Annotated in this window: 42 protein-coding genes and 1 other RNA gene; 10 read left to right on the top strand and 33 right to left on the bottom strand. The window is 67.9% G+C overall.

The window, feature by feature from the left end; genetic code table 11:
* Window positions 1-198: 198 nt before the first annotated feature.
* The 6 genes from IQ782_RS26530 to dctP all read right to left on the bottom strand — a co-directional run bounded on the left by IQ782_RS26530 (window position 199) and on the right by dctP (window position 5,794).
* Window positions 199-924 carry a ribonuclease activity regulator RraA gene (locus IQ782_RS26530; protein ID WP_194137693.1) on the bottom strand — a complete coding sequence of 242 codons (726 nt, stop codon included), beginning with the start codon at window positions 922-924 and terminating at the stop codon, window positions 199-201.
* A 23-nt stretch (window positions 925-947) separates the two neighbouring features.
* Window positions 948-2,681, bottom strand: coding sequence for an L-arabinonate dehydratase (gene araD / locus IQ782_RS26525; RefSeq protein WP_194137692.1), 1,734 nt, complete (start codon window positions 2,679-2,681; stop codon window positions 948-950).
* A 5-nt stretch (window positions 2,682-2,686) separates the two neighbouring features.
* Window positions 2,687-2,854: a hypothetical protein gene (locus tag IQ782_RS26520; RefSeq protein WP_194137691.1), complete on the bottom strand. Its 168-nt coding sequence runs from the start codon at window positions 2,852-2,854 to the stop codon at window positions 2,687-2,689.
* A gap of 10 nt (window positions 2,855-2,864) precedes the next feature.
* Window positions 2,865-4,181 (bottom strand): TRAP transporter large permease subunit, encoded by a 1,317-nt coding sequence (locus IQ782_RS26515; protein ID WP_194137690.1) that lies wholly within the window; start codon window positions 4,179-4,181, stop codon window positions 2,865-2,867.
* Window positions 4,171-4,692 (bottom strand): TRAP transporter small permease subunit, encoded by a 522-nt coding sequence (locus IQ782_RS26510; protein WP_194137689.1) that lies wholly within the window; start codon window positions 4,690-4,692, stop codon window positions 4,171-4,173. The genes IQ782_RS26515 and IQ782_RS26510 overlap by 11 nt, the downstream gene beginning before the upstream one ends.
* A 76-nt stretch (window positions 4,693-4,768) precedes the next feature.
* Complete coding sequence (gene dctP / locus IQ782_RS26505) at window positions 4,769-5,794, bottom strand: TRAP transporter substrate-binding protein DctP (RefSeq protein WP_338092653.1); 1,026 nt, start codon at window positions 5,792-5,794, stop codon at window positions 4,769-4,771.
* 133 nt (window positions 5,795-5,927) lie between these two features.
* Between dctP and IQ782_RS26500 the strand changes: the two genes are divergently transcribed.
* From IQ782_RS26500 to IQ782_RS26490, 3 genes are all read left to right on the top strand, one after another.
* Window positions 5,928-6,653 carry a GntR family transcriptional regulator gene (locus tag IQ782_RS26500; RefSeq protein WP_240989589.1) on the top strand — a complete coding sequence of 242 codons (726 nt, stop codon included), beginning with the start codon at window positions 5,928-5,930 and terminating at the stop codon, window positions 6,651-6,653.
* A gap of 179 nt (window positions 6,654-6,832) precedes the next feature.
* A complete protein-coding gene (locus IQ782_RS26495; protein WP_194137687.1) occupies window positions 6,833-10,003 on the top strand; it encodes a M10 family metallopeptidase C-terminal domain-containing protein in 3,171 nt (1,056 codons plus the stop codon).
* Window positions 10,004-10,067: 64 nt separating this feature from the next.
* Complete coding sequence (locus IQ782_RS26490; protein ID WP_194137686.1) at window positions 10,068-10,994, top strand: LysR family transcriptional regulator; 927 nt, start codon at window positions 10,068-10,070, stop codon at window positions 10,992-10,994.
* Window positions 10,995-11,003: 9 nt separating this feature from the next.
* Here IQ782_RS26490 and IQ782_RS26485 read toward each other — a convergent pair whose 3' ends face one another.
* From IQ782_RS26485 to IQ782_RS26465, 5 genes are all read right to left on the bottom strand, one after another.
* Entirely contained in the window at window positions 11,004-12,005 is a 1,002-nt protein-coding gene (locus IQ782_RS26485; RefSeq protein ID WP_194137685.1) for a glycosyltransferase family 4 protein, read from the bottom strand.
* Between the two features lie 24 nt (window positions 12,006-12,029).
* Window positions 12,030-13,007, bottom strand: a complete 978-nt coding sequence (locus IQ782_RS26480) for a glycosyltransferase family 2 protein (protein ID WP_194137684.1) — start codon at window positions 13,005-13,007, stop codon at window positions 12,030-12,032.
* A 19-nt stretch (window positions 13,008-13,026) separates the two neighbouring features.
* Window positions 13,027-13,911 (bottom strand): glycosyltransferase family 2 protein, encoded by an 885-nt coding sequence (locus IQ782_RS26475; protein ID WP_194137683.1) that lies wholly within the window; start codon window positions 13,909-13,911, stop codon window positions 13,027-13,029.
* A 295-nt stretch (window positions 13,912-14,206) separates the two neighbouring features.
* Complete coding sequence (locus tag IQ782_RS26470) at window positions 14,207-16,828, bottom strand: hybrid sensor histidine kinase/response regulator (RefSeq protein WP_194137682.1); 2,622 nt, start codon at window positions 16,826-16,828, stop codon at window positions 14,207-14,209.
* Between the two features lie 26 nt (window positions 16,829-16,854).
* Window positions 16,855-17,364: a putative pterin-binding protein gene (locus tag IQ782_RS26465; RefSeq protein WP_194137681.1), complete on the bottom strand. Its 510-nt coding sequence runs from the start codon at window positions 17,362-17,364 to the stop codon at window positions 16,855-16,857.
* Between the two features lie 356 nt (window positions 17,365-17,720).
* On the opposite strand from IQ782_RS26465, the gene IQ782_RS26460 reads away from it, so the two are divergent.
* Window positions 17,721-18,383, top strand: a complete 663-nt coding sequence (locus tag IQ782_RS26460) for a response regulator (protein ID WP_240989588.1) — start codon at window positions 17,721-17,723, stop codon at window positions 18,381-18,383.
* A gap of 132 nt (window positions 18,384-18,515) precedes the next feature.
* Here IQ782_RS26460 and ffs read toward each other — a convergent pair.
* Window positions 18,516-18,612: signal recognition particle sRNA small type (gene ffs, locus IQ782_RS26455), an RNA gene on the bottom strand.
* 212 nt (window positions 18,613-18,824) lie between these two features.
* Between ffs and IQ782_RS26450 the strand changes: the two genes are divergently transcribed.
* The gene (locus IQ782_RS26450; protein ID WP_194137680.1) at window positions 18,825-19,976 is read left to right on the top strand and encodes an ATP-binding protein; all 1,152 of its coding nucleotides are present in this window, start codon (window positions 18,825-18,827) and stop codon (window positions 19,974-19,976) included.
* Between the two features lie 7 nt (window positions 19,977-19,983).
* Here IQ782_RS26450 and IQ782_RS26445 read toward each other — a convergent pair whose 3' ends face one another.
* The 4 genes from IQ782_RS26445 to IQ782_RS26430 all read right to left on the bottom strand — a co-directional run bounded on the left by IQ782_RS26445 (window position 19,984) and on the right by IQ782_RS26430 (window position 23,538).
* Window positions 19,984-20,745 carry an ABC transporter permease gene (locus IQ782_RS26445; protein ID WP_194137679.1) on the bottom strand — a complete coding sequence of 254 codons (762 nt, stop codon included), beginning with the start codon at window positions 20,743-20,745 and terminating at the stop codon, window positions 19,984-19,986.
* Between the two features lie 91 nt (window positions 20,746-20,836).
* Window positions 20,837-21,631, bottom strand: a complete 795-nt coding sequence (locus tag IQ782_RS26440; protein ID WP_194137678.1) for an ABC transporter ATP-binding protein — start codon at window positions 21,629-21,631, stop codon at window positions 20,837-20,839.
* A gap of 63 nt (window positions 21,632-21,694) precedes the next feature.
* Window positions 21,695-22,699 (bottom strand): ABC transporter substrate-binding protein, encoded by a 1,005-nt coding sequence (locus IQ782_RS26435; RefSeq protein WP_194137677.1) that lies wholly within the window; start codon window positions 22,697-22,699, stop codon window positions 21,695-21,697.
* A 158-nt stretch (window positions 22,700-22,857) separates the two neighbouring features.
* The gene (locus IQ782_RS26430) at window positions 22,858-23,538 is read right to left on the bottom strand and encodes an HAD family hydrolase (protein WP_194137676.1); all 681 of its coding nucleotides are present in this window, start codon (window positions 23,536-23,538) and stop codon (window positions 22,858-22,860) included.
* Between the two features lie 138 nt (window positions 23,539-23,676).
* Between IQ782_RS26430 and IQ782_RS26425 the strand changes: the two genes are divergently transcribed.
* Window positions 23,677-23,988, top strand: a complete 312-nt coding sequence (locus IQ782_RS26425) for an antibiotic biosynthesis monooxygenase family protein (protein ID WP_194137675.1) — start codon at window positions 23,677-23,679, stop codon at window positions 23,986-23,988.
* On the opposite strand, the gene IQ782_RS26420 is transcribed toward IQ782_RS26425, so the two are convergent.
* Together IQ782_RS26420 and IQ782_RS26415 are read right to left on the bottom strand one after the other, a co-directional pair.
* On the bottom strand, window positions 23,978-24,559 hold the full coding sequence (locus IQ782_RS26420; protein ID WP_194137674.1) for a histidine phosphatase family protein: 582 nt from the start codon (window positions 24,557-24,559) through the stop codon (window positions 23,978-23,980). The two genes, IQ782_RS26425 and IQ782_RS26420, sit on opposite strands and share 11 nt — an antisense overlap.
* Window positions 24,560-24,607: 48 nt before the next feature.
* Window positions 24,608-26,581, bottom strand: coding sequence for a bifunctional 2',3'-cyclic-nucleotide 2'-phosphodiesterase/3'-nucleotidase (locus tag IQ782_RS26415; RefSeq protein ID WP_194137673.1), 1,974 nt, complete (start codon window positions 26,579-26,581; stop codon window positions 24,608-24,610).
* A gap of 337 nt (window positions 26,582-26,918) precedes the next feature.
* Here IQ782_RS26415 and nudC point away from each other — a divergent pair, with 337 nt between their 5' ends.
* Both nudC and IQ782_RS26405 read left to right on the top strand, forming a co-directional pair.
* On the top strand, window positions 26,919-27,893 hold the full coding sequence (nudC, locus tag IQ782_RS26410) for an NAD(+) diphosphatase (RefSeq protein WP_194137672.1): 975 nt from the start codon (window positions 26,919-26,921) through the stop codon (window positions 27,891-27,893).
* A 47-nt stretch (window positions 27,894-27,940) separates the two neighbouring features.
* Complete coding sequence (locus IQ782_RS26405) at window positions 27,941-28,399, top strand: SRPBCC family protein (protein WP_194137671.1); 459 nt, start codon at window positions 27,941-27,943, stop codon at window positions 28,397-28,399.
* Here the strand turns inward: IQ782_RS26405 and xylB are convergent, their stop codons facing one another.
* From xylB to IQ782_RS26385, 4 genes are all read right to left on the bottom strand, one after another.
* A complete protein-coding gene (gene xylB, locus IQ782_RS26400; RefSeq protein ID WP_194137670.1) occupies window positions 28,400-29,854 on the bottom strand; it encodes a xylulokinase in 1,455 nt (484 codons plus the stop codon).
* Window positions 29,855-29,925: 71 nt separating this feature from the next.
* Entirely contained in the window at window positions 29,926-30,558 is a 633-nt protein-coding gene (locus tag IQ782_RS26395) for an ATP-binding cassette domain-containing protein (protein ID WP_194137669.1), read from the bottom strand.
* Window positions 30,551-32,239, bottom strand: a complete 1,689-nt coding sequence (locus IQ782_RS26390; protein ID WP_338092652.1) for an ABC transporter permease — start codon at window positions 32,237-32,239, stop codon at window positions 30,551-30,553. Before IQ782_RS26390 ends, IQ782_RS26395 begins: the two co-directional genes overlap by 8 nt.
* Window positions 32,240-33,457 (bottom strand): ABC transporter substrate-binding protein, encoded by a 1,218-nt coding sequence (locus tag IQ782_RS26385; protein WP_194137694.1) that lies wholly within the window; start codon window positions 33,455-33,457, stop codon window positions 32,240-32,242.
* Between the two features lie 193 nt (window positions 33,458-33,650).
* Between IQ782_RS26385 and IQ782_RS26380 the strand changes: the two genes are divergently transcribed.
* The gene (locus IQ782_RS26380; RefSeq protein ID WP_194137668.1) at window positions 33,651-34,244 is read left to right on the top strand and encodes an SAM-dependent methyltransferase; all 594 of its coding nucleotides are present in this window, start codon (window positions 33,651-33,653) and stop codon (window positions 34,242-34,244) included.
* Between the two features lie 12 nt (window positions 34,245-34,256).
* On the opposite strand, the gene gph is transcribed toward IQ782_RS26380, so the two are convergent.
* From gph to coxB, 11 genes are all read right to left on the bottom strand, one after another.
* Complete coding sequence (gph, locus tag IQ782_RS26375; protein WP_194137667.1) at window positions 34,257-34,922, bottom strand: phosphoglycolate phosphatase; 666 nt, start codon at window positions 34,920-34,922, stop codon at window positions 34,257-34,259.
* Between the two features lie 127 nt (window positions 34,923-35,049).
* On the bottom strand, window positions 35,050-35,883 hold the full coding sequence (locus IQ782_RS26370) for an MBL fold metallo-hydrolase (RefSeq protein WP_194137666.1): 834 nt from the start codon (window positions 35,881-35,883) through the stop codon (window positions 35,050-35,052).
* Between the two features lie 104 nt (window positions 35,884-35,987).
* On the bottom strand, window positions 35,988-36,572 hold the full coding sequence (locus IQ782_RS26365; RefSeq protein WP_194137665.1) for a GNAT family N-acetyltransferase: 585 nt from the start codon (window positions 36,570-36,572) through the stop codon (window positions 35,988-35,990).
* A complete protein-coding gene (locus IQ782_RS26360; protein WP_194137664.1) occupies window positions 36,572-37,834 on the bottom strand; it encodes an insulinase family protein in 1,263 nt (420 codons plus the stop codon). The genes IQ782_RS26365 and IQ782_RS26360 overlap by 1 nt, the downstream gene beginning before the upstream one ends.
* On the bottom strand, window positions 37,831-39,219 hold the full coding sequence (gene thrC / locus IQ782_RS26355) for a threonine synthase (protein ID WP_194137663.1): 1,389 nt from the start codon (window positions 39,217-39,219) through the stop codon (window positions 37,831-37,833). The genes IQ782_RS26360 and thrC overlap by 4 nt, the downstream gene beginning before the upstream one ends.
* A gap of 5 nt (window positions 39,220-39,224) precedes the next feature.
* On the bottom strand, window positions 39,225-39,914 hold the full coding sequence (locus tag IQ782_RS26350; RefSeq protein WP_194137662.1) for an SURF1 family protein: 690 nt from the start codon (window positions 39,912-39,914) through the stop codon (window positions 39,225-39,227).
* Between the two features lie 326 nt (window positions 39,915-40,240).
* Window positions 40,241-41,041, bottom strand: coding sequence for a cytochrome c oxidase subunit 3 (locus IQ782_RS26345; protein WP_194137661.1), 801 nt, complete (start codon window positions 41,039-41,041; stop codon window positions 40,241-40,243).
* A gap of 25 nt (window positions 41,042-41,066) precedes the next feature.
* On the bottom strand, window positions 41,067-41,651 hold the full coding sequence (locus IQ782_RS26340) for a cytochrome c oxidase assembly protein (RefSeq protein WP_194137660.1): 585 nt from the start codon (window positions 41,649-41,651) through the stop codon (window positions 41,067-41,069).
* On the bottom strand, window positions 41,641-41,820 hold the full coding sequence (locus IQ782_RS26335; protein ID WP_194137659.1) for a hypothetical protein: 180 nt from the start codon (window positions 41,818-41,820) through the stop codon (window positions 41,641-41,643). The genes IQ782_RS26340 and IQ782_RS26335 overlap by 11 nt, the downstream gene beginning before the upstream one ends.
* A complete protein-coding gene (gene cyoE / locus IQ782_RS26330; protein WP_194137658.1) occupies window positions 41,820-42,782 on the bottom strand; it encodes a heme o synthase in 963 nt (320 codons plus the stop codon). The genes IQ782_RS26335 and cyoE overlap by 1 nt, the downstream gene beginning before the upstream one ends.
* 66 nt (window positions 42,783-42,848) lie before the next feature.
* The gene (gene coxB / locus IQ782_RS26325; RefSeq protein WP_194137657.1) at window positions 42,849-43,754 is read right to left on the bottom strand and encodes a cytochrome c oxidase subunit II; all 906 of its coding nucleotides are present in this window, start codon (window positions 43,752-43,754) and stop codon (window positions 42,849-42,851) included.
* A gap of 186 nt (window positions 43,755-43,940) precedes the next feature.
* On the opposite strand from coxB, the gene tldD reads away from it, so the two are divergent.
* Window positions 43,941-45,362, top strand: coding sequence for a metalloprotease TldD (gene tldD / locus IQ782_RS26320; RefSeq protein ID WP_194137656.1), 1,422 nt, complete (start codon window positions 43,941-43,943; stop codon window positions 45,360-45,362).
* Window positions 45,363-45,487: the final 125 nt, after the last annotated feature.

Below are 45,487 nucleotides of genomic sequence, written 5' to 3'. Positions count from 1 at the left end.
GCCGGGGTGCCGACCGAGAAGGCGTGGCTGGGACCATGCGCCGGCTCGGAGGTGAAGCTGGTCTCGCCAGCCACCCAGGCGCCCGCGATCAGGTGCTTGCCGTGCGGGGTGAAACTCATGTCTGTCTCCATCGCTGGGGAGGGTTGGAAAGCAAAATGGGGCGCGAAGATCTCGCGCCCCAAACGGGAAGGTCCCGGATCAGCGCCCGGTTTTCGCGCGCCATGCCTCGTATTTCTTCTGGTTCTCTTCCTTGGTGCAGGGGTAGAGGCCGATGATCGGGGCGCCGGCCAGAACCTCCTCGAGGACGAAATCCTCAAAGCTCTCCATTCCGGCGCAGACCTCGGCGATCTCGTCCGCCAGATGCGCCGGGATCACCATGACCCCGTCGCGGTCGCCGACCAGCACGTCGCCGGGGAAGACCGCGGCGTCGCCGCAGGCGATGGGCACGTTGATGTCATAGGCCTCGTGCAGCGTCAGGTTGGTGGGGGCCGAGGGGTTGGCGCAATAGGCGGGCATGTCGAGCTGGCCGATGCCATGGGCATCGCGGAAGCCGCCGTCCGAGACCACCCCGGCGCAGCCACGCACCGCGAGGCGGGTGACGAGGATCGAGCCGGCGGTGGCCGCACGTGCGTCCTTGCGGGCGTCCATCACCAGCACCTGGCCCGGCGGGCAGGTCTCGACCGCCACGCGCTGCGGGTGATCTGCGTTGCGGAACACCTCCAGCGGATTGCGGTCCTCGCGTGCCGGGATGTAGCGCAGGGTGAAGGCCTGGCCGACCATGTTCTTGTCCTTGGGCGCGACGGGGGAGACGCCCTGGATGAACTGATTGCGCAGCCCGCGCTTGTAGAGCTGCGTCGCGATCGAGGCGGTGGAGACGCGGGAAAGCTTCTCGCGGGTGTCGTCGGAAAGGGTGTAGTCACTCATGTCGGGTCCTCTGTCTCTGTCCCTCAGAAGATGTCCGGCTCGCCCGTGGGGCGGCCATAGTCGGATTGCAGGAAGTCGAAGTCGCAGCCCTGGTCGGCCTGGCTCACGTGGCGCGAAAACATCACGCCGTAGCCCCGCTCGAAGCGTGGCTCGGGGGCCTTCCAGGCGGCGCGGCGTTCGGCCAGCTCCGCGTCCGAGACCAGCATGTCGAGCCGCCTTGCGTCTAGATCCAGCCGCACGATGTCACCGGTTTTCAACAGTGCCAGCGGGCCGCCGACGTAGCTCTCGGGGGCAACATGAAGCACGCAGGCGCCGTAGGAGGTGCCGGACATGCGCGCGTCGGAAATGCGCAGCATGTCGCGGTGGCCCTGCTTGATCAGCGCCTTGGGGATCGGCAGCATGCCCCACTCGGGGAAGCCGGGGCCGCCCTGCGGGCCGGCGTTGCGCAGCACCATCACCGTGTCGGGGGTGATCTCGAGGTCCTCGTCGTCAACCGCCGCCTTCATCTCGGGGTAGCTGTCGAAGACCAGCGCCGGGCCCTCGTGTTGGTAGTACTTGGGATCGCAGGCGGCGGGCTTGATCACCGCGCCGTCGGGGCAGAGGTTGCCGCGCAGCACGGCGAGCGAGCCTTCCTTGTAGACCGGGTTCGACAGCGGACGGATCACGTCGTCATTGTAGACCTGCGCGCCCTCGAGGTTCTCGCCCAGGGTTTTGCCGGTCACCGTCAGGCAGGAGGTGTCGAGCTGCGCCTCGATCTGCTTCATCAGCGCGCGCAGGCCGCCGGCGTAGTAGAAGTCCTCCATCAGGTAGTCCTTGCCCGAGGGCCGGACGTTGGCGATGAGCGGCGTGGTGCGCCCCAGCGCGTCGAGATCGTCGAGCGTCAGGTTCACCCCGGCGCGGCGCGCCATGGCGATGAGGTGGACAACGGCGTTGGTCGAGCAGCCGGTGGCCATGGCCACGACGGCGGCGTTGCGGCAGGCGGCCTCGGTGATGATCTGGTCGGGGGTCAGGTCCTCCCAGACCATCTCGGTGATGCGGCGGCCGCAGTCGGCGGACATGCGTATATGGCCCGAATCCACCGCCGGGATCGAGGAGGCGCCGGGCAGGGTCAGCCCCATCGCATCGGCGATCGCCGTCATGGTCGAGGCGGTGCCCATGGTCATGCAGGTGCCGGCCGAGCGGGCGATGCCGCCCTGCACGCCAAGCCATTCCTCGTCGGTGATATTGCCGGCGCGGCGCTCGTCCCAGTATTTCCAGGCGTCCGAACCGGAGCCCAGGATCTTGCCCGCGTAATTGCCGCGCAGCATCGGCCCGGCGGGCAGGTAGATCATCGGCACCCCGGCCGAGATCGCGCCCATGACCAGCCCGGGCGTGGTCTTGTCGCAGCCGCCCATCAACACCACGCCGTCGAGCGGGTGCGAGCGGATCATCTCCTCGGTCTCCATCGCCAGCAGGTTGCGGTAGAGCATCGAGGTGGGCTTGGTGAAGCTCTCGTCCACCGAGAGCGAGGGCATCTCGACGGCGAAGCCGCCGGCCTGCGCCACGCCGCGCTTCACGTCCTGCACGCGCTCGCGGAAGTGCGAATGGCAGGTGTTGAGCTCGGACCAGGTGTTGAGCACGCCGATGATCGGACGGTCGCGGAAGTCTTCCTCTGCGTAACCGAGCTGCATCATCCGCGAGCGGTGGCCGAAGCTGCGCAGGTCGTCGGGGGCGAACCAGCGGGCCGAGCGCAGGGTGTCAGGGGTCTTCTTGGTCATTGCGTCTATCCCGTGAAGGCGAAAATCAGCCAGCAAACGAAGAGGGTGAAGAGCAGTCCGGCGACTTCGGGCCAGTTGCCGAAATCATGCGCGTCCTGCTGTTCCTCGGCCGCGAATTCGGCGGCCGAGATGTCTTCGTCCTGACGGGTGAGGTCGTCGTCGGTGGGTTTCATGTCTCTCTCCTCAATCCAGCATCGAGGGCAGCCAGAGCGCCAGATCGGGGATGAACAGCACCAGCATCAGCCCGACGAACTGCAGTGCGATGAAGGGCAGCACGGCGGCGAAGATGGTCTGCAGCTCGATCGACTTCGGAGCCACGGACTTCAGGAAGAAGCAGGCGGGACCGAAGGGCGGCGACAGGTAGTAGATCTGGATGTTCATCGCGAAGAGCACGCCAAACCAGACCGGATCGAAGCCGAGATCGACCACCACGGGCGCGAAGATCGGCACGGTGATGAAGATGATCGCGATCCATTCGAGGAAGGTGCCCAGCACCATGACGATCAGCATCATCACCACGATCACCCAGATCGGGCCGATGTCGAGCGAGGTGAGCAGCCCGCGCAGGAAGTCGCCGCCGCCGATGCGGTTGTAGATGCCGATCAGCGAGACCGCGCCCAGCACCAGCCAGATGATCGAGCCGACCGTCAGCACCGTCTGGCGCATGGCGTCGCGGGCCATCTTCCATTTCAGCTCGCCGCGGATGGCGGCGACGACCAGCGCGCCGACGGCGCCGATGGCCGCGGCCTCGGTCACGGTGGCGATGCCCGAGTAGATCACCCCCAGCACGGCGCCGATCAGGATGCCCGGCAGGATCACGCCCTTGAGGTAGCGCAGCCGCTGGAAGAAGGGCAGGCCGGTCTCGGGGATGTCGTAGATCGGGGCCATGGCGGGGTTCAGCCGGACCCGCACGAGGATATAGGTGATGTAGAGCGCGGCAAGGATCAGCCCGGGCACCGCCGAGGCGGCGAAGAGCTTGGTGATCGAGACCTGCGCGGCCAGCCCGTAGACGATGAGCACCACCGAGGGCGGGATCAGCGTGGCCAGCGCGCCGGCGGCGCAGATGATGCCGATCGACAGTTTCTTGTCGTAGCCGAGGCGCAGCATCTGCGGCAGGGCGATGAGGCCGAGCATGACGATCTCGCCGCCCATGATGCCGGACATGGCGGCCAGCACCACGGCCACGATGCAGGTCTGCACCGCCACCGAGCCGCGGAAGCGCCCGCCCATGATCGCCATGGAGTCGAAAAGCGAATTGGCGATGCCGGATCGTTCGAGCACGTTCGCCATGAAGACGAAGAAGGGCACCGCGATCAGCTCGTACTTGTGCAACACCTCGCTGACGTTGGCGGCGACGATGAAGAAGCCGGCGCGCTCGCCGAAGTAGAGGATCGCCGTGCCAAGCGAGACGGTCAGCGTCGTGATGCCAAGCGGCACCCCGAGCGCCATCAGCGCCAGAAGCGCGACGACGATGAGAAGGGTGATGATTTCAATGCCCACCGCTGACGTCTCCCTCGGTGTGCTGGGCCCAACGGATGACGTTGGCGAGCAGTTGCAGCAGGTAGAACGCGCAGCCGACGACGATCAGCACCTTGAGATAGGTCGGCTGCATCGAGTTCATCGCGGTTCCGGAGTATTCGGTGCGCGAGAGCACCTTCACGGCAGGTTTCCACAGCGCGGCGGTCAGCACCGCGACGGCACCGAAGGCGATCAGCATCTGGACGAGCCGGAACAGCCGCCAGGTGCGCGGGCTCACCAGCAGCTCGACCATGGTGATCGAGATGTGCCGGTGGCGCTGGGTGACGTAGCCCACCGACAGCACCCAGGCCGAGGCGCAGAGGGTCATCGCCAGCTCGGTCGACCAGAGCGTCGGGCGGTCGAAGCCGTAGCGCATCACCACCTCGAGCGCCGAGACGACGATGCAGGCAAAGAAGAGGACAGAGCAGCCATGCCCGATGAACACGCTGATGCGGTCCATCGCGTCGGCATAGCGGGCAAGAAGGCGTTTCATCGCATCTCCCCGGAATGTGCAGGAGGGGTGGGCCGCCCCCGGGAGCAAGGGAGGGCGGCCCGGCAAGCCCGAGGGCTCAGTTCTTGAACAGGCCGATCTCGGTCATGTAGGCGATGTTGGCGTCCAGCGCCTCTTTCGCCAGGTCCGATTTCTCGGCGTATTTCTCCCATTCCGCGCGGGCGACGTCGCGCAGCTTGTCGCGGTCTTCCTGCGCCCAGTCGATCACCTCGATCTTGTCGGTCTCGTTGTCGCGGGCGGCCAGTTCGGCGTCCTTCTTCGAGACTTCCTCGGCCATGGCGAACATCGCGTCGTACCACCAGCTGCGCAGCGCCTGCTGGTCTTCCTCCGACAGGCTCTCCCAGGTCTCGGTGTTCAGGGTGAACTGCATCGAGGGCATGGAGTGGATGCCGGGATAAAGCGGGTAGGGGGCCACGTCGTGCAGGCCGGTCGCGTCGTTGTTCACGTAGGCCGAGGCGTCGGCGGCATCGACGATACCCTTTTCAAGCGCGCCGAAGACTTCCGAGAAGGGGATCGACACGGGCGAGGCACCGGCGGCCGAGAAGACCGCGGCGGCAAGGCCCTCGGGCGAGCGGATCTTCTTGCCTGCGAGGTCCTCGAAGGTGCGGATCGGGGTGCGGGCGGGCAGCGCCTCGCGCGAATAGGGACCACAGGCGATCACGTGGACTTCGCCGCCGGTCACCGAATCCGCCGCCTTCTGCATCATCGCCTCGCCGCCGCCGTCCTTGCAGAAGCCGAGCATCTGCTGCGGGGTGTCGTAGCCAGAAATCAGGTCGCCCATGATTGCATAGGCCGGTTCGAGCCCGGCGAAGTAGTTCACCGAGGTGAAATCGCCGTCGATCACGCCGGCGGCCACGGCCTCGGGGGTTTCCTTGGCGGGCACGACCGAGCCGTTCGGGGTCAGCACGATCTCGATGCGGCCGTCCGTCATCTCGGAAATCTTCGGCAGCCAGTTGTCGGTGATGAACTGGGTCGAGAAGTCGCCCGCGTTAAAGGACGTCTGGATGTTGAGCGTCTGCGCCTGAGCGGTGGCGGCAAGCGCCGACACCGACAACGCCAGAACGGCGGTTTGGGTGAGTTTCACGTCTGTCCTCCCAGAAGAATCGTGCGGGCCTTTCTCCAGTCCGCTGCTCATGTACTAATATATTAGTGCATCTGTGACAAGGATGGTTTATTGTCCGGTTCGGGATTACGAGGAGTCGGAGGCAGGCGGCGGGATGAAGGGAAAGGACGATTTCGTGAACGTCATGGCAGGCGGACCATTCGAAGGCTCCGGGCGCGGGCAGGTGAAGCGCCAGTCGGTGAGCCAGCAAATTCAGGAGTCGCTGCGCGCCCGGATCCTGTCGCTCGAGCTTGAGCCGGGGCAGAACCTGTCGCGCGGCGAGATCGCCGACTATTACGGGGTCAGCCAGACGCCCGTGCGCGACGCGATGATGCGGCTCGAGGAAGAGGGGCTTCTGGTGATCTTCCCGCAGTCGAAGACCGAAGTCTCGAAGATTGACGTGGCACAGGCCCGCGAGACCCAGTTCCTGCGCATGTCGCTCGAGATCGAAGTCGCAAAGACGCTGATCCGGGCGGGAAATCCCGAACTGCTGGCCCCGGTGGACAGTCTCTTGGCGCAGATGCAGCGGGCCTTCGAAGAGGGCGACTTGCAGGGGTTCGCCGAGCTTGACCGGCGCTTTCACCGCGCACTCTTCGAGGCGGCGGGCGTGGCCCCGCTCTGGGAACTGGTCACCGGCCGTTCGGGCCATATCGACAGGCTGCGCAAGCTCAACCTGCCCGATCCGGGCAAGGTGGCGGAGATCCTCGGCTATCACCAGCGCATCGTTGCGGCGATCCGGGCCGGAGAGTCGGGCAAGGCCGAGTCGGAACTGCGTGGGCACCTTACGGGGACGCTGGCGAAGGCAGACGAGATTTCTTTGCGGCATCCCGAGTATTTCTGACACCTGAATGACAATCCCGCCGCATCGCCGGAGCTGTTTCCGAAGTAGCCCTGTCGAATAAATCGACGCCTTAAAGTTGTCGCAAATCGTCCTTATCCGGTCTTAATTCTGGGTGCAGTCCGACCCAGGATGAGTCCAAGTCCCCGCGTGTGTGGGGCGGCTAAGTCAAGGTATGTGCGATGACGGTCTACGCGGTGACGCTGGAGAACTGGAACGATCCCTCCTTCTGGGCGGCGGTGTCCGAAAGTTCGGCGGGGCATACGCTCGATTTCTCGGCGCTCCCGGACAGCTTCGATATCGAATTTGACCAGGCCAACCTCGTGCTGTTCCTCAATTACGCGGGCGGCAGCTTCCTGATCGGGGACACCACCGCACCGGCGGTCTTCGACGCGGCGCTCGGGGCGGGCACCGACTGGAGCTATTTCACTCTTCTGACCGGCGGCGCGGGCCAAGACACTCTGGGCGGCGGCGACGACGCTGACACGATCGCGGGCGGCGCGGGGGGCGACAGCATCCTCGGCTACGCTGGCGACGATCTGATCGACGGCGGCGACGGCAACGATACCGTTCATGCGGGGGAGGGCGCGGACACGGTCATCGGCGGCGCGGGCGACGATTCCGTAGCGGGCAACGGCGGCGACGATTCGCTGGTCGGCGGCGCGGGCAGCGACTCGCTCTACGGCCAGGAGGGGGACGATTTCGTCAGCGGCGGCGAAGGCGATGACACGCTGGAGGGCAACGAGGGCAACGACACGATCTACGGCGGTGCGGGCAACGACTGGATGCGCGGCTCCTACGACAACGACGATCTCTGGGGCGGTACCGGTGATGACTACTACTGGGGCGGTTGGGGGGACGACACCTTCCATATCGAGAATGGCTTCGGCAACGACACGGTCGATGCCGAGGGCGTCGACGAGGTGCTGGGCGACACGCTCGACCTGTCGCTGGTCACCGATGCCCTGCGCATCGACCTTGGCCATATCAGTCCCGAGATCGGCAGCGTCACCGATGGCACAGGCACGTTGGTCTACGACGAGGTCGAGCACATCATCCTCGGTGCGGGCACCGATACTCTGGCGCTGTCGGACGGCGGCGGGCTCGATGCGGTGCAGGGCTTCGCGGCGCCGAGCGACCTCGGCGACGGGACCTACGCCGGCAATGACCTGCTGGATGTCTCGGGGCTGACCGACGACGAGGGCAACCCGGTCGACGTGGCCGACGTCACGGTGAGCGACACGAATGGCGACGGCACGGGCGACGCGATCCTGGGCTTCCCCGGCGGTGTCGCCCTGACGCTGGTCGGGGTGCTGGCCTCCGAGGTGTCCTCGGCCGCGCAGTTGCAGGCGATGGGGATCCCGGCAGCGGCGGAGACCCATCCCGTTGATCCTGCTGACCCCGTGGACCCCGTGGACCCCGTGGACCCTGTTGATCCGGTAGAACCCGGCGAGCCGACGGATCCTGCGGACCCGGTGGAGCCCAGCGGCACGCTGCCGCAGATCGACGGGGCCTTTGAATTCGAGGCGACCGTCCGGTTTGATGACCTCTCGGGCGCGCAGGGCCAGAAGGTCTTCGAGTTCGGCGGCGCAGGCGAGGACCGCATCACCTTCGGCCAGCTTGGTCCCAGCACGGCGCTGGTCTTCGAGGTCGTGCAGGATGGGGCGACCTGGCTGATCGTTGCCGAGGATGCGATCGTCGAGGGCGAATCCGCCACCTGGACCGTCGGCATCGACGAAACCGGCTTCATGTATATCGAAAAGGACGGGGTGCAGGTCGCCGAGGGTGACGGCGTCGTGCCGGCGGACAGCGAGCGACTGACCAACCTCCTGGGCGGCGCCGGCGAGACCACGCTGGTCGGCGAGATCAGCGCCGTGACGATCACCCAGGACAGCGGGACCTGGACTTCGGGCGGCGAAGAGAGCGCAGAGGGTGGCCCGGACGGCGAGGGCACCGATCCGGAGGCTCCGACGGACCCGATCGAGCCGGCGGATCCCGAGACGCCGACGGAGCCCGTTGAGCCCAGCGTTCCCAGCGATCCTGAACCCGATCCCGAGACCTCGGGGGAGCTCCCGCAGATCGAGGGCGCTTTCGAGTTCGAGGCCACGCTGCGCTTCGACGACATCACCGCTGCCCGCGACCAGCGGGTCTTCGAGTTCGGTGGCGGCGGGGAGGACCGGATCAGCTTTGGCCAACTCGGGCCGAGCAACGCCGTGCTGTTCGAGATCGTGCAGGATGGAGTCACTGCGCTGATCGTCGCCGAGGATGCGATCACCGAGGGCGAGACCGCCACCTGGACCGTGGGTGTCGATGGCTCGGGCTTCATGTATATCGAGAAGGACGGCGTGCAGATCGCCGAGGGTGACGGCATCGTTCCCGCCGACAGCGCGCGGCTGATCAACCTGCTCGGCGGCTCGGGCTCGACCAGCTTCCGGGGTGAGATGAGCGATGTCAGCCTGGTGCAGGGCGAGGATGTCTGGACCCCGGAAGCGGGCACGCAGACCCATGTGCCGGATGACGAGGAGACGGACGCAGGCGCGCCGGAGCCGATCCTCCCCGAGGTCTCCGGCGACGGCCTTCCGCAGATCGGCGGGGCTTTCGAGTTCGAGGCGGAGCTGCGCTTCGACGATCTGACCGAGGCACGGGACCAGCAGGTGTTTGAATTTGGCGGCGCGGGCGAAGACCGCATCGCCTTCGGCCAGCTTGGCCCGAGCAATGCCGTTGTCTTCTCGGTCAGCCAAGGCGGGTTCACCCACTACGTCGTGGCCGAGGATGCGCTGATCGAGGGCGAGAGCGCGACCTGGACGGTGGGCGTTGACGAGACCGGCTTCATGTATGTCGAAAAGGACGGCGTACAGATCGCCGAGGGCGACGGCGTGGTGCCGAGCGGCAGCGAGCGGCTCACCAACCTGCTCGGTGGCAGCGGCGACAGCGCGCTGCATGGCGAGATCAGCGATGTCAGCATTTCGCAGAGCGGCAGCCTGTGGTGGCTCGACGAAGAGGGCGAAGCGCATCTCGCGCTGACCGGCACCGAAGAGGACGAACTGCTCGAAGGCGGGGACGGCGACGACACGCTCTGGGGCGGTGGCGGCGACGACACGCTGACCGGTGGGGCGGGGGGCGATACCTTCGGCGTGAGCGCGGCAGCAGGCAATGTCTCCATCACCGATTTCTCGGGCGAGGACGTGATCGACCTTTCCGAGCTCGGCCAATGGGCGGATGGCGACGCGCTGATGGCGGCGCTGACGCAGGACGAGGGGACGGCCAGCCTCAGCTTCGACATCGACGGCGAGGCGCAGAGCCTGCTGATCCAGTCCGAAGACGAGCTGACCGTGGACGATTTCCTTCTCTGAGCCGATCCGCTTGGCAAGGCACGAGGCGCGTGGTTCACTCCGCGTGACACGTGAAAGGACCTCCATGCCCGGACTGCCCCATCTGCGCGCCATGCAGGCCTTCGAGGCCGTGGGCCGCTGCGGTTCGGTGCGCCGCGCCGCCGAGGAGCTTGGGGTCTCTTCCGGCGCAATCAGCCAGCAGGTGCGGAGGATCGAGGAACATCTGGGGATCGCCCTGCTGGAGCGACGCGGGCGGCAGCTCGAACTGACGAGCTGGGGCAGGGTCTATCATGCAGAGCTGACCAAGGGTTTCGCACAGCTGGCCCACGCCGGCGAAGTGCTGGCGCGGGCGCGCAACAGCCGCGGCTTCGTGATCAGCTCGCTCACCACGGTGACCAACAAGTGGCTCGGCCCGCGGCTGTTCGAATGGACCGCCGAGCACCCCGGCGCGCCGGTGCGGCTGGTCGGCACCGAGATCGAGCCCGACCTCACACGCGACAACGTCGACTTCCGGCTTTATTTCGACGACGCGCCGCCGCACGGCCAGTATGCCGAGCTGTTCACCGACCGCATCTTGCCGGCCTGTGCACCGGCGCTCTTGCAGGGCCGGACGTTGCAGCGACCCGAGCAGATCTTCGAGTACCCGCTGCTGCACATCGTCTGGATGGACAGTTTCGCCGCCCATCAGGTGCCCGGTTGGGCCGACTGGGCGACGCATTGCGGCGTCGCCGCGCCGCCAGCGCGCGAAAGCGCGGCGCTGACTTTCGCGCTCTCGTCCAGCGCGATCGATGCGGCGGTCTCGGGGCGAGGGTTTGTGCTCGGGCAGCTCGCGATGATCGGCGAGGAGCTGGCGAGCGGCCGGCTCGTGGTGCCCTTCGATCTTCGTATGCCGCTGTCGGTTCCCTATGGGTTGGCCTGGGACCGGGCCAGCCTGGAAAAGCCGCTGGGCCGGGCGTTGCGCGATTGGCTGGTCGCACAGGGGCGGCGGCAGGCGGCGCTCTGTGCCGGGTGACCCACCCTGTCAGATCGTCGCGAAGGCCGAGCCTTCCGAGCGCTGTCGGCTCGGCAACCGTTCGAGCAGTGCCTGCCAGCCCTGAAGGGTCATCTGCCGCGCTTGATCGACCGGCGCGGCCGCGACCTGGGGTGGCGTCGCCAGCACATCGCTGAGCGCTCGGCTCCAGGCGGCGACCGACAGGTCCGCAACGCTCACCAGTCCAGCCCCCTGAAGATCCGCAAGGCCATCCCGGCCGGAATGCAGCACGGGGCGTCCGGCGGCCTGGGCTTCGCGTGCCATCAAGGCCGAAGCCTGCCAGCGCGAGGGAAAGGCGATCGCGTCCGCGTGGCGCATCGCTGCCACCCGCGTGGTGTTGCCGTGCAGCCGGATGCGCAGGTCGTGCCGCGCGAGAGCGCGCAATTCGGCACGCTGCGGGCCGTCGCCGAAGATGTCGAGCCGGGCTTCGGGGTCGGTGACGAACCCGAAAGCCTCGATCAGTATGTCAAAGCCGCTCTGCCGATGCAGTCGCCCAAGCGCGCTGATGCGGCGCACCCGGCAGGAGGGGGCGGGCAGCGAGGCAAAGGGTTCGAAATCAGCGCAGGGCGGGATCACCACAAGCTGCGCGGGGCCGACGAGCGCGTGGCGGCGCATCCAGTCGGCCTGCGCCGCGCCGAGCGCAACCACGTGGTTGAACAGCGCGTAGCCGCTGCGCAGCAGCGCGCGCAGGCGCGCGCGGTTTCGCGCCGCCACGACCGAGCCCTCGCAGTGGATGTACTCGACGTGTACCAGCGTGGCGCGCGGATAGCGGGCGCGCAGGGCCATGAGGCCCGGCAGGCTCTGGGGTGTCAGGGGCAGATGCGAGACGATGATCTGCGCGTCGAGGCTGGCAAGACCTGCGGCAAAACGCGAGACCGGGATGACGCGGTGCTCTGCCGTCGCGGCAAGCACCGGATCGGAGGCGAGAAAGGTCAGGTAGCGGGCCTGGTCGCCCGCGCTCTGGTCGTCGTGAAGATGGGCTATGCGAAGCATTGGCTGGGTCTCCATACGAACATGTCAGGCCGAGCGGCCGGTGTGACGCGCCAGCCGGGTGACCAGCGGGGCGGCGGTGGCGGCGAGGCGCAGGCTCGCGGCGCAGACGGACAGCGTCTTGCGCGGCTCCTCGCCCAGGGGCCGTAGTGACACGGAAAGCGCGGCGCGCAGCAGCCGCGCCGAGCCCGTCGCATCGCCGAAGACCACCGCGCAGCGCGCGAGATGGCGCAAGTGATAGGCGCGCGCGACGGTGGTATGGCGGGCAAACACGTGGCGGTTCTGCGCCGAGAGCTTGGTCACCATGCGCTCCCATGCGGCGAGCTGCTTGCCGATCGCGGCCGGAGCCTCGGCATCGAGGATGCGGCAGGCGCAGAGCCGCTTCGGGATTCCGGCGATCTCCCAGTCGGTCACCAGCGCGAAGCGCAGCCAGAGCTCAAGCGCATCGCACTGCCGGAAGGTCTCGTCGAACCACCAGTCTCGCTCGGTTTCCTGCGGCGGGCGAAAGGCAATGCCCCGAAGCGCGGCCGTGCGGAACACGACGGTCGAGGCCGGCCCGATCGGGTTGCGCTTGAAGATCTCGGCGGCACCGATGCGGCGCCGGGACGGCAGGTTCCAGAGGGCAACGTGCCGGCCATCGGCGGCGCTCACTTCGCAGCCTGAATAGCTGAGGCCGAGGGCAGGGGTCGCCTGGAGGTGTGCCACATGCTCGGCAAGCTTGTCGGGCGCCCAGAGGTCTCCGGCGTCGCAGAAGCCGACGAAGCCGCCGCGCGCCCCGGCGATGCCGGTGTTGCGAGCGCCCGCCGCGCCGCGGGTGCGCTGGCGCAGCACGCGGATGCGCAGGTCGCCGAAGGCCTCGGCCAGCTCGGCGCTGCCATCGGTCGAACCATCGTCGACCACGATGATCTCGAAGTCCGGAAAGCTCTGCGCACAGAGGCTGCGCAGCGTGTCCTGCAGCCGGTCTGCGGCATTGCTGGCCGTGACGATGATCGACGCGCGGGGCATGGGCGGATCTCCGGGGGGATCAGCGGGAGAAGAGGACGTTGCGCAGCTGCCGGGGCAGGACTGCGGCGAGCAGCGCGGCGGCCAGGATGCGGGTGCCGCGCAGCGAGTTTGAGAACCAGCCAGCGGGGCTGGTGGCGCAGCCCGACAGGCCGAGTCGCAGCGCCCGCGCGGCAAGGCGGCGCAGGTAGGCGGCTTCGCTCTCGGCCGAACTGCGGAAGCCGTAGCGGGCGGCGCTGATCAACGCCATGGCGCGGCCGGCCTTCATGCCCTCGACATCCGAGGACAGGCCGCTGGGCGAGCTGCGATAGGTCACCAGCGGTGCGTCGATCCCGACCACCTTGGCACCGTCCCCGATCAGGCGGACCAGCCATTCCAGATCGGCGTTGTGGGTAATTTCCGCGTTGAAACCACCGCTCGAAAGGAAGCTCTCGAGGCGGATCGCCAGGTTCGACATGGTGCAGACCGGGTTCTCGGCGAAGAGCACCTCGAGCGTCAGCGTGCCTTCATAGGGGCCGGACAGCGTGCCGAGCGTGCGGCCGTCGGACAGGGTGACCCGGCCGAAGCAGGCGTCGGCGGTTTCTTCCTCGAAGAAGGCGTCAAGCATGGCGAGCTTCTCGGGATGCCAGGTGTCGTCGGCGTCGAGGAAGGCGATGATCTCGCCGTCGGCCTCGGCCAGCGCCATGTTGCGCGCGGCGCTCGGACCGACGCCGTCGTTTTTCATCAGGCGGAAGCGCAGGTCGATGCCAGCCATGGAGGCCGCGATCAGGCGGGTGTCGTCGCTGGAGCCGTCATCGATGATCAGCGCCTCCCAATCCTGTTCGGTCTGGGCGAGCAGGCTTTCGATGGTATCGGCGATGGTCGCCTCGGCGTTGAAGCAGGGGATGACGACGGAAAAGCGGGGCATCTTCGGGCATCCTTCTCTGCTTGCGGCAGGGGTTGGAAACGGGGCTGTCTGGATCGAACGACAGGCGTCCGATGACCCATTTCTATCTGCGGATTCAGCTGGCTGTCGCTCGCGCCAGTGGGGAGCACGATGGGGCAAGTGGCGAGAGACCTATCCGGTCGGATAGGCGCACTACCCCGCGCCGGGGAAGAGCGCGGCAAGACTGTGACGAAGCTGGTGCGGGAAAGCGGCGCCGGGGTGTGTCAAACGCCGGGCCGGAACTATCCGACTCGGCGTTGCGCGTCTTCGGCGGGGGTCAGGCGGCTTCGAGTCGCGCCTCGAGCGCGCGGCGGCTCTGCTCCCAGAGCTCGGCGAGCGCGGCAAGCTCGGCCCGCTGCGGCAGCCGGCCGGTCTTTGTCTGGGTCTCGATGCTCCCCAGCGCGCGGCGCAGGGCTTCGACGCCGAAGGGGCCGCAGGAGCCCGCGCATTGATGCGCCACGGGGGCAAGGTCGGGGTCGTCCGGAGCGCTTTCTGCCAGGGCCGCGATATTGCGATCCATCTCGGCGAAGAAGCGTTCCAGCAGCTTGCCGGCGGCGGCGCGCGGCACCTCGGAAAGGAAGGCGTGCAGCCGCTCCTCGTCGAGCAGCCCGGAGGCGGGCATCTCAGGTGCGGACGGCGGCCGGGCAGAACCCTCTGGCGCGGCGCGTGCCGGTTGCGGTGCGTCGTCCGGTATCGCGGGGATCTCGCCCGAGATCACCTGGGCGAGGGTGCGCAGCAGCAGCGGGCGCTCGATCGGCTTGGTCAGGCAGGCGCTCATGCCGACGCGCCGAAAGCGCTCGCGCTCTTCGGGCAGCGCGTGGGCGGTCAGGGCAATGATCGGCACCTCGGCGCAGGCCCCGCCGCCGCTTCGGATATGACCGGCTGCGGTGGTGCCGTCCATGACCGGCATGGAAATGTCCATGAGGATCACGTCGAAACGGTGATGCGCAGCGGTATCCACACCCGCCTGGCCGTTCTCTGCGATGGTTACGCTGTGGCTCTCGCCCTCGAGCATCTCTCGCACGATGAAGCGGTTGATCTCGTTGTCTTCGACCAGCAGCACATCGAGCGGGCGCAGCGGCTTGTCGGGGCAATCGCGCGGCTCTTCGGGATCCGCCTCAACGTCGGAGACGGGGGTGAGCGGGACGCGAATCCAGAACAGGCTGCCTTCGCCGGGTTCGCTCTCGGCGCCGATCTCGCCATCCATCAGCCGCATGAAGCGTCGTGCGATGCCAAGTCCCAGACCGGTTCCCCCGGCTTCGCGCGCGTAAGAGGAATCAAGGGTCTCGAAGTCCTGGAAGATGCGCGTCAGGTCCTTCTCGGCGATGCCGATGCCGTTGTCGATCACCCGGAACTCGACCTCGGTCTTCGCGGCATCGAGATATTCGACCTCGACCTCGACCGAACCGTCGCGGGTGAACTTCAGCGCATTGCCGACAAGGTTCAGCAGCACCTGCCGCAGACGCCGCGCGTCGCCGATGGCACCGTCGCCCTCGGGGCCGCACCAGCGCCAGTTCAGCTCGTTGCCATAGGTCTGCGCCAGCGGCTGCGCGGTCTCGACGAGCCCGTCGAGCAGGCGGTTGATCGAGAAAGGGGCTTCTTCGGCCTTCATCTTGCCGGCCTCGAACTTGGCGAGGTCCAGCACGTCGTTCACCAGTTCAAGCAGCAGACGGCCCGAGCTTTGCATGCGGTCCAGAAGATCGCTCTGCCGCGTGCTGAGGCTGTGGTCGCGCATCAGCTGCATCGCGCCAAGAAGGCCGTTCAACGGCGTGCGCATCTCGTGGCTCATCACCGCAAGGAATTCCGACTTGGTGCGCTCGCCTGCCAGCGCACGGTCGCGCGCCTCGGTCAGCTGTTCCTCGGCTTCTTTCCAGTTCGAGATGTCGCGGATGTAGAACACGTAGAGCGCATTGTCGGCCTCGGCCCGGTCGGCCGAGATCTCTGCCGGGAAGAGGTGCAGATCGCGGGTTTGCAGCGTGATCTCGAAATGCTGCTCCTCGGGGCGCGGACGGCGGTGTTCGTCGAGGAAGGCCAACGCACCGATCTGGTGGCGGGCCAGGGTCTCGGCCGGGACCATGAGCTCGAGGGCCAGCCGCCCCACCGCCTCGGCGCGGGTGAAACCGAACAGTGCCTCGGCCGCCGTGTTGAATTCGCGCACGACGCCCACCTCGTCGGTCACGACGATGGCATTGGGAGAGGTCTGCACGATGGTCTTCATCCGCGTGCTGGCGAATTGCACCGCATCGGCGCGCTTCTGCGCGAGGCGGAACAGCCGGAACATGGCGTAGGCCAGCAGCGTCAAGCCGATGAACAGCGCCAGCAGCACCGCGGCGATGTAGATCATCAGTTCAGTGATGCCCTCGCGCCGGGCATCCGAGACCTCGGCAAAGGCCGAGAGCGCCGCCAGCGAGAAGGCGCGGACATCGGCGGTGACCTGCTCGGACTGGCTGAGCAGGCTCGGCAGCTCGGCGAGGAATGCCTCGTCCGGCCCGTCGATGAGCGGCACGGTGGTCTCGAGGAAGTCCAGGACCCGCATGCGCGGGGCGGAGGACTGGACAGACTCGCGCAGGGTATGGAACACGCGCCCGCTGCTCATCGTCACCATGCGGCTGTAGAAGATGTCGAACCGCCGCCGCACATCCTCCATTGCTGCCGGATCGTCCTGAGCGTCCTTCATCGCCAGCCGGAACTGGAGGAACTCCACATCAGCCTGCGCAAGGCTCCATTGCAGGTTGTCGGAGTTGGCGACGGAGAAATCGTCGATCTCGCGCAGGACCAGCCAGCCGAGCCACACGACAAGTCCCACGCAGAGCAGCAAAGCGGCAGCTGCGCCGCTGGTCTGGACCAGCGTCGTACGGCTCTGGGTTGACGTATCGTCGGGCAGGTTCACCTTGATCATGCCTCCATGGGCATGAACCGCGCGGCCTAGTCAAGGACGATGATGCGGTCCAACTGCCAGATTGCGCGGGAATAAATTTGCTCGGTCTGATACTCGGGCTTCTGGTCGAAGGGGTAGACGATCCAGAGCGGGCCCTTGTTGCGGACGGGCATTTTCTCGCCATGGTTGAGGAAAGCGACGATCGGGCCGCCGTCCACCCAGTCCGCCCGCGGGATGTTCACCGCGTAGTCGTTGATCGCCGTCGCCTTGATATCTTCGCCCTCGGCGCCGACCAGCGCCATCAGGTCGCTGAGTTGCACGCCGGTGAAGGTCTGCTCGCCGTCGGTCCAGATCGTCTTGGTGGTGAAGGTGACCGTGTCCATCGCCTCGAGCATCTCGTAATCGAAGGAGGCGGTGCCGCCGACATTGGTGTTGGTGATCGCGCCACTCACCACCAGAACCGGGTTTTCTTCCGGCACGGGCAGGTCCCCGGCCGCCAGCGGCGTGGCGACAACGGCAAGTGAAATCACGGCACGCAGGGACGGAAGGCGGAACATGGGGCGACTCCTTGGTGGCTGAGCAAATACTGTCACATGCGCGACAGAAGCGGTATCGGGGCAATCGGACGGTCCCCTATCCGTCCGGGTAGGGGCGTGTTTGGGGCTTCCATAGGAGCGTTTTTGGCGGCGCGCAGCATTGCCGTGGCGGCGGCCTGCCAGCCGGATCGCCGCCCGACGGCGAGGATTGGCTCGCGAATTGGCGTGATGCGGCCGGGGTGACCCGTGGTAATGCCGAACAAACGGCCCAGATGCCCCCCTTTGTCCATAATTTAACCGCAATCACCGGGGTATTTTGCTATTTGTTTAGAGAATGATGTTCGGCGATTCGCCGGTAGGTTGCAGGGAGACGGATGATGATTGCACAGCAGATGGCGCAGGCGGTAACCAGGTCGGCCAATGTGCTTCGCGTTTTGATCGCTGACGACCACGACCTCCTGCGGGACACGTTGCAGATTTTCCTAGAGGGTGAAGGCACTTTCGAGACCGTCTGCGTCGCGAGCTACTCCGAGGCGGAGGCGCTGGTGAAAGCGGGCGAGCAGTTCGACCTCGTGCTTCTGGACTACTCGATGCCGGGCATGAACGCGCTCGAAGGCTTCCACAAGATGCGCGCGCTCGAAGGCTCGCACCGGGTGGCGATCATCTCGGGCACCGCGAGCCGCGACGTTGCCGAGCAGGTGCTCGAGGCCGGGGCTGCCGGTTTCCTGCCCAAGACGCTTTCGGCCAAGTCGCTGGTCAACGCCGTGCGCTTCATGGCGATGGGCGAGCAATACGCGCCGCTGGACTTCATGCGCCAAGAAGAGGCCACGCCGAGCCATCCAATGGCCGAACGCCTGTCGCCGCGCGAGCTGGAAGTGCTCGAGGGGCTGACCCAGGGCAAGTCCAACAAGGAGATCGCCCGTGACCTCGATATCCGAGAGCCGACGGTGAAGCTGCACGTGAAGACGCTCTATCGCAAGATCGGTGCGTCGAACCGCACCCAGGCGGCGCTGCTGGCCAAGGAAGCCGGGCTGTTCTGAACAGGGTCGATCTTGCTTGGGGTCGAGACGGGACACGCGCCGGGCATCCGGCGCGTTTTTCTTTTACCGTCGCGCAGTCGGCGGAAACGGATCGCGCCGCTGCAGGGCGCATGATCATCGATGTGGGGGAAAGGTGAGAGGCTGGACAACGACCCAAGCGGGGCTCGTTACGGCTGCTTCCTTCCGGACCTGACCGGGTTGGCGAGGCGCTCGCCCGCGCCAACCTCTCGACCGCGATATAGGCCCTTGGGGGCAGGGTCCGCAAGGGGGGCTGCGCAGAGTTTTTTGCTTGCCCCTCCGCAACCGAGCTTTCACTGACTTTATCTGGATTGGTATAAAATTGGGCACACTTGCCCGCTCCCCGCCGCTGCGCAACGCAACTATCCAACTTTATCAATTGCGCTATAAAAGGGGGTGCGCGTATCAACCCGAGGGATGGCGATGAGTGAGGGCAAGAGCCGCGGCGGCTTTTTCGTTGCGCGAACCGAGCTGGCAGAGGCCATTGCGGAGCGGCTCTCGCTCGACCCGCTTATGGGCAGCCCTTCGGGGCTGATGCTGGCGGCCCCGCGCCGCACTGGCAAGAGCACTTTCCTGAGGCGTGACCTTCTGCCCGTGCTGGAGGCGCGCGGAGACCACCCGGTGCTGGTTGATCTCTGGTCCGACCGCAAGGCCGATCCGGGCCAGCTCATCGCCGACGCGCTGGCCGCCGAAATCGCCGCGCTGCCGACACCCGCCGAACGGGCGGCGCGCGCCCTGCCGATCAAGTCGATCAGCATCGGCGGCCTCCGGGCCGAGATCGGCGGGGTCAAGGAGGGTCGGAGCCTCACGCTCACCGACGCGCTGCTGGAGATCGGGGCGCGGGCGAAGTCGGACGTTGTCTTCATCATCGACGAGGCGCAGCAGGCGGTCACCTCCGAAGCCGGGCTCGACGCGATGTTCGCGCTCAAGGCGGCGCGCGATGCGATGAACCAGCGGCCCGAGGGCGCGCGGCTCTTCGTGCTTTGCACCGGCTCCAACCGCGACGGGCTGGCGGGGCTGGTCTCGACCAACCAGCAGCCCTTCTACGGCGCGCGGGTCGAGGATTTCCCGACCCTCGGCCGCCCCTATGTCGAGGCGCTGGTGGCGGCGATCAACCCGCGGCTGGCCGAGGACAACAAGCTTGATCCCGAGGATGTGGCACAGGCCTTCGACCTGCTTGGCCACCGCCCCGAAAAGCTGGTGGAAGTGGTGCAGCAGCATGCCGCCTGGCTGCCCGGCAGCGCCGGGCTGAGGCGCAGCTTGCAGGAGCGGGCGGACGAGCTGAGGGCGCGGGTCTGGGACCAGTACGGCTCGGATTTCGACGCCCTCACCGAGGGTCAGCGCGCGGTGCTCGAAGTGCTGATCCGCGACGGCGCCGATTTCGCGCCGTTCCACGAGAAGACGCTGGCGCGCATCGGCGCGATCTCGGGCCGCAAGACCTCGGCGCAGGCGGTGCAGAAGGCGCTGGACGCGCTTCGCGAGAAGCAGCTGGTCTGGCGGCCGGGGCGCGGGCGTTACGCGCTGGAAGACCCGGACATGAAGGGCTGGCTGCTGGCGCGGATGCAGGGGGTGTGAGCGTCGCTCACCCCTGCGGGCGCTCGGCCCAACCGGCAAAGACCTTCTCCAGCGCGACCACGACGTAGTAGAGCACGATCCCGAGGAAGGCCAAGGCGATCAGCACCGCGAACATCAGCGGGTAATCGGAGTTGGTCTTGCCCGAATCGAAGAGCGCGCCGAGGCCGCGGCCGTGCGGGCTGACGATTTCCATCAGGTTGGTGCCGATGAAGGCCAGCGTCACCGCCACCTTCAGCGCGCCGAAGAACTCGGGCAGCGTCTTCGGCAGGGCGATCTTCCAGAAGATCACCGACTGGCTGGCACCGAGCGAGCGCAGGATGTCGCGGTACTCGGGCTCGAGCGTCGACAGGCCGATCGAGACCGAGACGGCGATCGGGAAGAACGAGATCATGAAGGCGATGAGCACGGTGTTGAAGTCGTGCATGCCGACGAACATCAGCGCGACGATCGGCACGACGGTGGCCTTGGGGATGGCGTTGAACCCCACGAGCAGCGGGTAGAGCGCGTCGCGCATGGTGCGCGAGAAGCCCATCACCATGCCGAGCGCCGTGCCGAAGACCACGGCCAGCAGCAGCCCCACCACGGTGCGCCAGAGCGTCTGCCAGCCCATGGTCAGGAAGAGGCTCCAGTAGCGCTCGTAGGCCGGCAGCAGGTCCGAGGGCGAGGCCATCTTGTAGTTGGGCCAGCCCATGACCCAGACCAGCGCCTCCCAGAGCGCGAGGAAGATCAGGATGGCGAGGCAGGGGACGGCGATCTGGCGGAAGGTCATGTCTGGCTCCGCTGCGCGGCCTGACCGGCGGGGACGCGGGTCTCGGCGGCGGGAAGTGCGTATTTGGAAAGAGAAGAAGCGGCAGGTCGCATCAGGCGGGCGCCTCGGCGGGGGCGCGGCCCTGGGCGATCTCGATCTGGTGGCGCAGCATGGCCAGCATCGCCGCGGCCTCGGGCGTGTAGAGATGCGCGATGTCGCGCGTGCCCTTCGTGCCGACGTCGAGGGTGAACTGGGTACGGGCGGGGCGGCCCGAGAGCACCACCACCTGGTCGGCGAGGTAGATCGACTCGCGCAGGTCGTGGGTGATCAGCACGCCGGTGAACGGCTCCTTCTCCTTCACCTGGTGCATGATCTGCCACAGGTCCTCGCGGGTGAAGGCGTCGAGCGCGCCGAAGGGCTCGTCGAGGATCAGCACCTCGGGGCTATGGACCAGGGCGCGGCAGAGCGAGGCGCGCTGGCGCATGCCGCCCGAGAGCTCGGAGGGGCGCTTGTCCTCGAAGCCCTCGAGGCCGACGAGGGCGAGCAGGTAGCGGGCGCGCTCCTCCTGCTGCTTCCGGCTGAGCTTGGTGGGCACGATCTCGAGCGGCAGCATGACGTTCTTCAGGATCGAGCGCCATTCCAGCATCACCGGGTTCTGGAAGGCCATGCCGACGGTCGAGCGCGGGCTCTTCACCTTCTCGCCGTGCAGCCAGACCTCGCCCTCGTCGGGCTTCAGCAGGCCGGCGACCAGCTTGGTCAGCGTGGACTTGCCGCAGCCCGAGGGGCCGACGACGGCTGTGAAGCCGCCTTCGGGGACCGACAGCTCCAGCCCGTCCAGCACCGGCAGCGGCCCTTTGGCGGTCTTGTAGGCGTGGCGCACGCCCTTGATCTCGATGAGGTTGGTCATGTCTTGCCCTGCATGTCGCGCGGGGCGGGCGGGCCGCCCCTGCGCGTGTCGGTCGTCAGGCACTCACTCGAGCGGGAAGCCGCCCTCGGGCAGGTAGGCGCCGGTGAAGTAGAGCGCGGCGTCGGGATCGTGCTGGAACTCGTAGGTCAGCTTGATCTGTTCGAGCGAGCTCGCCATGCGGGCGTCATCGATCGGGCCGAAACCGTTGGCCTTTGTCCAGTCGGTGACCACGTTGGCCTCGAGCGCCAGTTCCAGCCGGCGGGTCTCCAGTTCGGCATCGGCAGCGGGGTTGCGCGACACGAGGCTCTCGACGGCGGCGGCGGGATCGGCCACCGCGTCCTTCCAGCCGGCGGCGACGGCGGCGAGGAAGCCTTTCAGCACCTCTTCGTTGGCGCTGGCCCAGTCGGTGTTGACGATGATCGCGTTGCCGTAGAGATCGACGCCGTAATCGGCCATCAGGATGGTCGAAATGTCGGCCTCATCCACGCCGAGGCGCGCTGTGTTGAGGTAGGAGGTGAAGCTGAAGCCGGTCACCGCCGCCACCTTGCCCTCGGCCAGCATCGGCTCGCGGGTCGGGAAGCCGACCGGCTCGATGGTGATCTTCGACGTGTCGAGATCGTTCTCCGCGGCGAAGATCGGGAACTGCGCCCAGGCGCCATCCGGCGGCGGCGCACCGAGCACCTTGCCCTCGAGGTCCTTCGGCGATTCGACCCCAAGCGACTTGCGGCCGATGATGGCGAAGGGCGGCTTGTCGTAGATCATCATCACGCCGGTGACCGGCGCGCCGGGGTTCTGGTCGAGGAACTTGATCAGCGAGTTGATGTCGGCAAAGCCGACCGGGAAGGCGCCTGTGGCGACCTTGGGGATGGCGTCGAGCGAGCCGGAGCCGGCGGTCACCTCGACCTCGAGGCCCGCGTCGGCGAAATAGCCCTTGTCGATGGCGACGAAATAGGGGGCCGAGGGGCCTTCGAATTTCCAGTCGAGCGCGAAGGGCAGGGCGGTCTGGGCCGAAGCGGCGGTGGCCGCAGCCATGAGGGTGGCGGCCAGCGCGAAGGCGCGGGGGGTCATCGTGGTCTTCCTCCGTGTTGCGGCGGCGCGGCCGCCATGTTTTCCGGCGTGTTGCTCACGTCTTGTGCATGATCATGCCGGGAAATGCGGCGGTGGGAAGGCCTTGGGCGCGAATGCGATCGCTGAGGTCAGCGATACTTTGACCGAATGATCAAAATTTAGGCGACGGAGTCCGACCGCCGGCGCAGCGGCAGGCCGGCCGCCAACGCGCCTTCGATCAGCGAGGTCGCAAGGTGGTGTGCATGGGAGCCGTCGCTGGGCAGCATGTCCGGCACCTGCACGACCCGCATTCCCGCGGCGCGGGCGCTGGCGGCACCGGTGTCGCTGTCCTCGAAGGCGAGGCAGAGTTCGGGCGCATGGCCGAGCGCCTCGGCGGCCAGGAGGTAGGGATCGGGCGCGGGCTTGGGGTTCTGCACATGGTCGAAGGCGATCACCGCGGCGAAATGCGCGCGCAGCCCGGCGAGGGAGAGCTTGCGCTCGGCCTCCTGCGCGCCCGAGCTGGTGGCCACCGCCATGGGCAGGCCGAGCGCGGCGATCTGCTGGATCAGCAGCATCGCTCCCGGCTTCAGCGGCAGACCCTCGGCCTCGCGCAGGGCGATGCTCTCCTCGCGGATCGCCTGCACGAGCCCCGGCTGGTCGAGGTGGCCGTAGCGGTCCAGAAGCGCCGCCGCGACGGCGTTGCGGTCGCGCCCGATCAGCCCTTCCAGAAAGCCCGGCGCCACGGTCTCGCCGAAGCGCAGGAAGGCGCGCCGCCCGGCCTCGAGCGCGACCCTCTCGCTGTCGACGAGCGTGCCATCGAGGTCGAAGATGACGGCGGCGAAGGGATGTGGTGCGGTCATTGCGGGCCTTTCCAGGTCAGACGGCACCATGTGACCCGCCGCGAGGGGGAATGTCGAGGCTGCGATTTCGTGTTATGCTGGCGTCCCTTGAGGCAGGCAGGCACCCCCGGAACCCCGTGTAGCAAGGAGGGTGGTTCGATGATCATGCGCGTTTTCCAGGTCGTGACCCGGCCGGGCAAGGAAGAGGAATTCGCCGAGTTCTTCCACAAGGTGGCGATCCCGCTGCTGCGCCGCACCGAGGGGATCGTCGAGGTGCTGCCGGGGGCAGCGCGGCCCGAAAGCCCGCGCGAGTTCTCGGTGGTCATGGTCTGGCGGGATCTTGCCTCGCTGAAGGCCTTCACCGACGAGGATTACACCCGGCCGCACGTCGACCCGGCGGAGGAGGACCTGGTCGAAAGCCGGCTCATCCGCCACTACGAGCTGGTCGAGACCGGGGTGATCAGGCGCTGAGGCGTTCCATCGGCTGCCAGGCCGAGAGCACCGCGCAGGGCTGCCAAGTGAAGCCGAAGACGTTGCCGCCGCCGCCCGGCCCCTGGTCGTGGACGCGGCTGATCGAGACGCCCGCCAGCGCGCACCAGAGCAGCGTTCCGACGCCGCCATGGCCGACGAAGAGCACATCGCCCTCGCAGGGCTGCGCGAGGCTGGCCGTCACCTCCGCGAGGATCCGGCCCTGCGCATCGGCGGCGCGTTCCCAGCCGCGCACGGAGTCTTCCGGTGCGGCGAAAAAACGGTCGGCCACCTGCTCGAACTCGCGCGGCGGCAGGAAGCCGGTGGCGCTGCGGTCGTTCTCGTGCATCGCCGGGCGGACCTCGACGGCCAGCCCGAGCGCCTCGGCCAGCGGCCATGCGGTCTCCAGCGCCTTGGTCTCGCCGCTCGAGATGATCCGGGTGGTGCCCGCCAGTGCGCCGCTGCCGGCGAGCGCCGCGACCCGTGCCTTGCCGGTATCGCTCAGATGCCAGCGCGGCACGTCGAGCGCGGGATCGACGATGATCTGTGGGTGGGTGAGATAGCGGCACAGCATTGGACGCGCTTGCAACGGGGGCACGGTGCCGCGCCCCCGTTGCCCTGCTCAGAGCTTGATGCGGAACTGCGCGTAGCCGTCCGCGTTGTCGCCCGCGTCCTCGATGTCGAGCGCCACGCTCTCCATGTAGTCGCGCGCCTTGGGGCCGGTCTCGAAGAGCACCGTGGTTCCCTCCATCGGCGCGAAGCTCCAGTTGTCGTCGGCGCTCGGGTTGATGGTGCCCTGCTCGACGATGTAGCGCACGATGACGTCGCGGTTGGTGTCCGGTGCCTCGAAGACGATGGTGTCGCCGGTGCCGGGGAAGCTGCCACCGCCCGAGGCGCGGTAGTTGTTGGTGGCGATGATGAATTCGGCCGCGGGGTCGATCGGCTTGCCCTCGTAGGCAAGGTTGACGATCCGGTTGGTGCCTTCGTTCACCACGTTGCCCTCACGGTCGAACATCGCCGGCTGCGACAGGTCGATTTGGTAGGTCACCCCGTCGATCACGTCGAAGTTGTAGCTCGGGAAGTCCGGGTTGAGCAGCGGCGCGTCGGTGGCACCGGGCTCGATCTGGTTGAACATCCCCGCCGAGCGCTCCAGCCAGCCCTTGACCTGCGCGCCGGTCACCTTCACCGCGCGCACGGTGTTGGGATAGAGGTAGAGGTCGGCGACGTTCTTGATCGCCACCGGGCCTGCGGGCACGTCGGTGTAATACTCCGGACCGCCGCGGCCGCCGGCCTTGAACGGCGCCGCTGCAGAGAGGATTGGCAGCCCCTCGTGCTCCGTGCCCTGCATCATCTGTTCGATGTACCAGCTCTGCGCGATCGAGACGATCTGCACCGAGGGGTCATCCGCGACCAGCGCGAAGTAGGAATAGAGCGGCGCCGAGGTCTCGCCCACGGCGCGGCGCACGTAGTCCAGCGTCGCCTCGTGCTCGGGGCGGATCGAGTCGAGCACCTCCGCGTCGTCCTCGACCAGCGCGGTGACCTTGCGATCCTCGCCCCGCTCGTAGATCGGGCGGGCCTCGGAACTGGTCGAGACGACCTTCCATGCGTTGCCGTCGCGCTCGAGCAGCAGGTCGATGAGCCCCATGTGCGAGCCCCAGAAGCCGCCCATGACGGCGGGCTTGCCGTGGATCGTGCCAGCGGAAAGGTCGATCGCCTCCTGACCGTCGTAATCGGCCGAGGGGAAGACGAGGTGGCTGTGGCCGGTCATCAGCGCGTCGATGCCATCCACCGCGGCGAGCGGCACCGAGGCGTTCTCCATCCCGTCCTCGTGCCGCGCGGCGCCGATGCCGGAGTGCGACAGCGCGATGATGATCTCGGCGCCGTCTTCCTTCATCTGCGGCACCCATGCCTCGGCGGTGGTGACGATGTCGCGCGCCTCGACGTTGCCTTCGAGGTGCTTGCGGTCCCAGTTCATCACCTGCGGCGGGGTGAAGCCGATGATGCCGACGCGGATCGGATGGGTCGTGCCGGCGCCGTCGGTGATCTCGCGGTCGAGGATCACGTAGGGTTTGAACAGCGTCTCGTCATCGCGCGGGTTCGCGCCCTGCTTCTTGGCGATATTGGCCAGCACGATGGGAAAATTCGCACCCGCGGCGGATTTCTCGAGGAAGCCGAGCCCGTAGTTGAACTCGTGGTTGCCGATGGTGCCCGCGTCGTAGCCAAGCGTGTTCATCGCGGTGATGACCGGGTGCATGTCCCCGTCTTTCATGCCGCGCTCATAGGCGATGTAATCGCCCAGGGGGTTGCCCTGCAGGAAGTCGCCGTTGTCGACGAGCAGCGTGTTGGTGGCCTCGGCGCGTATGCTCTCGATGATCGAGGCGGTGCGCGACAGGCCGACGGTGTCGACCGGCTTGTCGGCGTAGTAATCGTAGGGGAAGACGTGCACGTGCAGGTCGGTGGTCTCCATGATCCGCAGGTGCGCCTGGTTGGCCGCGGCGCGGGCCGAATAGGGGTGCAGCGCGATCAGCGCGCCGGTTGCGGCGCTGCCGGCGAGAAAGCCTCGGCGGCTGATCGGGGTTTGGGGAAGCTTGCGCATCTTGCTCTCCTTCGAGTGTCGTCGCTGCGGGAATAGTGCAGCATCAAGACGGTCTTGCAACGGTTGCCTGTCGGAAGGCCCGGGTGCGGCGGGTGACGTTGCGCCATGCGCCGCAGCTCTGTGCGGGTCGAAAGGGTCAGGGGGCGCTGCCCCCTGCGCGGCCCGCGGGCCGCGCACCCCCGGGATACTTATGCCTAGAAGAAGCCAGGGCGTACCGCTCTTTCTTCTAGGCATAAATATCCCGGGGAGCACGAGGGGCAGCGCCCCTCGCTGGCGCATCGGTTGCCACTCTGGCCGCGCCGTGCCATCCCTTGCCGGGTCCAGCAGGAGGCACGGCATGCGGCAGGCGGAAGAGGTGACATTCGGCGGATCCGGGCTCGACCGGGCGGCGGAGCTGCGCGGCGACATCCCGGGGCTTGCGGCGCTGATGCAGCGACCCGGCGCGCGCGGCGTGGTGTTCTGGCGGGGCAAGCCTCTCATTGCCGATGACGCGGCGCGTGGCGAGACCTGCGCCGGGCTGTTGCGGCTGCCGCTCGATCACCCGCTGCTCGGCGCGGCGCGGGCGCGGCCGGTGCTGCTCGGACGTGAGGACGGCGAGGTGGTGCTGGCCTATGACATCTCCGCCTGGGAGCCCGATGCGCCGCAGCAAGAGGGCTTTGTCGATCCGAGTGTGCAGGTCCATCCGGATGCGCCGAAGGGCGCGCGCTTCGTTGAGCTGCGGACGCTGCTCATCGCGCTTTCCCCGCGCGATGCCGAGCTGGCGGCGACCGCCAAGGCCATTCTCGGCTGGCACGACACGCATGGGTTCTGTTCGCGTTGCGGGGCGGCCTCGGACGTGACGCAAGCGGGCTGGCAGCGGGTCTGCCGGACCTGCGGAGGGCAACATTTCCCGCGCACCGACCCGGTGGTCATCATGTTGATCACCCGTGGCAATGCCTGCCTGCTCGGGCGCTCGCCGGGCTGGCCCGAGGGGATGTACTCCTGCCTTGCCGGCTTCATCGAGCCCGGCGAGACGGTCGAGGCGGCGGTGCGCCGCGAGGTGCAGGAAGAGACCGGCGTCGAGGTCGGCCGCGTGTCCTTGCTCACCAGCCAGCCCTGGCCCTGGCCCGCCTCGCTGATGCTGGGCTGCCGCGGCGAGGCATTGAGCGAGCGGATCACCATCGATCCGCTGGAAATCGAGCACGCGCAATGGGTCAGCCGTGAGCGTCTTGCGGACGCCTTCGCCGGGCTGGAGCCGGGGCTCGTCCCCGCCCGCCGCGGGTCGATCGCCAACCACCTGCTGCGCAACTGGCTTGCGGACCGCCTCGATTAGGCCAAGATGCGGCGGTAAAAAGTAAAAGCGGGCAAACGAGACAGGCAATGGACATCTCCACCAAGGAAGACATCGAGGTTCCGGTCGATCGCGTCTACGCGGAGGCGACCAATTTCGAGCATCTCGAGCGGCAGATCATGCGGCGCGGGATCGAGCTGCGCCGGATCTCGCCGGCGGGCGAGGGCAGCCATGCCTGGCACGCGGTCTTCGCCTTCCGCGGCAAGGCGCGGGCGGCGGACATAACCCTGGTCGAGGAAGACGCGCCGAACCTCCTAGTCTACCGCAGCGTGACCGACGGGCTCGAGGTGCTGACGCGGATCGAGTTCGTGGCGCTGTCGCGCAGCCGCACGCGGGTGGCGATGGCGCTCGAGCTGAAGCCGAAGACGCTTTCGGCCCGGCTGATGGTGCAGTCGCTGAAACTGGCGCGTGCCAACCTGGAAAAGAAGTTCCGGGTGCGCATGGCCGAGTATGCGCAGACGATCGAGGACCGGTTGAAGCGCGCCTGATCAGCGCGGCTGCACCAACGGCTTGACCGCGCGGTAGAGCGCGCGCCAGGATCCGAGGCGCTCCTGCATCGCCGTGGACGGGCTTGGGCTGAAAAGCTCGCATGTCTCGGGGCGCCTTGCGAGATCGCTGCGTCCCAGCGTCCCGGCGGCGAGGGCGGCGAGCTTCGCCGCACCGAGCGAGGGGCCGCTGGTCGCGCCCTCGGGTCGGAAGAGCGTCAGCCCGCTGGCATCGGCGACGGCGCGCAGCAGCAGGTCGCTCTGCGCGCCGCCCCCGAGCGCCGGCAAAGGCGCAAGCCCCCGCGCGGCGGGACCGAAGCTCTCGACCGCGTCGGCGAAGCAGAAGGCCACCGCCTCGACCACCGCGCGCATCATCGCGGCGCGGGTGGTGCTGTCCTCCAGCCCGAAGAAGCCGCCACGAATATGCGGATCGCCGTGCGGGCTGCGCTCGCCGGTCAGGTAGGGCAGAAAGAGCGGGACGCGGGTCTCGGGCACCTCCGCCGCCTCGCGCAGCAGCGTGCCGATCTCCGAGCCGGCGATCCCGGCAAACCAGGCAAGCGGGCGCGCGCCGTTCAGCATCGCGGCCATCTGGTACCAGCGCTCGGGCAGGGTGTGGGCGAAGGCATGCACGAAGGCGTCGGGGTTGGGGCGATAGGCGGTGCCGGCGAGCAGAAGCTGCGCCGAGGTGCCAAGCGAGATGAGCCCTGTGCCGTCCTCGGTCGCGCCGACGGCGACCGCGCCGGTGGCCGCGTCGCCGCCCCCGGTGATGATCTGCACCTTGCGGGAAAGGCCCAGTTCGTCGGCCAGCTCGGGCAGGATCCGCCCCGCGGGCGCACTGCCGTCCTGCACCGTCGGAAGCCAGGCGGGATCGGTGGCGGAGGCGGCGCAGAGCGCGCCCGACCAGCCCCGCCCGGCCTGATCGAACCAGAGCGTCCCGGCGGCATCCGAAGGGTCTGTGACGAGGCCGCCATGCAGGCGAAAGCCGAGGTAGTCCTTGGGCAGCAGGATGTGGGCAATGCGGGCGTGGGTGCGCGGTTCGTGGCTGGACAGCCAGAGCAGCTTCGGGGCGGTGAAGCCGGGCAGGGGCGGCACGCCGGCCAGCGTTCCGATACCTGGCAGGGCCGCGCGCAGCACGGCGCATTCGGCGTGGGCGCGGCCGTCGTTCCAAAGCATCGCCGGGCGCAGAACCGCGCCCGCGCTGTCGAGCAGCACCGCGCCGTGCATCTGCCCCGAGAGGCCGATGCTGGTGATCGCCTTGCGCCGGCCCTCAGGCAGCCCGGAGACCAATTCGGCCAGAACGGCGCGGGCCGCTTGCCACCAATCCTCGGGGTGCTGTTCGGAGGCGTAGGGTGTCGGCGAGGCGGTGGTCAGTGGCCGCCGCGCCTCGGCGCGCGGGAGCCCCGCCTCGCACAGCAGGCCGATCACCGAGCTCGTGCCTAGGTCCAGTCCGATTTCCAAGGTCAGTCTCCTTCCGGATCCCCGGTCCCGTGCCGACCATTTCGCGGATCTGCGCGGGCCGCAAGCGATAGTCAGCCGAGCGTGATCACGCGGCCGCCAGCGGCCTCGGCATCCTCGGGGTCGTGGGTCACCAGCAGCACCGGCAGTCCCTGCGCCCGCGCCCGCTCGAAGACCAGGGCGCGAATCTGCCCCCGCCGCGCCGCGTCGAGCCGGGAGAAGGGCTCGTCGAGCAGCAGCGCGCGCGGCTCCGCCAGCAGCATCCGCATCAAGGCGATACGCGCCTTTTGACCGCCCGAGAGCGTGGCGGGGTCGCGCGGGGCGAAGCCCTCGAGACCGATGTCGCGCAGCGCCGCGTCGATCCGCTCGCGCCGCGCCCGGCCGCGCAGGCGGGCAGGCAGGGCGAAGCCGAGGTTGCCGCCGACCGAGAGATGCGGAAACAGAAGCTCGTCCTGGAACAGGATGCCGACGCGGCGGCGCTCGGGCGGCAGGCGGGTGATTTCGGTGCCATCGAGGGTGATGCGCCCGGTCAGGGCGAAGCCGGGGGCCAGCGTGCCGATGATCGCCGAGAGCAGGGTGGACTTGCCCGAGCCCGAAGGGCCCATGACGGTCAGCACCTCGCCGGGTGCGACGCGCGCGTCGAGCGTCAGCATGGGCGCGCCGCGGTGTGCGATGCGCAGCTCGTCAAAGCGGAGTCCCTCAGCCATGGCGCATCCCCCGCCGGTTGCGCCAGGCCAGCGCCGGGATCAGCAGCGCCAGGGCGAAGGGAAGGAAGGCGGCGGCGGTCTGCGCCAGCGCGGTCACGCCGATCACCCGCCGGTCGCCGCCCGAGGCGAGGGCCAGCGCCTCGGTGGTCAGTGTCGGGACGCGGCCGCCGCCGATCAGCAGAGTCGGCAGATACTGCCCAACGCTGACCGCGGCGCTGACCGCGGCGGCGGTCAGCCAGGGACGCAGCAGCATCGGCAGCCGGATGCGCCAGAAGGTGGCGCTTTGCCCCTTGCCGAGCGCCTGGGCGACGATGGCGTAGCGCGGGTCGAGCGCGCGGTAGGGATCCGACAGCGACAGGAAGGCATAGGGCAGCACGAAGACAACATGCACCGCGATCACCGCGCCGAAGGTGCCGTCGATGCCGGTCAGCAGCGCGGCCACCTGAAGGCCGGGCAGGAAGGCGATCTGCGGCACCAGAAGCGGCAGGTAGAGCAGCCAGAGCGCCCGCGTGCCGGGGCGGAGCCCGTACCGCTGCTCGGCCTCGAGGCACGCGGTGGTCAGCATCATGGCGAGGCCGGAAGCGGTGGCGGCGATCAGCAGCGTGCGCCCGAAGAGCGCCAGAAGTTCGGTGCCATGGCGCATCCAGCTGCGCATCGTCCAGCCCTGCGGCATGAGGTCGGGAAAGCGCCAGAGACCCGCGAGTGACCAGACCGCCAGCCCGGCAAGACCGAGCAGCACCAGCGCCGCCGAAAGCGCACCAAGGCCGAGGCCGGTGCGGCGCAGCGCCCGGTCGGCGCGGCCGCGGCCCCCGGCCACCAGCCAGCGCGACGCGAGGCGGGCCGAGAGTCCCTCGCCGGCACGCCAGAGCAGCAGCGCCGTCACGGTGAGCGCCAGCAGCAGGAGAGCTCCGGCGGCGGCGCGGAACCGCATCGCGAGGTCGGGATCGTTCATCCATTTCAGCACCTGCACCGCCAGCGGCGGAGGGGTGCCCGGGCCGAGGATCATCGCCACGTCCACCACAGAGATGGAGAAGGCCAGCACCGCGTAGACCGGCAGGCGAATCTGCGGGTAGAGGCGCGGCAGGATGACCTTGGCCCAGGCCGTCACGCGCCCGTAGCCGAGCGCCTGCGCCGTGGCGAGGCTCTGCGCCGGGCGCAGCGCGGGCAGGGCCGCGAGGCTCATCAGCAGCAGGAAGGGCATCTCCTTCACCACCAGCCCGGCGATCAGCGACAGGCCCCAGGGGTCCTGCACGATCAGCAGGTCTGGCGGGCGCTCCCAGTCAAGCGGCAGGGCGATCAGCCGGGCGATCCAGCCCGAGGGCGCGATGAGGAAGGCCAGCCCGAATGCGGCGGCGGCATGGGGCACCGAGAGCAGAGGCGAAAGCACCCGTTCGAGCGCTGCAAACGCCCGCGTGCCCTGCCATCCGGCGCAGATCAGCAACGTCAGCGCCAGCGAGAGAAAGGTCGCCGCGAGACCGGTGAAGAGCGAGAGGGTCACGGCGCGGGGCAGCCCCGGCCAGTCCAACAGGTCGCGGAACGGGGCAAGGCTGATCTCTGACCCGCCAAGCGCCGGCATCAGGCCGAAGGCGGGGGCGAGCGTCCCCGCCAGCCCCGCCGCCACCGGTCCGAGCAGCGCCAGCAGCGTGAGCGCGGGCGCGGCGCGGGTCAGCGAAAGTGCCACTCAGCGGGCCGCGCCGTAGCGTGCGGTCCAGTCCTCTTCGAGCCGTTCCATCCACGACGGGTGCGGCTCGGGCAGGGTCGGGCCGAGTTCCTCGGGGGTGAGCGTGGCGATGCCCACGGGGATCTCGTCGAAGATCCGCACCTGATCGTCCGAGAGCCGGTCCATCGCCAGCACCGTGCCGAAGCCGAGCTCGTCGGGACTGGCCATGCGTGCCTGGGCTTCGGGCGAGAGCAGCAGGTTGGCGATCACCATGGCCGCTGCCTTGGCATTGGCGTTGTAGGGGATGGCGACGAAGCTGGCATTGCCCAGCGAGCCGCCCTCGAGCACGAAGCTGCGCACGCTGTCGGGCAGCTGGAAATTCGCGATCGCGTTGGAGGCGGCGTTGGGGTTGAACTCGAAGCCGATGTCGATCTCGTTGTCGGCCACCAGCTGGATCATCCGCTGGGCGTTCTGGGGGTAGGCCCGGCCCTGTCGCCAGAGGTTGGGCGTCAGGGCGTCGAGCCAGTCCCAGAGCGGGGCCGTGGCGGCGGCGTAATCGGCCTCGTCAACCGGGGCGGACAGCACCTCGGGATCGGGCGTCAGTTCGATCAGCGCCTGCTTGAGGAAGGTCGAGCCGAGGAAGTCGGGCGGCTGCGGGTAGGTGAAGCGGCCGGGGTTGGCGGCGGCCCAGCCCGCCAGCGCCGCCATGCTGCGCGGCGGCTCGGGCAGGCGGGCGGTGTCAAAGTAGAACACCAGCTGCGCCATGCCCCAGGGGCTTTCGAGCCCCTCGGTCGGGACGGTGAAATCGGCGGTCAGCGCGGCATTGGCCTCGGGGTCGGTCAGCCGCCAGTTCGGCAGGTCCTCGGACCACGGGCCGAAGAGCAGCCCCTGCCGCTTCATCGCCGCGAAATTCTCGCCGTTGATCCAGATGAGGTCGATCGCCCCGCCCGCGTCCTTGCCGGCGCTCTTCTCGGCCAGCACCCGGCTCACGGCCTCGGCGGTGTCCGAGAGCTTCACGTGTTCCAGCGTCACGCCATATTCGTCCTGCGCCAGATCGCCGATCCAGCCGATGAAGGCGTTGACGTTCTCGGCCCCGCCCCAGGCGTTCCAGTAGACGATCTGGCCCCTGGCCTCGGCGGTCACGGCATCCCAGTCGGCGGGATCCGCTTCGGCGAAGGCAAGGGTCGGAGTTGTGACGGATAGGGCGGCGGCGAGGCCAAGCGGCAGCCAGTTGCGCATCGGGCGGCGGATCATTGCGCGGATCTTTCCTGCTGTGCCGCGACCTGCGGCGCTTTCGTGCTATATGGTGTCATGTTTTCGCAAGCGCGGCGCCCTGGGGTCAATGACAAAAGGGTGTGAATGATTGCAGCATGCTTGCCGCCTTCGGGCGCTTTTCTATCTGAAACGTATGTATTTTCCAGGAGCATCGCCCATGTGGGACGAACGATATGCCGTCGAGGATTACGTATACGGAACCGAGCCTTCGGGGGTTCTGATCCGCAGGAACCACTGGTTGAAACCCGGCGCCAAAACGCTCTGCGTCGCCGATGGAGAGGGGCGCAACTCGGTTTATCTGGCGCAGCAGGGTCTCAAGGTCACTGCCTTCGATGGCGCGGCCGCGGCAGTGGACAAGGCGCGGCGGCTGGCCGCGGGGCGCGGGGTCGAGGTGGAGTATTCGGTGCAGGATGTCTTCGACTGGGATTGGCCCGTCGCCGAGTTCCATCTGGTGGTCGGCATCTTCATCCAGTTCGTCGGGCCAGAGGGCCGGGCGATGCTCTTCGACAAGATGAAACAGGCGCTGAAGCCCGGTGGCGTGCTGCTGTTGCACGGCTACACGCCCCGGCAACTGCAATTTGGCACCGGCGGGCCGGGGGTGGCCGAAAACCTCTATACCGCCGGGATGCTGCGCAAGGCCTTTGCCGACATGCAGGTGCAGGTGATCGAGGACTACGAACTCGACATCCGCGAGGGCCGGGGCCACGTCGGGCGCTCGGCGCTGATCGACCTGATCGCCGTCAAGCGCTGAGCGCCCTTCGTTTCAGGCTTCCAGAGCGCCGAAATGCTGCGCCACGATGCCGGGCAGCTGGTCCCAGTGATCGAAGGCATAGGCGTGGGGCAGGTCCCTGATCGGGGATTTCCGGTAGCCCTCGGTAAAGAGCGCAAAGGGCAGGCCGGCGCGGTCGGCGGTCTCGGCATCGACCTCGCTGTCGCCCACGTAGAGGCCGGGGCCGCCAAGGTCCTGCATCACCTTCATCAGCGGTGCCGGGTCAGGCTTGCGCACCGGCAGCGTGTCGGCGCTGGCCACCGCCCGCAGGTGCCGGTCGAGGCCGAAGTGCTTCAGCGCGATATGGGTCGGGGCCTCGGGCTTGTTGGTGCAGAGCCCCATGGCACAGCCAAGCAGTTCGAGCCGCGCCAGCGCGTCGATCACACCGGGGTAAAGCACGGTCAGCGCCGGTTCGCGCTCGTATTCATGCATGAACTTCGCCAGGAGTCGCGGGTGGGCGTCCGGGTCGCCCTGCAGCCCCACGGCCTCGACCACGCGGGCGATGAGCACCGAGGCGCCCTTGCCGATGAAGCTGCGCGCCTGCTCGAAGCTGATCTCGGGCAGGCCCTCGCTGCGCAGCACGACGTTGGCGGCGCGGTGCAGGTCGGGGGCGCTGTCGATCAGCGTGCCATCAAGGTCGAAGACGACGGATTTCAGCATGCTGGGGCACGCTTGGCACGGGCGGGGAGGGCGTGGGACATGGCGGGGGGCTCCTTTGACGGCACCGCGACAGGGCGGCGCCGCGGCATCATGGCGGCGCGCGCGGACAAGGTCCAGAAGGTCGCGGTCACTGCTCCAGCCATTGCGGCTGCAGAACCACCACCGTCGGCCGCGGCGGCAGGTCGCGGAGGCCGAGGACCAGCTCGGAACCGTCGCGGCGCTCGATTGCGAAGGTGCCGGACAGATCGGCGATGAACCGCTCCAGCGAGGCCCCCGAGAACCAGTGCATTGGCAGGATCACCGAGCTGCGCAGCCGTGCGACAACGCGCTCCATGTCCTCGAGCGGCATGGTCATGCCGCCGTCCACCGGCACCATCAGCACATCTATCCGGCCAAGCGCGGCGTATTGCGCGTCGCTCGGCTCCTGATGCAGGTGGCCGAGGTGGCCGATGCAAAGCCCTTCGACCTCGAAGACGAAGATCGAGTTTCCCCGGGTCTCGGTGCCGCCATAGGCCGAGCGGATGTCGGTCGAGACGTTGCGCACCAGCATCTCGCCGAGGTCGAGGTGATGCTCGATGCCTTCGCCGAAGGGCCCCCAGCCCTCGAGGACATGCGGAATCGCCGGGTCCGGATTGGCGGTCCAGTGACTGGTATGGGCGTGGTTCATCGTCACGATGTCGGGGATCATCGGCACGTTGCCGATGTAGCCGGTGAAATCGGTCACAGCGTCCAGCCCGCCGCGCGTCTGGATCAGGAACGAGGCGTGCGACAGGTACTGGATGCGCACCGAGAACTCGGGGACGGGATCTGTCCATGCGGCCTTCTGCAGATACCCGATCCCCGGAGTGGCATCGGCGATGGCGATGCAGTGGGACGCGCGGCGCTCCTGCGCCTCGGCGGGCAGCGGGGCAGCCAGCAGCGGCAAGAGCGTGGCGGCGCAGGCGAGGGTGGGACGCGGCATGGCAGGGCTCCTTTCGAAAGGAATCCTAATCCGGGAATGCCGAGAGCGGCGCTAAACTTTACGTGGGGTAAGCTTTGGGCGCCGCGCGAAGCGGCCCCGCCGTATCAGCCAACCTGCGTGCGGCCGCGCCGGTCGAGCCGCAGCGCGCTGTAGAGCACATGGGTGCGCCAGCGCCCGTTGATTTGCAGATAGCTCTGCGCCACGCCCTCGTACTTGAAGCCCGAGCTTTCCAGCAGCCCGCGCGAGGCGACGTTCTCGGGCAGGCAGGCCGCCTCGATGCGGCTGAGATCCATCGCGGTGAAGGCATGGTGCACCAGCGTTGCGATTGCCTCGCGCATGTAGCCGTAGCGGGCGAAGGGCTGCCCGGTCCAGTAGCCGAGCGTGCCCGACTGCGCCGGGCCACGGCGGATGTTGTCGAGGGTGATCGCCCCGACCAGCACCTGATCCTCGCGCCGCACCAGGAACAGCGGCACGGCAGAGCCCGCGTTGATCGAGCGCTGTGCCCAGTAGACGCGGTTGGTGAAGGCACGCCGCGACAGGTGATCCTCCGCCCAGGAAGGTTCCCAGGGCGTGAGGTAGTCCTTGCTCTGCAGCCGCAGCGCAACCCAGGCGTTGAAATCGCCATGGAGCGGCGGGCGCAGGATCAGGCGCTCGCTGTCGAGCCTGAACTTCCGCCGCCGACCCAGCATCACGCGGCCCGCTGCGCCTGCAGCTCGTCCAGCCCCGGCGCGCCGGAGACCGGACCATAGAGCGCCAGCGCGGCCGGGGACTCGGCGGCGACGGTCTCGGCGAAGTCGCGCACGTCGCCGGTGGTGACGTTGTCGATCTTCTCGACGGTCTCCTCGATCGGCGGCACCTCGCCCCAGATCTGCACCATGCGTGCCATGCGCTCGGCGCGCGAGGACGAGCTTTCCAGACCCATCAGCAGCCCGGCCTTCATCTGCGCGCGGGCGCGGGCAACCTCCTCGGGGGACATGTCCTCGGCGGCGCGCTTCATCTCGTCGATGGTCAGCCGCGCCAGCTCGCCGACTTCCTCGCCGGAGGTACCGGCGTAGATCGTGTTGAGCCCGGTTTCCGAGTAGGCCCCGGTCTGCGAGAAGATCGTGTAGCACAGGCCGCGCTTTTCGCGGATCTCCTGGAACAGCCGCGAGGACATGCCGCCCCCCAGCGCGATCGAGTAGATCTGCGCGGTGTAGAAGTTGGGATCGCGGTAGCCCGGTCCCTCGAAGGCCAGCGCCAGATGCGCCTGCTCGAGCGATTTCTCGCGGCGGAACTCGCCACCGGTGAAGCGCGCGTTCTCGGCCTCGGGGGCAAGGCGCGGCACCATCATGCCAAACAGCCCCTCGGCCTGGGCGACCAGCGCCTCGTGATCGACCGCGCCTGCCGCCGACAGGATCATCTGCCCCGGCCCATAGTGCTCGGCCACGAAGGTGGCCAGGTCGTCGCGCCCGAAGCTCTTCACGTTGGCCGCCTCGCCGAGGATCGTCCGTCCCAGCGCCTGGCCGGTGTAGGCCTGTTCCTGGAGCCAGTCGAAGATCACGTCGTCGGGCGTGTCGAGTGCCTGGCCGATCTCCTGCAGGATCACGTGGCGCTCGGTCTCGATCTCCTTGGGTTCGAAGATCGGGTTGAGCAGGATGTCCCCGATGACGTCCATTGCGAGCCGGGTATCGTTCTCCAGCACACGGGCGTAATAGGCGGTCACCTCGCGCGAGGTATAGGCGTTGATGTAGCCGCCCACATCCTCGATCGCCTCGGCGATCTGCAGCGCGCTGCGCGTCTTGGTGCCCTTGAACGCCATGTGCTCGAGGAAATGCGCGATGCCGTTCTGCTCGATCCGCTCGTTGCGGCCACCGGCGGTGACCCAGATGCCAAGTGAAGCCGACTGCAGGCCGGGCACGTTTTCGGAGACGACGCGGAAGCCGTTCTTGAGGGTGGTCAGTTGCACGGTCACTTGGAGATACGCTCCCGGATAAGGGTTTCGAGTGCGCCAAGATCGTTGGGCACGCGGGTGACGCGCTCGGGGCGGTCGAAGAGGTCTGCCATGCGCGCGGGCAGGGGCGGGCGGATGCCGCTGGCCTTTTCCACGGCGTCGGGGAACTTGGCCGGATGCGCGGTGGCAAGGGTGATCATCGGCACCGCGGGCGTGCGGTGCTCCTCGGCCACCTTCACGCCGATGGCGGAGTGCGGGCAGAGCAGCTCGCCCATGGTCTCGCGGGCCTGCGCGATGGTCGCGAGCGTCTCGTCCTCCGAGGCGCGGCCGCTCTCGAAATGGTCGCGCAGCGCCTGCAGGGCGCCCTGCGAGACGTGGAAGCCGCCCGCCTTCAGCTCGTCCATCAGCTGGCCCACGGCGGCACCATCGCGGCCGTAGGCGTCAAAGAGCGCGCGCTCGAAGTTGCTGCTCACCTGGATGTCCATCGAGGGGCTGATCGACGGGTGCACCTCCGAGGTCTGGTAGTCGCCGGTCGACAGGCAGCGGTGCAGGATGTCGTTCTGGTTGGTCGCCACCACCAGCCGGTCGATCGGCAGGCCCATCGTCTTGGCGATGTAGCCCGCGAAGATGTCGCCGAAGTTGCCGGTCGGAACGGTGAAGCTGACCTTGCGGTCGGGCGCGCCCAGCGAGACCGCCGACGAGAAGTAGTAGACCACCTGCGCCAGCACGCGCGCCCAGTTGATCGAGTTCACCCCCGCCAGCCGCACCTCGTCGCGGAAGGTGAAGTCGTTGAACATGTCCTTGAGCTTGGCCTGGCAGTCGTCGAAATGCCCGTCGAGCGCCAGCGCGTGCACGTTGGCCTCCGAAGGGGTGGTCATCTGGCGGCGCTGCACCTCCGACACGCGGCCATGCGGGAAGAGGATGAAGACATCCACAGCGTCGAGCCCCTTGAACGCTTCGATCGCCGCAGAGCCGGTATCGCCCGAGGTGGCGCCGACAATGGTCACCCGCTCGCCGCGGCGGGTCAGCGCCTCCTGGAAGAGCTGGCCGATGAGCTGCATGGCGAAGTCCTTGAACGCCAGCGTCGGGCCGTGGAACAGCTCCAGCAGGAAATGGTTCGGCGCCAGCTGCACCATCGGCGCGCGGGCCTTGTGGCCGAAGCCGGCGTAGGCCTTGGAAATGAGATCGCCGAAGGTCTCGTCGCTGAAGGTGTCACCGACGAAGGGGCGCATGACGCGGAAGGCCACCTCCTCGTAGCTGAGCCCGTTCAGCGCGCGGATGTCGCCGGGGGTCATCACCGGCACGGTCTCGGGCACGTAGAGGCCGCCGTCACGGGCGAGGCCCGAGAGCATGGCCTCTTCGAAGCTGAGCGCCGGGGCTTTGCCGCGGGTCGAGATATAGCGCATGAGGCTCAGGCCTTTCCTGTCTTGGATTGCCGACGGATGTAGTAGCCGGTCATGATCAGCCACACCACCGCCAGCGAGAACCAGGTGATGGCGTATTGCAGGTGATCGTTGGGAATGCCGCTGGCGCTGACCGGCAGCGGCTGGATGGTCGGGTCGGCGGGGTCGATCTCGCGCGCCACGACGAGCAGCGGCTCGGTCTGCAGCACCTCGGCCATGGCACCGATGTCGCGGGCGAACCAGATGTTCGCCTTGAGGTCGTTCTCCGGCGTCGAGCTGTTGCGGTCGTCCGGCCAATGCAGGTTGCCGGTCACGGTGACCGGGCCTGTGCTGCGCGCGGCATCCTTGTTCGCATCGGCGGTGAAGCCGCGGTCGAGCAGCAGCAGGCGCGGCCCGTCCGCCACGCCTTCGACCCGGAACGGCGAGATGATCCGGTAGCCCGCGCCGACCTGCTTCTGGCTGACCAGCACGCGGATCTCTCCGGGCAGGATCTCGCCTTGCAGCGCGACGGGCTGGTAGCGCTGCTCGTCGCGAGAGATCATCCGGGGCAGGGGCTCCGCCGGGGCGGAGATGCGCGTGTCGATTTCCGCCAGCACGGCCTGTTTCCACTCGAGCCGGCGCAGCTGCCAGCTGCCCAGCGAGATCAGGATCCCGGCACCGATCAGGCCAAAGAGGAGGGGAGCGATGTAGCGGGTCAAGTAGGTCCGGGTCCGGATGTCGGGTCGAAGATCGGGGCGTCAGCGCGTCCTGCCTGCTTTAGCGCCTCTGCGCAGGGCACATCAAGGCGCGATTGCGCGCGCGGATGCGGGCAGGGGCTCCGCCCCTCTGCGGCTGCGCCGCATTCACCCCGGCGTATTTGGAAAGAGAAGACTCCAGGGGCGCGGCCCGCGGACTTCTTCTCTTTCCAAATACGCCCGCCGGAACCGCGCGATCTCGCGCCGCGCGGGGGTCGAAGCGAAACGCCCGCCTGAAGCGGCGGGCGTCTTGGGTCCTGCGTCCCCGGTGGGTCGCGGTGAGGGCGGGGTCAGCCGCCCCAGATGTAGACCGAGGCGAAGAGGAAGAGCCACACCACGTCGACGAAGTGCCAGTACCAGGCGGCGGCTTCGAAGCCGATGTGCTTGGTGGGCGTGAAGTCGCCCTTCATCAACCGCAGCAGGCAGACGAAGAGGAAGATCGTGCCGATGATCACATGGGTGCCGTGGAAGCCCGTCGCCATGAAGAAGTTGGCGCCGTAGATGTTGCCCGAGAAGCCGAAGGCCGCGTGGCTGTACTCATAGGCCTGGAACACGGTGAACAGCACGCCGAGAGCGATGCCGATGATCAGGCCCCACTTCATGTCCTCGCGGTTGTCCTCATGCACCAGCGCGTGGTGCGCCCAGGTCACAGCCGCGCCCGAGCACAGCAGGATCAGCGTGTTGATCAGCGGCAGGTGCCAGGGATCGAAGGTCTCGATCCCCGCGGGCGGCCAGACGCCGTCGACCGCCGGGGAGTTCGGGCCCATCGGGTAGAGCGCGTGTTTGAAGAACGACCAGAACCAGGCGAAGAAGAACATCACCTCGGACATGATGAAGAGGATGAAGCCGTACTTCAGGCCGATCTGCACCACCGGGGTGTGATCGCCGACGCGGCTTTCGGCGATCACGTCCGACCACCAGCCGAACATGGTGTAAAGCACGCCGACGAAGCCGGCGAGGAAGATCCACGGCCCGTGGTCATGCATCCACAGCACCGCGCCGAACAGCATGACGAAGGCGGAGGCCGAGCCGATCAGCGGCCAGGCTGACGGGGGCAGGATGTGGTAGTCGTGGTTCTTTGCATGCGCCATCTCGATTCCCTCGTTGGTCAGGCGGTCAGTTCACGGAACTCTTGTCCGCTTCCTCTTTGGCGAGAGCGGCCTGCGTCTCCTCTGGCAGGTCGATCTCGTAGAATGTGTAGCTGAGCGTGATGTGCTTGGCGAACTTTGCGTCGGGATCGTTGACGATCTCGGGGTCGACGTAGAAGCTCACCGGCATTTCCACCCGCTCGCCGGGCATCAGCACCTGCTCGGTGAAGCAGAAGCATTCGATCTTGCTGAAATAGGCCCCGGCATCATAGGGGGCCACGTTGTAGGCTGCCTGTCCGGCGATGGGGCGGTCGGTGGGGTTGTAGGCCTCGTAGAAGGCCAGCCCGTCCTCGCCGATGCGCAGCGTCATCTCGGTCTGCATCGGCTTGAACTCCCAGGGGAAGCCGCGGTCCTTCGAGGCGTCGAAGCGGATCTTGATGGTCTGCTCGAGGATCTGCGAGGATTCGCCCGTCGCGACATTGGTGGTGCCGCCATAGCCGGTGACCCGGCAGAACCAGTTGTAGAAGGGCACGGCGGCCCAGGCCATGGCGCCCATGAAGACCACCACGCCGATCAGCGACCAGAGGGTTTTCGTGGTCCCCTTAGTTGCCATTCTGGACCTGTCCCTGCTGCGGCGCATTGGCGGTGCCGAAGTCGCCCGAGCCGATCTTGACGATGGTCAGCCCGAAGACGATGGCGATGAAGGCGGCCAGCGTCAGCCCGACGCCGATATTGCGGCCGCGGCGGCGCTGGTGCAGCTCATGTTCGTGCGCGATGCCCATTACCAGGCTCCCAGAAGGTCGATGCCGAAACGGGCCAGTCCCGCTTCCACCAGGATCGCGCCGAAGTGGGCGAAAAGATAGAGCAGCGAGAGCTTGAAGAAGCTCTTTTCGGTCTTGAAGTTGTCCGCCTCGGACAGGGTCTCGTCGCGGCGGAAGATGTCCCAGGCACCCTTGAGGAAGAGCGCGTTCAGCACCAGTGCCAAGGCGAGGTAGATCGGCCCGCCCACCGAGGTGAAGCCGGTGCCGATGGCCAGCGCGGCCAGCAGGATGGTGTAGACGAGGATATGCTTGCGGGTCGAGCGGCGGCCGTGGGTCACGGTCAGCATCGGCACCTTCGCGTCGTCGTAGTCCGAGCGCATGAAGAGCGCGAGCGCCCAGAAGTGCGGCGGCGTCCACATGAAGGTCAGGCAGAACATCAGCACGGCCTCGACGCTGACCGATCCGGTCGCGGCGGCCCAGCCGATCATCGGGGGGAAGGCGCCCGCGGCACCGCCGATGACGATGTTCTGCGGCGTCGAACGCTTCAGCCACATGGTGTAGATCACCACGTAGAAGAAGATGGTGAAGGCCAGCAGCCCGCCCGCCAAAACGTTGGTGGCGAGCGCCAGGAACACGCAGGAGAAGCCCGAGAGTGCGAGGCCGAGGGCCAGCGCCTCGCCCGGCTGGACGCGGCCCGAAGGGATCGGGCGCTTCACGGTGCGTTTCATCACCGCGTCGATGTCGGCGTCCCACCACATGTTCAGCGCGCCCGAGGCGCCGCCGCCCACGGCGATGAAGAGGATCGCGCAGAAGCCGACGAAGGGGTGAACCGGGACCGGCGCGGCCAGCAGGCCGACGAAGGCGGTGAAGACAACCAGCGTCATGACGCGCGGCTTGAGCAGGGCGAAATAGTCGCCGAACTGCGCGTCGTATTCGGACGCGCGGGCTGCCGGTGCTGCCGTGTTGGTGGTGAGGTCGCTCATCTTGGTCTCGATTCGGGTCTTGGCGACGCGCCCTCCTCCTCGGGCGCGCCACCTTGTTGCAAAGAGTTAGGACGCCGCCAGGAACTGGCGAACGTCTGCGTAGCCGCCTTCTTCCTGCGAAGCGGCGAGCCAGGCGTCATAGACCTCCTGGCTGACCACCTTGACGGTGATCGGCATGTAGGCATGGCTGATGCCGCAAAGCTCCGAACACTGGCCGAAGAACACGCCTTCGCGCTCGGGCTTGAACCACAGCTCGGCGATGCGGCCCGGAACGGCATCCTGCTTCACGCCGAAGGCGGGGATGGTCCAGGAGTGGATCACGTCGGCGCCGGTCACCTGCATGACCACGGTCTTGCCCACGGGCACGACAACGGCGGTGTCGGTCGCCAGAAGGAACTCGGAGTCGCTGTAGCCCGCATCGTGCAGCTGGGTCGACACGTCGGTGCTGAAGCGGTTGTCGCCGCCGGTGGCGGGCGCGCCGATCATGTAGCCCTCGTAGGCGAGATCGGTGCCGACATACTCATAGCCCCAGTACCACTGGTAGCCGGTGACCTTGATCACCACGTCGCCCTCGGGGATTTCCTGCTGCTTGAACAGCACCGGAAGGGAGAAGGCGCCAATCACCACCAGGATCACGATCGGACCCAGCGTCCAGGCGATCTCCAGCGGCGAGTTGTGGGTGAAGCTCTTGGGAGTCGGGTTCGACTTCCGGTTGAAGCGCAGCACGGCGTAAGCCAGCAGCGCGATGACGAAGATGCAGATCGCGGTGATGATGACGAGCAGCATCCCGTCCAGCCATTGAAGGTCGCGCGCCAGCTCGGTCGAGGCGGGCTGGAAGCCGGTTCCGCCCGCTTTCGGGTGGCCGACCAGCTCCAGCGAGTCCTGCGCCAGGGCCGGCGCGGCCTGCACAGCGGCGAGGGCTGCGGCGAGGGTGCCGGTGGCGCGGCCCGTCAGCATCGATAGTTTACGCATGTATCACCTGATCCGGTTGTCATTCTTCTCTGCGGACAGGAGGATTCACCCCCGAGCCGTCACCCGAAGAGCCTCCTCCCTGTTGTTGTGGACTTTAAAAAGCACATTGCGCCCATCAAATAAAGATGAACGCTTGCGGCAAAAGCGCACTTTTTTGATCCAGATCAAATCTAAAAGGACAATGACATGAGCGAAAGCCCCTTCCGCCCCTTTGAAACCGCCCTCGATCTGGACCGCACGCTGGGGCAACTGCGTAACGCTGTCGCGGGGGCGGATGACGGCGAGTTGTTCCTCGAAAGGCGCCGCGGCGAGGCGCTGGTGCTCGACGACGGGCGAATCAGGACGGCCAGCTACGACGCTTCGGAGGGCTTCGGCCTGCGCGCGGTGCGCGGCGAGGTGGCGGGCTACGCGCATTCGACCGAGATCTCCGAGCAGGCCATCTCTCGCGCCGTCGAGACCGCCCGTCTGGCGGTTGGCGATGGCGGAGGCGTGCTTGCCGCGCCGCCCGCGGGCACCAACCGCAAGCTCTACACCGACGCCGACCCGATCGCCGGGCACAGCTTCTCGGTGAAGCTCGAGACCCTGCGCGAGATCGACGCCTTCGCGCGCGACCTCGATCCGCGCGTGGTGCAGGTCACCGCCACGATCGCCGCCTCCTGCCAGGAGGTCGCGATCCTGCGCCCCGAGGGCGGGCTGGTGTCCGACGTGCGCCCGATGACCCGCGTCACGGTGAGCGTCATCGTCGAAGAGAACGGGCGGCGCGAACAGGGCGCGGCCTCGGGCGGCGGGCGCTACCTGCTCGACGGGCTGCTGGAGCCGTCGTCATGGCAAGGGCAGGCGCGCGAGGCGCTGCGCGTGGCGCTGGTGAACCTGCGGGCCGAGGATGCCCCGGCCGGCGTCATGGACATCGTGCTCGGGCCGGGCTGGCCGGGAATCCTGCTGCACGAGGCAGTGGGGCACGGGCTGGAGGGCGACTTCAACCGCAAGGGCAGCTCGGCCTTCGCCGGGCTGATGGGCCAGCGTGTTGCCGCGCCGGGGGTCACGGTGGTCGACGATGGCACGCTGCCCGACCGCCGCGGCTCGATCTCGGTGGACGACGAGGGCACGCCCTCGGCGCGCAACGTGCTGATCGAGGACGGCATCCTCGTGGGCTACATGCAGGACCGGCAGAACGCCCGGCTGATGGGCGTCGAGGCCACCGGCAACGGCCGCCGCGAGAGCTACGCCCATGCGCCGATGCCGCGGATGACCAATACGATCATGCAGGGCGGCGACGCCGACCCGCAGGACATCGTGGCGGACCTCAAGGACGGCATCTGGGCGGTCGGCTTCGGCGGCGGGCAGGTGGATATCACCAACGGCAAGTTCGTCTTCTCCTGCACCGAGGCCTACCGGGTGAAGAACGGCAAGGTCGGCGCGCCGGTGAAGGGCGCGACGCTGATCGGCGACGGCGCCACAGCGTTGCAGCACGTGCGGGCGCTGGGGAACGACATGGCGCTCGACCCAGGCATGGGCAACTGCGGCAAGCAGGGGCAATGGGTGCCGGTGGGCGTCGGCCAGCCGACGGTGATGATCGGCGGGCTGACGGTGGGCGGCGCCGGCAGCTGACCGGGATCCCGCAGGGGGAGCGGGGGGGGGGGGGGGGGGGGGGGCGGGGCGCGCGGGCGGGGGGGGGGGCGGGGGGGGCGGGGCGGGGGGGGGGGGGCGGGCGGGGCCGCGGGCCGGGAGCGGGG

Source organism: Salipiger mangrovisoli (assembly GCF_015223355.1).
Classification (GTDB): Bacteria; Pseudomonadota; Alphaproteobacteria; order Rhodobacterales; family Rhodobacteraceae; genus Salipiger; species Salipiger mangrovisoli.
Note: the sequence above shows the minus strand (reverse complement) of the source record. Positions and strands in the feature narration are given on the sequence as shown.

Excerpts from the sequence above, each read along its gene's own strand:
- IQ782_RS26530 (WP_194137693.1), bottom strand. The coding sequence starts at position 924 with ATGAGTGACTACACCCTTTCCGACGACACCCGCGAGAAGCTTTCCCGC.
- araD (WP_194137692.1), bottom strand. The coding sequence starts at position 2,681 with ATGACCAAGAAGACCCCTGACACCCTGCGCTCGGCCCGCTGGTTCGCC.
- IQ782_RS26520 (WP_194137691.1), bottom strand. The coding sequence starts at position 2,854 with ATGAAACCCACCGACGACGACCTCACCCGTCAGGACGAAGACATCTCG.
- IQ782_RS26510 (WP_194137689.1), bottom strand. The coding sequence starts at position 4,692 with ATGAAACGCCTTCTTGCCCGCTATGCCGACGCGATGGACCGCATCAGC.
- IQ782_RS26500 (WP_240989589.1), top strand. The coding sequence starts at position 5,928 with ATGAAGGGAAAGGACGATTTCGTGAACGTCATGGCAGGCGGACCATTC.
- IQ782_RS26495 (WP_194137687.1), top strand. The coding sequence starts at position 6,833 with ATGACGGTCTACGCGGTGACGCTGGAGAACTGGAACGATCCCTCCTTC.
- IQ782_RS26490 (WP_194137686.1), top strand. The coding sequence starts at position 10,068 with ATGCCCGGACTGCCCCATCTGCGCGCCATGCAGGCCTTCGAGGCCGTG.
- IQ782_RS26485 (WP_194137685.1), bottom strand. The coding sequence starts at position 12,005 with ATGCTTCGCATAGCCCATCTTCACGACGACCAGAGCGCGGGCGACCAG.
- IQ782_RS26480 (WP_194137684.1), bottom strand. The coding sequence starts at position 13,007 with ATGCCCCGCGCGTCGATCATCGTCACGGCCAGCAATGCCGCAGACCGG.
- IQ782_RS26475 (WP_194137683.1), bottom strand. The coding sequence starts at position 13,911 with ATGCCCCGCTTTTCCGTCGTCATCCCCTGCTTCAACGCCGAGGCGACC.
- IQ782_RS26470 (WP_194137682.1), bottom strand. The coding sequence starts at position 16,828 with ATGATCAAGGTGAACCTGCCCGACGATACGTCAACCCAGAGCCGTACG.
- IQ782_RS26465 (WP_194137681.1), bottom strand. The coding sequence starts at position 17,364 with ATGTTCCGCCTTCCGTCCCTGCGTGCCGTGATTTCACTTGCCGTTGTC.
- IQ782_RS26460 (WP_240989588.1), top strand. The coding sequence starts at position 17,721 with ATGATTGCACAGCAGATGGCGCAGGCGGTAACCAGGTCGGCCAATGTG.
- IQ782_RS26450 (WP_194137680.1), top strand. The coding sequence starts at position 18,825 with ATGAGTGAGGGCAAGAGCCGCGGCGGCTTTTTCGTTGCGCGAACCGAG.
- IQ782_RS26445 (WP_194137679.1), bottom strand. The coding sequence starts at position 20,745 with ATGACCTTCCGCCAGATCGCCGTCCCCTGCCTCGCCATCCTGATCTTC.
- IQ782_RS26440 (WP_194137678.1), bottom strand. The coding sequence starts at position 21,631 with ATGACCAACCTCATCGAGATCAAGGGCGTGCGCCACGCCTACAAGACC.
- IQ782_RS26435 (WP_194137677.1), bottom strand. The coding sequence starts at position 22,699 with ATGACCCCCCGCGCCTTCGCGCTGGCCGCCACCCTCATGGCTGCGGCC.
- IQ782_RS26430 (WP_194137676.1), bottom strand. The coding sequence starts at position 23,538 with ATGACCGCACCACATCCCTTCGCCGCCGTCATCTTCGACCTCGATGGC.
- IQ782_RS26425 (WP_194137675.1), top strand. The coding sequence starts at position 23,677 with ATGATCATGCGCGTTTTCCAGGTCGTGACCCGGCCGGGCAAGGAAGAG.
- IQ782_RS26420 (WP_194137674.1), bottom strand. The coding sequence starts at position 24,559 with ATGCTGTGCCGCTATCTCACCCACCCACAGATCATCGTCGATCCCGCG.
- IQ782_RS26415 (WP_194137673.1), bottom strand. The coding sequence starts at position 26,581 with ATGCGCAAGCTTCCCCAAACCCCGATCAGCCGCCGAGGCTTTCTCGCC.
- nudC (WP_194137672.1), top strand. The coding sequence starts at position 26,919 with ATGCGGCAGGCGGAAGAGGTGACATTCGGCGGATCCGGGCTCGACCGG.
- IQ782_RS26405 (WP_194137671.1), top strand. The coding sequence starts at position 27,941 with ATGGACATCTCCACCAAGGAAGACATCGAGGTTCCGGTCGATCGCGTC.
- IQ782_RS26395 (WP_194137669.1), bottom strand. The coding sequence starts at position 30,558 with ATGGCTGAGGGACTCCGCTTTGACGAGCTGCGCATCGCACACCGCGGC.
- IQ782_RS26385 (WP_194137694.1), bottom strand. The coding sequence starts at position 33,457 with ATGCGCAACTGGCTGCCGCTTGGCCTCGCCGCCGCCCTATCCGTCACA.
- IQ782_RS26380 (WP_194137668.1), top strand. The coding sequence starts at position 33,651 with ATGTGGGACGAACGATATGCCGTCGAGGATTACGTATACGGAACCGAG.
- gph (WP_194137667.1), bottom strand. The coding sequence starts at position 34,922 with ATGCTGAAATCCGTCGTCTTCGACCTTGATGGCACGCTGATCGACAGC.
- IQ782_RS26370 (WP_194137666.1), bottom strand. The coding sequence starts at position 35,883 with ATGCCGCGTCCCACCCTCGCCTGCGCCGCCACGCTCTTGCCGCTGCTG.
- IQ782_RS26365 (WP_194137665.1), bottom strand. The coding sequence starts at position 36,572 with ATGCTGGGTCGGCGGCGGAAGTTCAGGCTCGACAGCGAGCGCCTGATC.
- thrC (WP_194137663.1), bottom strand. The coding sequence starts at position 39,219 with ATGCGCTATATCTCGACCCGCGGCAAAGCCCCGGCGCTCAGCTTCGAA.
- IQ782_RS26345 (WP_194137661.1), bottom strand. The coding sequence starts at position 41,041 with ATGGCGCATGCAAAGAACCACGACTACCACATCCTGCCCCCGTCAGCC.
- IQ782_RS26340 (WP_194137660.1), bottom strand. The coding sequence starts at position 41,651 with ATGGCAACTAAGGGGACCACGAAAACCCTCTGGTCGCTGATCGGCGTG.
- IQ782_RS26335 (WP_194137659.1), bottom strand. The coding sequence starts at position 41,820 with ATGGGCATCGCGCACGAACATGAGCTGCACCAGCGCCGCCGCGGCCGC.
- cyoE (WP_194137658.1), bottom strand. The coding sequence starts at position 42,782 with ATGAGCGACCTCACCACCAACACGGCAGCACCGGCAGCCCGCGCGTCC.
- coxB (WP_194137657.1), bottom strand. The coding sequence starts at position 43,754 with ATGCGTAAACTATCGATGCTGACGGGCCGCGCCACCGGCACCCTCGCC.
- tldD (WP_194137656.1), top strand. The coding sequence starts at position 43,941 with ATGAGCGAAAGCCCCTTCCGCCCCTTTGAAACCGCCCTCGATCTGGAC.